Origin of the sequence: Halorubrum sp. Ea8 (genome assembly GCF_002252925.1) — an archaeon.
Taxonomy (GTDB): Archaea; Halobacteriota; Halobacteria; order Halobacteriales; family Haloferacaceae; genus Halorubrum.
The window spans coordinates 1-54,111 of the sequence record NZ_NHPF01000029.1 but is presented as its reverse complement, the minus strand read 5'-3'; the positions used below and the strand labels follow the sequence as shown (position 1 = coordinate 54,111).

Sequence of the window (54,111 nt, the reverse complement as noted above, 5' to 3'; positions counted from 1 at the left end):
CCTCGGAGACGAGGTCGGCGTCCATCGCGCCCTCGATCCCGAACCGGACCCGGTCTTTCACGTTGTCGAACGGGAGGGGGAGCTCGACGAACGTGTCGGCGTCGACGTCGTTGTCGGGGGCGACGACGACGATATCCGTGTCGCCGTCCTCAAACCGGTCGTGAAACGAACTCGTCGGCGAGAACAGGAGCACCGCGTCCGCGTCCTCGACGAGATCGGACAGGTGGTCGGTGAGCGAGGCCATTGCCCGTTTCGACTCCCGGACGACGTATAGTCGTTGTGTCACCGTCGTCCATCCGTCTGACACGTTACCGGCTCACGAGACGCGCGTGACGCGACGCCCGCGGCGGACTCGCCTCGCGCCGCGCGACTTTTCTCCCCGCGGCGCCACCTGTCGGACGAACATGGCGACCCGCGACGCGCTCTGGGCCTACCGCGACCGGTTCGGCGACGCCTTCGGGCGGACCTACTTCCGTCGGTTCGGGCCGGGCGTGGCTTCCAGCGTCGGCATCGGCACCTACCTCGGCGAGCCCACCCCCGCCGTCGACGACGCCTCCCGCGAGGCGATCGGGCTCGCGCTCCGCTCCGGGGTGAACCACGTCGACACCGCGGTCAACTACCGGTGCGGGCGAGCCGAGCGCGTCGTCGGGGAGGCGGTCCGGGAGTCGCCGATCGACCGCGACGCGGTCGTCGTCGCGACGAAGGGCGGATTCCTCCCGTTCGACGGCGAGCGCCCCGACGACCCCGCGGCGTACGTCCGCGACCGCTTTCTCGCCGAGGGGGTGGTCGACGCCGAGGCGCTCGCGAACGGCGCGCACGCGATGGCGCCCGAGTACTTGGAGTGGTCGCTCGACCGCTCGCTCGACCGGCTCGGGTTCGACGCGGTCGACCTCTTCTACGTCCACAACCCCGAGACCCAGCTCGCGGCTCGCTCCCGCGAGGCGGTGTACGACCGCTTGGAGGCCGCCTTCGAGGCGCTGGAGCGCCGGCGAGCGGCCGGGGACGTCGGCGCCTACGGCGTCGCCACGTGGGACGCATTCCGCGTCCCCGAAGAGCACGAGCGGTACCTCTCGCTCGCCGAGGTCCTCGCGCGGGCCGAGGCCGCCGGCGAGGCGGTCGGCCCCGACGACGACCACGGGTTCGAGGCGGTCCAGCTCCCGTTCAACGTCGCGATGGCGGACGCGTTCACGCGGCGGACCCAGCGCCCGCCGGGAGGCGGCGCCGACGCCGAGCCCGTCTCGACGCTGGAGTTCGCCCACGAGGCCGGGCTCTCGGTCGTGACGAGCGCGAGCATCGGACAGGGGGAACTCGCCGAGCCCGGCGCGATCCCGGCCGACGTCGACGCGACCCTCTCCGGCGAGACGCCGGCCCAGCGCGCGCTCAACTTCGCGCGGAGCGCGCCGGGCGTCACCGCCTCGCTCGTCGGCGCGAGCGACGCGGATCACGTGCGCGAGAACGTCGCAGCCGGCACCTTCGACCCGCTCGGCGCCTCCGCGTTCGACGCGGTGTTCGAGTAGCTCGCCCTCCGCCCGGAGCGTGGCGGCCACAAGACGTTTGTCGGGACCGGTTCAACGCGGGCCCATGTCCCCCACACGGCGAGCCCTCCTCCGAAGCGCGTCGCTCGGCGCGCTCGCGCTCGGCGGCTGCCTCGGCGCCGAGACGAGCGACGACGGCGACCCGTCCCGGTCCGCGGAGTCGAGGTCGGGCAGTGACGGCGATCCGACGGTGTTGAAGGCCCGGAACCCAGGCGGCGAGGCCGTCGTCGTCGACCTCGCGGTCGAAGGCGATGACGCCGAAGACGACGCCGGGACCGAGGGAGGCGACGACGACGTCGACCCCGTCCCGCTCTCCCGCGAACTCGTGACGAGCGACGAACGGGCGGCCGAGCTGACGGTCGCCGCCGGCGTCGCCGACGAGGGGCGGGCGCGGGTTCGCTCGTTCCTCGACGAGACCGACTACGAGACGGAGACGGTGTTCGTCGCACCGGCCAGCATCGATTCGTGTTACCGGTACCGGATCCGGTCGGTCTCGTGGCGGCCGGGACACGTCGAGTACGAGTACTGCCGCGAGCTCCGGCCGCCCGACGCGGCCTGCGAGGCCGACACGCGCGACGCCGTCGGGCTCCTGTTCCGGCTCCCCGCGGCGCTTCGCTCGCCGCTCAGCGGCTCGGGGTCGAGCGGGCGCTCCCCCTGCCGAGCGGTCGGGACGGAGTACGACCGGATCGACGCGAACGCGACCGTGCCGGGGTCCGACACGGCGCTGGGGGATACCGGAACGTCCGGACCGAGCGCCGACGAGACCGGGGGTGACGGGTCGTGACGCGCCGCCTCACCCGCCGCGGGGCGCTCGGGGCCGCCGCGGCCGCCGGCGCGCTCGCGCTCGGCGGCTGTCTCGACGGCGGGCGCCGGCGCGGCGGAGAGTTCTGGGACGACCCGCCGTCGATCGACACGGCCGGAGTGTCGCGGGCGATCGAGACTCCCGTCCCCGACCGGCCGCGGCTCGTTCCCGTGCCGATCGAGAGCGAGGCGGCGACCGCGTTCGCGGACCGCGTCGACCGGCTGCTCGAACCGGTCCCCGACCCGCTGACGGCGGAGACGCTCCCGAACGGGGCGATCCGCGAGCAGATCGCGGCGGGGCGCGACGACGCCCGCGACGCGCTCCCGGCGCCCGAGGCGTCGCTCACGCCGCTTCGACGGGCGGAGCGGTTCGCGACCGCGCGCGCCCACGCCGCGACCGCGGTCGGCACCTGGGCCGCCGTGACGACCGAGGGCGACCCGGAGGGAGTGACGGCGGGCTTGGGGACGGTCCGGCATCGGACCGCGGAGACGCTGGCCGCGCTCCCCGGAACCGCGTCGGACCCGCTCGCCGGGGCCGCCGTGTACGGCCCGATCGAGCGCTGGCTCGACACCGCCCGGCGGCGGGACCTCGTCGGCGGAGGGGGTGAGATCGCGGCCAGCGCGAACCCGCTTCGCGCCGGGGAGACGGTCGGCGAGGTCGAGCGGGTGCAGTCGCACGTCGAGGTCGGTCGGCACCTCCGCCGCCGGTACGAGGGATCGCTCTCCGAGCCGCGGGCGGTCGATACGCCCCTCCGGGAGGCGGCGGAGGCGGTCGGCGCCGCGATCGGCGACCGGCTGCGAGCGCTTCACGGAGAGGAGGCCGAGCGGCTCAGGCGGAGCCCCGGTATCGAGGCGTTCCTCGACGACCGGCCGGTCCCGCGCGACGCGCCGAGCGTCTCGCTGCTGTCCGGCGCGGTCTACCGGACCTTCGACGAGCTCTGGTTCGACCCGATCCCGATCGACGACTGGACGCCGGACCACCCGGCCACGTCGCTCACCCGAACGGCGCTCGCCCGGGTCCGGCTGCGCGCGCTCGACGCCCTCGCGGCGCGGATCGAGGACGGAGAGACGATGTTTCCGTCCGACCCAGCCGCAGTCGCCGACGCGCGCGACGACGCGATCGGGTCGATGGAGGGGCTCGTGACGAGCGCGAACCCGCTGGCGCGCTGGCTCGGGGCGCAGGTCCGCCCCCTGTTCGACGAGCACGACGCCGTGCTCTCGGGGACCACTCCCGGGGCCCGCCCGGTCGCCGAGGCGTTCGCCGGGTACCGGTGGATCGATCTGGTCGCCGGCGAAGTCGATCCCGTGCTGGCGTCGGTGAACGACGCGGTCGAGTCGGCCGACTGAGCGCGGGACGGGTGAGAAGCGGGACGGAGGAAAACAGAGAGTTGGAGGCGCGGGAACTCGAAGCGGCCCGTTCGGGCGGTGGTTCGTCGCGGCCGAACCGCGCGTCAGCGGAGCTCCTTGAACGTCGCCTCGCACTCGGGGCACACCCGGACCGAGAACACCTCGTCGGGGTCGTTCTGCTTCTTTAATACCTTCTCGCAGTCGGCGCAGTTCAGTCGCTCGTAGGTGTCCTTAAACAGGTCGCCGTCGCGAAGTCCCTTGCGCGTCGATTTCATATATCCGGGTTTGTCGCGTGTGGGTATAAAAACCCCGTACGACGCGAGTCGGACGGCGACGACTCCCCGTCGGCGCGGTGCGACACGCCACGACCTCCCGCGGCGCCCCGTTTTCGCAACGCTTGTCTCCGGGCGACGTGAAGACCGCCCGTGTCACGGACCAGGCTGTTCGGATCGCTGTGCGCCCTGGTCTTCCTCGTCAACTTCGCGCGCGTCGTGTTCGCACCCCTCGTGGGGCAGTTCGTCGGCGAGTTCGCGATCGGCGAGGGGACCGCCGGCCTCATCGTCACGCTCGCGTGGCTCGGCTCGGCCGCCCCGCGGCTCCCGGCCGGGTGGGCGCTCACGCGGTTCTCCCGTCGCTTCGTCATCCTGGCCTCGGGGGCGATGCTGACGCTGGGCGCGCTCGGCGTCGCGCTCGCGCCGGGCGTGCCGACGCTGATGACCGCCGCCTTCGCGATCGGGCTGGCCTCCGGCGTCTACTTCGTCGCCGCGAACCCGTTCGTCTCCGAGCTGTTCCCGGACAGCGTCGGCCGCGCGATGGGCGTCCACGGCACCGCGAGCCAGCTCGCCGCGGTCGCCGCCGCGCCGGTGGTCACGGTCGCGCTGTGGTACGACTGGCGGCTCGCCTTCTACGGGCTCGCGCTCGCGGCGGCCGCGACGACTGCCGCCTTCGTGCTCCTGGCCGCGCGGACGGACCTCCCCGACGCCGGCGCGGGCGACACCGACTTCGTCGGCGGCGCGCTCTCCGAGTGGAAGCTCATCCTGACGGCCGTCGTGCTGATGGGGCTCACGGGGTTCGTCTGGCAGGGCCTGTTCAACTTCTACGAGCTGTACATGATCGACAAGGGGCTCCCGCCGGCGACCGCCCGGAACCTCCTGACGGTGATCTTCGCGGCCGGCGTCCCCGCCTTCCTGGTCTCCGGCGACCTGGCCGACCGGCTCCCGCACGTGCCGTACCTGCTCGGGATCGTCTCGGCGTTCATCGGGAGCGTCGTCCTCGTCGTCGCCGTCTCCGGGGTCGTCGCCGTCGTCGCCGCCAGCCTCGCCGTGGGCTTCGCCATCCACATGCTGTTCCCCGCGATGGACACCTTCCTCCTCGCGTCGCTGCCGGACGGGTCCCGGGCCTCGGCGTACGCCGTCTACTCCGCCGGGATGATGACGACCCAGGCGGCCGGCTCGTGGGCCGTGGGCGAGGCGATCGAGGCCGGCGTCGCCTACGACGCCGTCTTCCTCGGGCTCGCCGGCGGGCTGGCCGCGGTCGTCGTCGCGTACGCCGCCTTGGCGCGCATGGGTCGCGTCCCGGGCGGCGCGGCGAACGCGGAGCCGGCGGCGTGACCGCGGCGGGAAGCGGGTCCCGTCGACCCCCGTTCGCGTGTCGGCACGGACCACGGGTACCGCACCTGTTTAGGCTTTCCCGCTCCTGTGCGTTGATAATGGAGTACGTCCAAGAGCGCGTGACGACCCTGCACGCGTTGACGGACCACCGGCCCGACGCACCCGTCGGCCGGGCGGCGGTCGTGGTGCCGATGACGGAGCGCGAGTACGGAACGCTCGCGGCCGAACGCGTCCTTTCGGCGCTTGAGACGGTCGACCCCGCTCGCGTTATCGTTCCCCTCCGAGCCCCGGCCGACCGCGTCGGTCCCTTCGCCCGGTGGCTCGCCGGCTTCGACATCGACGTGGAGACGCTCTGGTGCGGCGGCCCCCGTCTCGACGACCTGCTCGCCGACCGCGGGCTCGACGGCGACCGCGGGAAGGGTCGGGACGTGTGGCTCGGCCTCGGCCGAGCCTTGAACGAGGAGTACGTCGTCGTCCACGACGCCGACACGAAGACGTACTCGCCGGCGTTCGTCAACCGACTGCTGTTCCCGGTCGCGAACGGTCACTCCTTCGCGAAGGGGTACTACGCCCGCGTCGAGGACGGGGCGTTGTACGGCCGGCTGTTCCGGCTGTTCTTCAGGCCGCTCGTCCGCGCGCTCGCCGACGCCACCGAGCGCCGCGAGGCGGGCGTGATCGAGTACCTCAACGCCTTCCGATACGCGCTCGCCGGGGAGTTCGCGGCGACGACGGACTTGGTCTCCGAGCTCCGCGTCCAGCGCGGGTGGGGCCTGGAGGCCGGAACGCTCGGCGAGGCGTACGCGCACGCCGGCTTCGCGGGGAGCGCGCAGGTCGACCTCGGCCGCTACGAGCACGACCACCGCTCCGTCGACGGCCCGACCGGCCTCGCGGACATGAGCCGGGCGGTCGGCGAGGCGACCCTCCGGGCGGTCGAGGACGGCGGCGTCGCCGTCGACTACGACGGCCTCGGCGACCGCTACCGCGAGGCCGCCGAGGCGATGATCGCGGGGTACGAGACCGACGCCGCGTTCAACGGCCTCGACTACGACCGCGCCGACGAGCGCTCGCAGGTGGCGACGTACGCCGACGCCCTCGGCGAGCCGGGGCCGGACACCCGCCTCCCGGCGTGGCGCGACGCGCCGGTAACGCCGGCCGAGGTCGCCGAGGCGGCCCGGGCGGACCTCGCGGCGGCGGCCGACGAAGCGGGAGGCAAAACGAGCGGCGGAGCGACACGGGCCGGCGGGGCGCTCGGCGACGCCGACGTCAGGGGGAACGGCCATCGGCCGTCGACGGAGCCCTCCATCGATCCGGCGCCGGGGGAGGACTGACGGATGCCGGGTGCGGACGGGCCCGACGGCACCGCGACCGACGCGCCCAGCGTGGCCGCCCGGGACGACCTCGCCGGCGTCGTGGACCTGTTCGGGTGGCTCACCCGCGCGGAGCTCTCGCGGGCGCTCTCGGAACTCGCGTTTAAACAGCGAACGGAGGTCGACGGCGACGCCATCGCCGCCGCCATCGACGTCGCCGTCGCGGAGTACGCCCTGGTCCCGGCGCCGCCCGCGGCGCTGTCGGAGGCGGGCGACACGTCGGGGGACGCGGGCGGCGCCCTCGCGGACGTCGTCGACCCGGACGAGGGGCTCGACGCCGACGCCGTCGCCCTCGCGGTCGGGCCCGCGGCGTTCCCCTCGCTGCCGGAGGGCGCGGCGGACCTCCCGCACATCCTCGACGTGCCCGAGCGCGACGTGGACCGCGAGGCGCTCTCGGAGGCGGTCCGCGCGCGGCTCTCCGAGGACGCCGTCGCGGCGATCGGCGAGGGTGACGCCGACCGACTGGAGGTCCTCGCCGACGTGACGTACGACATCGAGGCGTGGGCGCCCGTGGACGCCGGGGCGATCCGCGAGCGGATCGTCGCTGAACTGGACGCCTGAACCGAATCTGAAAAGAAGACCGGGGGTCCGACTCAGGCGCTCGCCTCGGCCTCGGAGAGTTCGCGCGCGAGGAACTCCGCGATCGAGACGTCCGCCTCCTCGACGAAGCGGGCGAGCTCCTCGCCGTCGGCGCTTTCGACGACGACGGTCGGGATCAGCTCGATCCCGTACTCCTCGACTCGGTCGCCCTCCTTGCCGTTCGGCCCCTTCGTGACCGGGAAGTCCTCGATCCGGTCGTCGGGGACGCCGGCGGCGTCGAGCGCCGCCGCGAACGCGGGGAGCTGTCGCCGACAGTCGCCGCACCAGTCGCCGCCCCACACCTTGAATCGGTAGTCGTCGGACCCGAGCGCCGCCAGGACCTCGTCGTCGAGCGCGTCGCCGGCGGCCGCGTCGGGCGCGAGCGTTTCGAGCGTCATGCGCCTCGGTACGCCGGGAGGGCTTGTAAACCGCGCGTCGGTGGCAACTGCGTCCCGGGAACGGCGCGAACGCGTCCGGCGGCGGGACGAACGGCGCGAACGCGTCTCGCGGCGGGACGAACGGCGGGAGCGCGTCCCGCGGCGCGGCGATCGGCTCCCGCCGCGAGCCGCACGCGTTTTGCCGCGGTCCGTCGGGCATTTGAGTGACGGTCCCGTCGGTTGACCCAATGGACGACGACGTGTTGGAGGGACTCGGCTCGCGGCTGGTACGGGTCGACTCGCCGCCTGAGACGACGGTGGCCGCGAAGGTCGAGTCGCGCAACCCGGGCGGCTCCGCGAAGGACCGCCCCGCGCGGTACATGGTCGAGGCGGCCGAGGAGGCGGGTGATCTCGAGCCCGGCGACGGGATCGTCGAGCCGACGTCCGGAAACACCGGCATCGGGTTGGCGATGGTCGGCGCCGTGAAGGGGTACGACGTGACGCTCGTGATGCCCGACGGCAAGTCGATGGAACGCCGGCGCATCATGCGGGCGTACGGGGCCGACCTCGAGACCGTCGACGGCGACATCTCGGCGGCCAAGGAGCGCGCGGACGAACTGGAGGCCGAGGCCGGGATGGTCCAACTCCGCCAGTTCGAGAACCCCGCGAACCCGCGGGCCCACTACGAGACGACCGGTCAGGAAGTGGTCGAGCAGGTCGGCGACCGGACCGTCGACGCGCTCGTCGCCGGCGTCGGGACCGGCGGCACCCTCTCCGGGATCGGCCGCCGGCTCCGCGAGGCGTTCCCCGGCGTCAGGATCGACGCGGTCGAGCCCAGCGACAACGCCGTCCTCTCCGGCGGGGAGCCCGGAAGCGACGCGTTTCAGGGGATGGGACCGGGGTTCGTCGCGCCGAACCTCGATGTCGACCTGATCGACGAGGTCCACACGGTCGACATCGACGACGCCGAGGCCGAGTGCCGCCGGCTCGCCCGCGAAGAGGGGATCCTCGCGGGACAGTCTTCCGGCGCCTCGAACCTCGCGGCGAAGGACGTCGCCGCGGAGCTCCGCGAGACGGGCGCGTACGAGGGCGATGAGCCGCTCGTCGTCACCGTGTTCTGGGACAGCGGCGAGCGATACCTCTCCGCGGGCACCTTCGACGAGTAGGTCGTCCCTCGGTCGCGAGCACACCGCCCGCGAACCGCAGGCGACCCGAACGTTGAGTATCGTCGGGCGCCCAGTTCCACCGTGAGCACCCACGCCGAACCACCGGCCGACGACCCCGACGGGTCGGCCGCCCAACAGCCCGGCAGGCGGTTCGACGGCCCGTGGCTCCTCGTCCTCGCCGTCGCCGCCGGCGGGTGGACCGTCCTCTACGCGCTCGACTGGGCGCTGCTCTCGGCCGGCACCCCGGCCGGCGCCGCCGTCGCGTTCGCCCACGGCTACCTCCTCGCGCCGCTCGCGACCGCCGCGGTCCTCCTCGACGCGCTGTCGCTGGACGAGCGCGGCGTCGCCGATTTCGGACCGTTCAAATGGCTGTACGCGCTCGCCGCGCTGGTCGCGCCGCCGGTCGCCGCCGTCTACTACGCGCACCGCGAGTGGCTGAAGCCGGGCGACCCGTCGCTGCTCGGAGGGACGCCGTGACCGGCGACGAGGAGGCGACCGGCACCGTCCGGAGTCTGGTCACGGCGCCCGAGGGCGGGGCTCCGCCAGAACTGCGGGAGACCGTCGCGATCCGCCCGGGCGGCGTCGAGGGCGATCGATACCGCCGAGGCGACGGACACTTCCAGCTCGACGGCTGCGCCGTCACCCTCGTCGCCGCCGAGGCCCTCGACGCGGTCCGCGCGGAGACCGGGATCGACGTCTCGGACGGCCGTCACCGACGGAACGTCGTCGTCGAAGGGTTCGGAGCGGCGATGGACGACCTGCTGGAGGCGACCGTCGCGGTCGGGGGCGCGCGCCTGCGACCGACCCGGCGGCGGCCGCCCTGCGCGCACGTCGAGTCGCTGGCCGGCGAGGCGGGGCTCGCGTCCGCGCTGCGGAACCGCGGCGGGCTCTGCTGCGATGTCGTCGAGCCCGGGCGCGTCGCCGTCGGTGACCCCGTCGACGTCGCGCAGCCGGACCCGCGGGCCGCGGGCGCCGCCATCGCGGACCGGCTTCGCGAGCGCCCGGTCGACGGGAGTCACCCGGAAGAGAACGGGTAGGGACGCCCCTCGCGGCTGTGTGTGAGTCTCACACCCGCGCTTCGATCTTTATACTATCGAGGCCGAAGCGAGCGCATGAACCGCTCTCGTCGGTCGGCGTTGGCCGGTATCGCGGCGATCGGTACCGTCGGCGTCGCCGGCTGTCTCGGCGGCGGCGTCCTCGATACCGCCGACGGGAGCGACGGTTCGGACGGTGACGGCGGCAACGGCGGTGCCGGTTCGGACGGCGGTGACGGCGACGATTCTGACGGTGCTGACGGCGACGGTTCGGACGGCGAGAACGGTCCGCCGACCGTCGATACCGACTACCACCTCGCGTACGATCCGGAAACCCTGGTAACGGAATCGCTCAGCGGCGGCGTCGGGAAGGACGGGATCCCCTCGATCGACGACCCGTCGTTCCAACCGATCGCGGACGTGACGTACGCCGAGGGGGTGCCGGTGTTCGGCGTCGTTCGCGACGGGGAGGCGAAGGCGTACCCCCAACACGTCCTCTCCCACCACGAGATCGTCAACGACGAGATCGGTGGCGAGCCGGTCGCGGTCACCTACTGCCCGCTCACCGGCACGGCGCAGGGGTTCCGCCGCGGCGAGGCGACGTTCGGGGTGTCGGGGCAACTCGTCAACTCGAACCTGATCATGTACGACCGGACGACCGACAGCTGGTGGCCGCAGATGCTCGCCACGGCCATCGACGGGCCGATGAGCGGCGAGACGCTCGACGAGTTCCGCGTCGTGTGGACGACGGCGGCGGCGTGGGCCGAGCGCCACCCGGAGTCGCTCGTCATGACCGACGACACCGGGTACGTGCGGAGATACGAGACCGACCCGTACGGGAGCTACGCGCCGCTCGGCGGCTACTACGCCCGCGACGGCACCATGTTCCGGCCGCTGTCGTCGCCCGAGGAGGGCCACGCGAAGTCGGTCGTCATCGGCGCGCGGACCGAGCGCGGCGCCGTCGCGTTCGACAAGGCGACGCTGCTCTCGGAGCGGGTCCTGACCGGCTCGGTCGGCGGGGACGGTGACGACGTCGTCGCCGTCGCCGACCCGGGGCTCTCGACCGGTCACGTCTACCGCAACCCGGACGGTCTCCGGGTCGAGCCCGACGGCGACGCCTATCGGGTCGGCTCCGAGGGCGGCGGGATCGCCGCGGGCGACCTCCCGCTGGAGCCGGTGCTCGCGCTCGACGCGATGTGGTTCGCGTGGGCGGGGTTCTACCCCGAGACGGCGTTCGTCGGCGAGCACACGGAGGCGGGGTATGGCCGCTGAGTCCGTCTCTCCGACCGAGGCGCCGGCGGCGTGGGCGGCCGGGCTGGTCCGCCGGACCGGGTTCGCCGTCCGCGCGGCGCTCGGTCGGCGCGACGGTCGGGCGACGGCGGGGATCGTCACCGTCGCGTACCTCCTCGCGTACGCCGCGGGACTGCGTCACCTCGGACTCCGCGACACCGGGGTCGCGCGGGCCGGCTCGGAGCCCGTCGTCGACGTCACCGTTGCGAGCGACCCGCTCTCGCTCCTGACCCGCCGAGTCGGACCGTTCCAGTACGAGCCCGTCGCGCTGGTCGCGGCCGGTCCGGTCGAGTACCTGTTCGCGCCCGTCAACGCCGCCATCGGGCTGGGACTCGCCGCGCTCGTCGGCGTCACCCTCGCGGTCTCCGTCGTCGCCTGGCGCGGCCCCGCGGCGTGTCGGATCGGCGCCGGGGCGGGCGCCGCCGCGGGGCTCCCCGGGCTCCTGTCGGGGTTCGCCTGCTGCGGTCCGACGCTCCTCGTGGTGATCGGCGTCCAGGCCTCCGCGGGGCTGCTCGCGGTCGTGCAGTGGTTCCTCCCGGTCGCGGTCCTCGGGCTTCTCGCCACGTTGCTGTGGGTCGGGAGCCGGGTCGACCCGGCCGCCGTCGGGTGACGACGAGCGGCGCGCCCGCGGCCGACGGCGGGTGAGTCGGGATCGGTTCCGTCCGGAATCGAAAGCGTTGACCCCCGACCGGGCCCACCCCTTGTCAGTGACAGCCGGATGAGCTGGCAGTACCGTCACACGGTGCTGTCGCTGTGCATGCTCGCGTTCCTGGTGACCTACTTCGCCAGGCTGGCGATCAGCCCGGTCGTCCCGCTGATCGTCGACGACTTCTCCGTGTCGAACACCGCCATCGGGGTCGCGCTCTCCGGGATGTGGCTGGCGTACGGCGCCGCCCAGTTCCCGAGCGGCGTGCTCGCGGACCGCCACGGCGAGCGGACGGTCATCCTCGTCGCCGTCGGCGGCACAGCCGCGATGAGCGCGGTGCTCGCGCTCGCGCCCGTCTTCCCCGCCTTCGTGGTTGCGGCGGTGCTCCTCGGGCTCGTCGCCGGACTCCACTACGCGGTGGCGACGACGCTGCTCTCGCGGACGTTCGACGACATCGGCACGGCGTTCGGGCTCCACTCCGCGGGCGGCCCGCTGGCCGGGCTCGTGGCCCCGGTCGCCGCGGCCTGGGTCGGCGTCCGGTACGGCTGGCGCCCCGCGGTCGCGCTGGCCGCGCTGGTCGGCGTGCCGGTGTTCCTGCTGTTCGCGTGGCGCGTCCGCCCGACCGAGCCGCGGCGCCCCGACCAGCCGATGCGGGACCGGTTCGCGGTCGCGCCCCTCGTCGAGCTGCTCTCGCGGCCGAGCATTCTCCTCCCGCTGTTCATCGCGATGGCCGGCACGTACGTCGTCCAGGGCGTGATGTCGTTCCTCCCGACGTTCCTCGTCGAGTTCCGGGGGTTCTCGCCGCCGTTCGCGGCCGGCGTCTTCTCCGCCTTCTTCGTCGTTCGGGCGGTCGCGCAGGTCGGGCTCGGCCGGCTCTCGGACCGGGCGGGCCGCGACGTCGCCATCGGCGCGGCGATGCTCGCCGGCGCGGTCGGTATCGCCGCCTTCGTCTTCGGTCCCGGGCTCGTCGGCGTCGCCGTCGCGGTGCTGCTGGCCGGCTCCGGCGCGAGCTTCTTCTCCGCCATCGACCCGCGGTTCATGGACGCGCTCGGCGACGCGGAGCGCGGCGCCGGCTTCGGACTCGTCCGGACCGTCTACACTGTCATCGGCTCGGCGGGCTCCTTCGGCGTCGGGCTCGCGGCCGACCTGTTCGGCTGGGGCGTCTCCTTCGCGATCCTGGCGGCCCTGTTCGGCGTCACGTTCGCCGTGCTCGCCGCGAACTCGGCGCTGGGCACTGGGTACTGAGTCGCCGCCGGCGTCGCTCGTCGACCAGAAGCTACGAGTCGCCGCGCGACCTACGACGTCGCGTGCACGACTACCACGCCCACACGAACTACTCCGACGGGGCGTTCCTCCGGTGGATGGTGGACGCGGCCGCGGACGCGGGCCTCGACGGGATCGGGTTCGCGGACCACTGCAACGTCTCGCCCGAGCCCGGTGCGGAGCGGTACAAGCGGGCGCTCGGGTTCAACCTCGACCTGACGTACGAGCGGCGCCGGGAGGCGATCGAGGCGGTCCGCGAGGAGGCCGACGTCGACGTGTTCGACGCCGTGGAGATGGATTACGACCCCGCACACGAGGCGGTGATCGCCGACTTCCTCGCCGAGGCCGACTTCGACTACGCGGTCGGGAGCGTCCACGAGCTGGACGGCGCGAACGTCCACGCTCGCTCGCACTTCGCTGACAAGTCCGAGTCGGAGCGGCGCGCGCTCGTCGAGCGGTACTTCGAGAAGCTGACCGCGCTCGTCGACTCGGAGCTGTTCGCGGTCGCCGCGCATCCGGACCTGATCGAGCGGAACCCGCACCTCCGCGGGTTCGCGACCGAGGACCACTACGCCGCGATCGCCGACGCCTTCCGAGGGTCGCGGACCGTCCCCGAGATCAACGCCGGTAGGGCGCTCGACGAGTACGGGACGTTCCACCCGGCTCCGGCGTTCCTCGACCGGCTCGTCGACGCCGGCGCGCGCGTGACCGTCGGCACCGACAGTCACGAGCCGGACGAGATCGCGCCTCGGCTCCGCGAGATCGAGACGGAGCTGGACCGGCGGGGGCTCGACCCGGTCCGGCTGGACCAGGTGGCGTCCCGGGCCTGACGCACATCCGTCTCGCGTTCGATTCTGCCGTTCGACGGCGGACCGGTATCGTGCCGGACCCGCCGCCGGACGGCCGAACCGGACGATCAGTCCACCGGATCGGCGACGTCCGTATCGGTCCGCTCGGCTGTCAGCAGGTCGTCGATCTCGGACGCCAGCCGATCGCTGATGACCGGTTCGACCGCCTCCGCCGCCGGCCCCAACTCGACCTCGTCGTCGGGCTGATGATACGCCACGAGGTCCGCCTCTCGCAGCGGCGGCACGTGGTCGTGGTAGAGCGCGTTGTAGATCCGGAGCCGCTCTCTGGTGTCGACGTCGTCGCGGTCCCAGACCGTGAGTTGGTGAGCGACGTCGGGGAGCCACATCGGATTCGCATACGTGAACAGGCAGTAGAGCAGCCGCCATCGATAGCGGTGCGAGAGTGCGACCTCCCTCAGCCCTGTTCTCGTCGACTCGTCGCCGGGAGTGTCATCGATGTCCATGATCGGAGCCCTCCTGAATTGCGGTCGCCGCACGCTGCCGCCGTTCCTCTTCGGGCGTCGTCGACTCCGCCATCGTATACCATGTCCGGGTATAAAATATTATTTGGTTGTCAAGATGTCCGGCGTCGATATCGGTCGGATCCGACGCTCGGCGCGCCGGCCCCTTCGACTTCGCTTCGCTCAGTCGACCAACGCAGCGCTCCGCGCTGCTGGCTCGATCCGGCTTACGCCTCGTCAAACAACGTCTCGCCCTCGACCATATGCGCCTCGACGGCGTCCATGTCGAGCGTGACGCCGAGGCCCGGCTTCTCCGGGACCTCGATGTAGCCGTCTTCGATGACGTCCTCCTCGACGAGGTCCTCCCACCAGCCGAGCTCGTAGGAGTGGTACTCGATCGCCAGCGAGTTCGGGATCGCGGCGCCGACGTGCGTCGCCGCCATCGTCGCGACCGGCGAGGCGACGTTGTGCATCGCGACCGGGACGTAGTACTGGTTCGCCACGTCGGCGATCTTGCGGGTCTCGCGCATCCCGCCGACCTTCGGCAGGTCGGGCGCGACGATGTCGACCGCCTGACTCTCGATGAGCCGGCGCAGCTCGGTGACGCGGTAGCGGTTCTCGCCGACCGCGATCGGCGTGGTCGTGTTCTTGGTGACCTCCTCCTGCACGTCGAGGTTCTCCGGCGGCACGGGGTCTTCGAGCCACCACACGTCGTACTCCTCGATGGCGTCCGCGAGGCGCTTCGCGGAGCCGCCCGAGAACGTCCAGTGACAGTCGAAGGCGACGTCGGCCTCGTCTTTCACGCGCTCCGTGACCTTCTCGACGATCTCCGCCTTGTGGCGGATCTCGCCGGGGCGGAGGTGGCGGTTCGCGCGGTCCTTCTCTAACCCCGAGGGGACGTCGAGGTCGAACTTCAGCGCGTCGTAGCCGAGCTCGTCGACGACGCGCTCGGCCTCGTCGGCGCACGCGTCGGGGTCCGCCTCCGCTTCCGTGTGGCAGTCGCAGTAGACGCGCATCTCGTCACGGTACTTGCCGCCGAGCAGCTGGTAGGCGGGCACGTCGAGGATCTTGCCGGCGAGGTCGTGTAGCGCGACCTCGATCCCGGAGATCGCGGTGACGGTGACGCCCTCGACCGAGCCCTCGCCCGACATCTTCTGGATGAGGTGCTCGTACAGCCGGTCGATGTCGAGGGGGTTCTCGCCGACGACGAACGGCTTCATGCGCTCGATCAGCTCCGGGACGCCCGCGCCCCAGTACGCCTCGCCGGTGCCGACGACGCCCGCGTCGGTGTACACGCGGACGAGCGTCCACGGGAAGTTCCCGTCGACCATCGTCGTCTGGACGTCCGTGATCTCGACGTCGCGGCGACCGCCGCGCGAGCCCGTGACCTCCATCGTCTCCGCGGAGAGTTCCCGCATCGTGTACTCCGCGTTCGGATCGTGGAGCGACTCGTAGTTTCGGCTCATGACCGGCGATTCATTCGGAACAGGGTAAACGTTTATGTTCGGCGGGTGTCCGGGCGGGAATCCGCGCGGCTGCGACCGACCTCTGACGGCGTTTTCACCGCGGGTAATAATAGGGACCTTTTCATTACCGTGTTCGCAACGTCACGCATGGTCGAGATCACCGATTCGCTCGCGTGTCTGTTCACCGGGGAAGTCGAGGAGCGCGACGGGAACCACGTCGTCACGGTCCCGTCGTCGGAGATAGAACACGAGACGGTCACCCCCGGTGAGACGTATCGGGTCGCATTGATACAGCGAGAGGGAGGAGCGGATACCGCTTCCACCGAGTCAGCGGCGAACGCGTCCCCGGACCGGGACGTCGCGGGGAACGGTGCCGGCACCTCCGCGGCCCGCACAACCCCGACCGACGCCGCCGGCCCGCCGGTCTCCGAGGGCGACGTCCGCGAGGTCACGATCGAGACGCTCGGCGACAAGGGCGACGGGATCGCGAAGATCGAACGCGGCTACGTCGTCATCGTCCCCGACTCCCAGCCGGGCGACGAGCCGACCGTCGAGATCACGAGCGTCCGCGAGAACGTCTCGTTCGCCGAGGTCGTCGGCGAGTAACGGGCGGACTCCGCCGCGGCGGTTCCCCGACCGGTCCCGGCTCACTCCGGCGGGTCGCTCCGCGAGAACAGCCGACGGAGGTGCGCCGGCGAGAAGAACGAGGTCGGCCGGTCCATGTGGACGCCGATCTCGCCCGACAGCGCCCGCAGCCCGAGCCGCTGGACCGGCTCCGGCAGCGAGTAGCACCGACGGATCCCCTTTCCGAGCAGGATCTCGCGGCCGATCTCGTCGCGCCAGCCGGCCTCGTAGTCGGCGAGCGTCGCCGGGTCCGCCGGGTCGACGACGTCCGCGGCCACGTCGGCCGCGGTCATCCCGTACAGGATCCCGCCGCCGGTGAACGGCTTCGTCTGCGCGGCCGCGTCCCCGATCAGGAACGCGCGGTCCGTCGTGACGCGGTCCGGCGGCCCGACCGGAATCGCCCCCGAGCAGAACCGGTCTGTCGTCGCGCCGTACGCGTCGGTGAGCCGGTCGAACATCGCCGTGACGTCGTCGCTCGGGGGCGCCGCGAGGCCGTACTCGACGCCGGCGTCCCCCCGCGGGATCCGCCACGCGAAAAAGGTCGGCGCGGTGAGGTGGACGTCGACGAGGTCGCCGGCGTCGGGCGCGTCGTCGAACGCGAGCACGCCGTGGAGCAGCTCGTCCGGCTCCGGGAGGTCGAGCGATCGACGCACGCGAGAGGTGGGGCCGTCGCAGCCGGCGACCATCCGGGCCGTCACCGTCTCGACGTCGCCGTCGGGAGTCCGGACCTCGACGGCGACCCGATCCGACCGCTCGTCGACGTCGAGGACGGTGTGCCCCTCGCGGACGTCGGCGCCCGCGTCCCGCGCGCAGTCGGCGAGGGTCCGGTCGAGCCCGACGCGGTCGATCACGTTCGAGACCGGCCGTTCTTTATAAAATGGGTGCGCCTTCGAGCCGGGGCCGCCCACGTGGAACCGCGCGCCGTACACGCGGTTCTGGAGGAGCCGGTCGCGTGCCTCGTCGGGGACGTACGCCCAGACGTCGTCGGAGACGTGGCCCGAGCAGGCCAGCGGCTCGCCGACGGTCCCCTTCTCGAAGACGACCACGTCGCGGCCGGCCTCGGCCGCCCGCCTGGCGAACCGCGAGCCCGGGGGGCCGGCGCCGACGACGATGAAATCGTGCATGGACGGAGCGTCGTGACGGACGCATATAATTACGCCGCGGCTTACTCGCGCCGCCGGCTGTCCGAGAGGCACTCGAACCGCCGGTCCGGAGTCGCTCGCCTACCGCCGCTCCGCCAGCCACGCCAGCGCCGCGTCGAGGTCGGCCTCCGGCGGCGAGCAGGTCCGACCCTCGCAGACGTAGGCGGTCGGCTCGCTGTCGACCGCGTCGCGCCCGGCCCATATCGGCGGCGCCTCGTCCATGTCGAGCCGGTCGAGCCACTCGTCGAGCCCCGCCTCGGTCGGCGGTCTCGGCGCGACGAGCGCGCCCGGGAGGTACCGCTCGCCGAGGGTCTCGCGCCACGCGTCCGGCACCGCGTCGGCGGCGACCGTCGCCTCGACCCCGCCGGTCTCGACGCGCTCGGCCGCCCGCACCAGCGAGACGTGCTCCAGCGGGCTCGCCCGGATCCGGTCCGCGTGGGTCGTCACCACCGCCTCCGCGACCGCGGCGAACTCGCGGTCGGTCCGGAACCCGTCGAGGAGCGCCAGCGTCTCCGCCGCCACGCCGAGGCTCGACGGCGTCGAGCGGTCGGTGAACTCCTGCGGGCGGGCGAACAGGGCGCCGTCGCCGGCGGGGGGCCCATCGCCGTCCCCGGCCGTCCCGTCACCCTCGCCCGCCTCCGGGTCCCGCGTGAAGTAGATCGTTCCGTCGTCCGCGTCGTGGAACTCCGCGACGATCGTCTCGGCCAGTTCCAGCGCGAACCCGAGCGGCTCCGGGTCGCCGGTGGCGGCGTAGACGTCGAGCGCGCCGCGCGCGAGGAACGCGTGGTCGTCGAGGTACCCCGGGCCGCGGACGTCGCCGTCGAGCCACCGCCGGGCGAGCGCACCCGTCTCCGCGTCGTACAGCCGGTCGCGACAGAAGTCGAGCGCCTCGCGGGCGATCGCGGCGTACTCCTCGCCGAGGACGCCCGCCGCGCTCGCGAACGCGGAGACCGCTCGGCCGTTCCACGCCGCGAGCACCTTCTCGTCGCGGGCGGGCCGCGGGCGCGACTCTCGCGCCTCGAACAGCGCGACGCGGGCCTCGGTCAGGCGCTCGCGGACCTCCTCGACCGAGAGCTCGCGGTCCTCGGCCAACTCCGCGACCGACGCCGCGATCGTCGGTACGGTCGTGCCGCGCTCGAAGTTCCCGCCCGACTCGATCCCGTACCGCTCCTTCGTCAGCGACGCGCCCGGCTCGTCGAGGACCGCGTCGACCTCGCCGGGCGTCCAGACGTAGAAGGCGCCCTCGACGTCGGCGCGACCGCGCCCGTTCCCGCTCGCGTCACCCCGCCGGCTCTCGGGCGGCGCGCTCCGCGCGTCGAGCGTGCTGAAGAAGCCGCCCGCCTCGTGGCGGAGCTCGCGGTCGAGGAACCCCAGCGTCTCGCTCGCGACGCGGGCGTACGCCGGGTCGCCGGTGAGGCGGTACCCGTCGAGGTACACCAGCGGGAGCTCCGCGTTGTCGTACAGCATCTTCTCGAAGTGCGGCACCGTCCACCGCCGGTCGGTCGCGTACCGGTGGAAGCCGCCGCCGATCTGGTCGTACATCCCGCCGCGCGCCATCCCGTCGAGGGTCCCGGTCGCGGCCGTGAGCGCGGCGTCCCGGCCGCTCCGGGCGGAGGCGCGCAGGAGCAGGTCGATCCGCCCGGGCATCGGGAACTTCGCGCCGCCGCTCCCGAACCCGCCGTACTCGTCGTCGTACCCGCGGACCGCGGCGGCGGCGGCCTCGTCGAGGAGGTCGGCGCCGGGCGCCTCCGTGTCGCCCGCCGCGCCCGCGTCGGGCACGGACTCCAGCTCGTCGCGGGCGCTCGTCGTCCACTGCTCGGCGCGCCGCTCCATCTCCTCGCGCTGCTCGGGGTCGGCCCACGAGTCGGCGATGCGCTCGCAGAGGTCGCGGAACCCGGGCTGGTTCCGGCGCGGCTCGGGCGGGAAGTAGGTCCCGACGTAGAACGGCTTCCCCTCTGGGGTACACCACGCGGAGAGCGGCCAGCCGCCGCCGCCAGTGACGAGCTGTGAGACGGTCATGAACGTGCTGTCGACGTCGGGGCGCTCCTCGCGGTCGACCTTGATCGGGACGAACGACTCGTTGAGCACCTCCGCGACCCCCTCGTCCTCGAAGCTCTCCTCGGCCATCACGTGACACCAGTGGCAGGAGGAGTAGCCGATGGAGACGAACACGGGCACGTCGTGCTCTCGGGCGCGCTCGAACGCCTCGTCGCCCCACGGCTGCCAGTGGACCGGGTTGTCGGCGTGCTGTCGGAGGTACGGGCTCGCCTCGTCGTCGAGGCGGTTCCGCTCCGTCGGCTGTGTCATACCCGCGGTTCGCCCCGGCGAGGCAAAAAGCCTCACACGAGGGGCGGGTTCGGGCGTCGCTCCCGCAAACGATCCACGTATATGGCTATCTCGGTGCGAGTGGAAAGTAAAGCTTACACTACCATGTACGTATCCGTCGGGCATGACCGAGACCGTACTCCTCGTCGGCGGCGGCGGACGCGAGCACGCGATCGCCCGCGCGGTCGCCGACGACTGCGCGCTGTACGCCTGCGCGAGCAACCGGAACCCGGGCATCCGACGGCTTGCCGAGGGGTTCGAGTCGATCGACGAGACCGACGCCGAGGCCGTCGCCGACTACGCGACCGACGTCGGCGCCGACCTCGCCGTGATCGGTCCCGAGTCGGCGCTCGCGGCGGGGGTCGCCGACGCGCTCGACGACGCCGGCGTGTACGCGTTCGGCCCGCGGGCCGCGGAGGCGCGCCTGGAGACGGACAAGGCGTACCAGCGCGAGTTCATGGAGGAGGCGTCGATCCCCGGTTGTCCCGACTACGCGGTGTTCGACGACACGGAGGCCGCCTGCGACTACATCGACGCGGCCGACGGCGACCTCGCCGTGAAGCCGGCCGGGCTCACGGGCGGGAAGGGCGTGAAGGTGATCGGCGATCAGGTGACCGCCGAGGAGGCGAAGGCGTACCTCCGGGATTCCGGCTACGACCGCGTCGTGTTGGAGGAGCGCCTGGTCGGCGAGGAGTTCACGGTCCAGGCGTTCGTCGCGAACGGCGACGTCCGGACGACGCCCGCGGTGCAGGACCACAAGCGCGCCTACGAGGGCGACGAGGGCCCGAACACGGGCGGGATGGGCTCGTACTCGGACACGGGCCGCTCGCTCCCGTTCATGGACGACGGCGACTACGAGGCCGCCGTCGACGTGCTGGAGGCGGTCGTCGACGCGCTCCCCGACTACAAGGGCGTCCTCTACGGCCAGTTCATGCTCACCGACGCGGGGCCGAAGGTCGTCGAGTTCAACGCGCGCTTCGGCGACCCGGAGGCGATGAACGCGCTTCCGGTGCTGGAGACCCCGTTCGTCGACGTGCTGACGGCCGCGCGCGACGGCAGCGCGCTCCCCGAACTCGACTTCTCGGGCGAGGCGACGGTCTGTAAGTACGCCGTGCCGGACGGCTACCCGGTCGATCCCGACGCGGGCGCGAAGATCGCGGTCGACGAGGAGAGCGTCGGCGACGCGCTGCTCTACTACGCCAGCGTCGACGAGCGCGACGACGGGCTGTACACGACCACCTCGCGCTCGTTCGCGGTCGTGGGCCGCGGCGACTCGATCGCCGCCGCCGAGCGACAGGCCGAAGACGGGCTCTCGGCCGCCGGCGACGGGCTCCGGATCCGCCACGACGTCGGGACGAGCGATCTCGTCGAGCGGCGGATCGAACACATGAACGAGCTGCGGGAGTAGCGCGCCCCCGTCAGCGACCCTTTTACCGGAGCCGCCCGAACGGGCCCTCGTGACTCACGAGGACGGTGGCGCGGCGGCCGAACCGACGAACGCCGCGGGCGCGACCGCGGCCGACCATGCGGCGGACGACTCCCGGACCGAGCGACTCGACCGCCACGCGACGCCCGGCCCGCGGAACTCGCTGTGGTCGTGGCCGGACGCGAAGTCGCCGCTCGTCGTCGTCCGGAACTACGTCGTGATCGTGCTCGCGCGGGTCTGCCCGAGCCTGCGGCTGAAGAACTGGCTGCTGCGGCGGATCGGCGTCGCGGTCGGGACCGGCGTCGCGTGGGGATTGGAGTCGACGCCCGACGTGTTCTGGCCGGAGCGGATCACCGTCGGCGACGACGCGATCGTCGGCTACGACGCGACCCTGCTGTGCCACGAGTTCCTCAGCGACGAGTACCGACTCGGCGACGTCGTCGTCGAGGAGGGCGCGATGATCGGGGCGGGCGCTGTCGTCCTCCCGGGCGTCACGGTCGGCGAGGGGGCGCAGGTCGCCGCGAACTCGCTCGTCGCCGCCGACGTCCCGCCGGAAACGACGGTCGCGGGCGTGCCGGCCGAGGTGGTGTCGCGGGCCGCCGACGGAGAGAAATCGGCCGACCAGACGGCGGAACCGGCCGAATAGGGGTTACGCCGCGTCCTCGCTCGCCCCGTCGGTCGCGTCCCCCGGCTCGCCGCCGTCGCTCTCGGCCGATCCGGCGCCCCCGGTCGCGCTCCCGGGCGAGCTCTCCGCGGCGGCGCGCTCCGCCTCGGTGATGTGCGCCTCGGTGCTGACGCTCTCCAAGTCGACGCCGACCTCGCGCGCGACGGCGTCGAGGACGGCCCGCTGTTCGGCCATCTCGTTTTCCAGCCGCTGGACGCGCTCGGAGGTGTCGACCACGGTCGTCTGGGTCTCCTCGACCTCGTTGCGGAGCTCGTTGATCTTCTGGTACGTGCGCTCGGCCTTGTCGGCGAGCGTCTGGATCTTCTTGGCCGTGTCCCCGAATCCCATGTCGCACGATGGGGCCCCGGGATACGTGGGCTTTTCCGTTCGGCGCGGCGGCGCCGACAGCCCGCCGCCGACGGTGGGCTTTTGTCCGAACCGCCCGATGTACTGGTATGAGCGTCGAGCGGATCCTACTGACGAACGACGACGGCGTCGACGCCGTCGGCTTCCGCGCGCTGTACGACGCGCTCGCGGCCGATTACGACGTGGTCGCGGTCGCGCCGACCGGCGACCGCTCTTCGATCGGGCGCGCCATCTCCGCCGACGTCGAGGTCCGCGAGCACGAGCTGGGGTACGCTGTGGACGGGACGCCCGTGGACTGCGTCGTCGCCGGCCTCGACGAGCTCGTCCCGGACGCCGACCTCGTGGTCGCCGGGTGCAACGAGGGCGCCAACCTCGGCGCGTACACGCTCGGACGGTCCGGGACCGTCTCGGCGGCCGTCGAGGGCGCCTTCTTCGGCGTCCCCGGAATCGCGACGTCGATGTACGTGCCGGGCGGCGACGACTGGTGGAAGCGGGACCTGCCGCCGGCGTCGTTCGCGCACGCCGTGCGCGCCACGCGGTTCCTCGTCAACGAGGCCCCGGCGGCGGGCGCCTTCGAGCGGGCCGACTACCTCAACGTCAACGCGCCGATGGCGGCGTCGGCCGAGGCCGACGGCGGCTCGGAGCCGGTCGCGGCCGACCCCGGCGGCTCGGACCGCGCCGTCGACCCCGCGCCGATGCGCGTCACCACGCCGTCCGAGTGGTACGGGATGGAGGCGACCTCCGACGGCAACGGCGGCGTCGCCATCTCCGATCCGATCTGGGGGCGGATGACGCCCGAGGACGTGCCCGACCCGATCGGCACCGATCGGCGGGCGGTCGTCGACGGCGAGGTGTCGGTCTCGCCGCTGTCGGTGCCCCACGCCGCCGAGCCGGACGCGGGGCTCGACGAGATCGCGGGCCGGTACGGAAGCGAGGAGTGAAAACGGGACGGGGGCCCGGGCCGTCGACTACGACCCGTCGGCGCTGACGGTGACCTTCGCCTCGCTGACGACGCGGTCGCCCATCTCGTAGCCGGGCTCGTACACCTCGTGGACGGTGCCCTCGGGCTGGTCGCTCTCGACGCGGAGCATCACCTGGTGGCGGGACGGGTCGACCTCGTCGCCCGGGTCGGGCGCGATTGGCTCGACGCCCTCCTCGGCGAGCACCTCGTCGAACTTCTCCAGCGTCGACTCGACGCCGGGGCGGAGATCGCTCCCCGCCTCCTGGTCGAGCGCGCGGAGGAGGTCGTTGCGGACCGGGGTGATCCGCTCGACGAGCTTCTCGGACGCGCGCTCGCGGATCTCGTCCTGCTTGCGCTTCGCGCGCTGTTTGTAGTTGCTGAAGTCCGCCTTCACGCGGGCGAGCTTGCTCGTCAGCTCCTCGACCTCCTCCTCGGTCTCGAGGAGGTCCGCGCGCGTCTCCGCGAGCTCCGCCTCCAGCTCGGCGACCTCCCGCGCGAGCGCCTCGTCGTGCTCGGCGACGGCGGCGGCCAGCGCCTCGCGGTCCGCGTCGGCCTCGGCGTCGGTCACGTCGCTCTCCGCGTCGGTCCCGCCCGCCGGCTCGCCGCTCGCTTCCCCGGCGGTCGCCTCCGCCGTTCCGTTCGCGCTCGCCGCGTCGGCCGCGGCGTCGTCGGAGGACTCGACCTCGACGTCGACGGCGTCGTCGTCGCTCATACCCGATCGAAGTCGGTCGGCGTGCATAAGCGTTGCAGAACGCGACCGCGAGCGGCGGCGCGGGGCGCGGCGTCGCGGGGCGCGGCGTCGGCGACGCCGACGTCGACGAGGGGCGGACCGCCCGGACGACCCGACCGAACTTATGAGGGCGGCCGCCGATCCGTGTATCCGCATGCCACCTCGTCCATCGACGTTCTCGATCGCCGCCCGCGACCCGGAGACCGACGCCGTCGGCGTCGCGGTCCAGTCGAAGTTCGTCAGCGTCGGCGCCGTCGTCCCGTTCGTCAGCGCGGACGCCGGCGCGGTCGCCACGCAGAGCTTCGCGAACGTCGCCTACGGCCCCGACGGCCTCGACCGCCTCCGGGAGGGCCGCGACGCCGAGGCGGTCGTCGACGCGCTCACGAGCGCGGACGACGAGGCGCCCTCCCGACAGGTCGGCGTCGTCGGCCTCGACGGCGAGCCGGCCGCGTTCACCGGCGACGAGTGCCACGACTACGCCGGCGACCTGCAGGGCGACGGCTACACCGTGCAGGGCAACATCCTGGAGAACGCCGAGACGCTGACCGCGATGGCGGACGCGTTCGAGGAGACGGACGGCGGCCTCCCCGAGCGGCTCATCGCCGCGCTCCACGCCGGCAACGAGGCTGGCGGCGACAAGCGCGGCGAGCAGTCGGCGGCGCTGTACGTCGCCAAGCCCGAGGGCGGGTACGACGGCCGGAACGACCGCTGGATCGACGTGCGCGTCGACGACCACGACGGCCCGATCGACGAGCTCGAGCGGGTGTTCAAGCTGTACGACGTCACCCTGCTGGAGCGCGAGGCGCCCGACGAGACCCGGGAGCTGACGGGCGAGGCGGCCGCGGCCGTCGCGGCGACGCTCGCCGACCTCGGGTTCCTCGACGAGAGCGATGCGCCCGAGGGCGACGCGGCCGGGAGCGAGGCGGCCGAGGGCGACGCCTTCGGCGAGCCCCACCGCGAGGCGCTGGAGACGTTCCGCGGGATGAACAACTTCGAGAACCACCCCGTGCCGGTGCTGGAGGATGCCATCGCCCGCGGCTGGGACGACGCCGAGGGCGAGGGCGAGGACCGCCTCGTCGACGCGGTGTGGCACGGGCTCTCGCGGCTGGACCGGGTATAACGAATCCGGCCAGGCCGACCCGCGGGAGTATTTAAATATCGACCACCAAGCGGTGGCAATGACCGCGCCGAACCGGAACGCGCTGTGGGCGGGGGCGCTCGTGGACGAGCTCGTCGCCGCGGGCGTCGACGCCGTCGTCGTCTCCCCGGGCAGCCGATCGACGCCGCTGACGATGGCCGCCGCGGACCGCGACGACCTCCGCGTCTTCTCGCAGCTGGACGAGCGCTCCGCCGCCTACTTCGCGCTGGGCCGCGCCCGGCGGACGGGGAGCGTCACGCCGCTGATCTGCACCTCCGGCACCGCCGCCGCCAACTACCACCCGGCCGTGATGGAGGCGAGCCAGGCCCGCGTCCCTCTGCTCGCGCTCACGGCCGACCGCCCGCCGGAACTGCGCGACTCGGGCGCGAACCAGACCGCCGATCAGGAGAAGCTGTACGGCGACGCCGTCCGTTTTTATAAGGACCTCCCCGAGCCGGCGCCGAACGACCGCGCGCTCCGATCGCTGCGGACCACCGTGGGCCGAGCCGTCGCGACCGCCGAGGGGGCCGACCCCGGCCCGGTTCACCTCAACGTCCCGTTCAAGAAGCCGCTGGAGCCGACGCGGGTGCCGGGCGACGTGCCCGCCGACCTCGACCCGGTCTCCGCGGCCGGTCGCGACGGCCCCTACGTCGACGTGACGCCGGGATCGCCCGAGCCGGGCGACGACGAGCTCCGCGCGCTCGCGAACGAACTCTCGGTGGTCGACCGCGGGCTGATCGTCGCCGGCCCCGCGGACCCCCCCGGCCTCGACGCGGAGTCGGTGACGGCGCTGTCGCACGCGACCGGGTTCCCGGTGCTCGCCGACCCGCTCTCGAACGTCCGGTACGGCGGTCACACCCGCGTCGCGCCCGTGATCGGGGCGTACGACGCGTACCTCTCTGCGTCGGTCGCCGGGGACGACGCCGGGGGGTCCGACCCGGCGACCGAGTGGGACGACCCCGAGGCCGTCCTCCGCCTCGGCGCGTCGCCCACCTCGAAGAACCTCCGCGAGTACCTCGCCGGGACCGGCGCCGACCAGTATCAGGTCGACCCCGCGGGGCGCTGGCGGGAGGCGGAGTTCGCCGCGACCGACCTCGTCGTCGCCGAGCCGAGCCGGCTCTGCGCCCGCCTCTCGCGGCTCGCCGGCGGTGGCGGCGGCGACCCGGACTGGCGAGCGCAGTGGGAGGAGGCCGACCGCGTCGCTCGGGAGATACACGACCGAGAGCGAGCCGCGACCGGGAGCGAGGGCGGCGACGCTCTCTCGGCCGACGGCGACCCGGCCGGCTTCCACGAGGGCGACGCGCTCCGCGCCGTGGCCGACGCGCTCCCCGACCCGGCGACGCTGTTCGTCTCAAACTCGATGCCCGTCCGCGACCTCGACCGGTTCGTCGGGCCGACGACGGCGAGCGTCACCGCGCTCGGCAACCGTGGGGTCAGCGGGATCGACGGGATCGTCTCCAGCGCGCTCGGGGCGGGCTCGGCGACGACGGACGACCTCACCCTCGTCGTGGGCGACCTGGCGCTGTACCACGACGCCAACGGCCTGCTCGCGCTCGACCGGTGCGACGTCGACGCGACGGTCGTGCTGATCAACAACGACGGCGGCGGGATCTTCCACGCCCTGCCGATCGAGTCGTTCGAGCCGCCGTTCACGGAGTCGTTCAAGACCCCGCACGGCATCGAGTTCGAGCCGATGGCCGACCTCCACGGGCTGGCGTACGCGCGGGTCGACGCGCGGCCCGAGGCGGTCGGGGACCCCGCCGAGACCGCCGCGGAGCTCGTGTCGGCGTGCGAGCGGGCCCGCGACGCCGACGGCTCGCACCTGATCGAGGTCCGGACCGACGCCGAGTCGAGCCACCGGACGCGCGAGCGGCTCGCGGCGGCGGTCGAGGAGGCGGTCCACGGCGCCGGCTCGGACTGAGGTGCGCCCGCCGGACGTCACCCGACCGTGACCGTCGCGGTCGCCTCCGCGTCGTGCTCCTCTGCGGTCAGCGTCCCGACGACGAGGTAGACGCCCGGTCGCGGGCTCCGCCACGTCCCCTCGTACGTCGCCGACCCGCCCGGCGCCAGCGTCTCGGTGCCGAGCGCCTGCGTGAACGCCCGGCCCTCGCCGTGTCGCCAGACCGGCCCGGCGGTGCTCCGACGGGGGTCGCCCGCCGCGTCGCCGGCGGCGGACTCGAAGGCCGCGAAGTCGGCGCGCTGACCGGTCCGAAACCGGAGCGTGACCGGGTCCTCGGCCTCGTTCGTCACGGTGAGCGCGAGGTCGACCCCCTCGTCGCCTTCGTCCGTCGCGAGCGCGGCGTCGATCATGCGGGGCGATCGCACGCGACACGGAATAAAGACCGCGGCCGGTCCGCGACCGGCGCGAGGTTCGGCCGTCTCTGGTCGCTCACTCCGTCTCCTCCGGGTGGAACTCGTGGATCGGGACGTACCTCGCCACGTCGGTCGTGGTGACGATCCCGACGAGCCCGTCGGTCTGCGGCTCGGCGACGGGAAGCTTCTTGACGTTGCGGTCGGCCATCGTCCGGGCCGCCTCCCCGATCGAGTCGGACGGCCGCACCGTGATCACGGGGGAGCTCATACACTCCCCGACGGTCGTCGCCGTGGGATCACGCCCCTCGGCGGCGAGGCGGACGAAGTCGGACTCCGTGAGGATGCCGTCCGGCGGCAGCGACTCGGCGCCCGCCAGAATCGAGCCGATGTCCGACTCGATCAGTCGTTCGGCCGCCGTCGCCGCCGAGGCCTCGGGGTCGATCGTCTCGACCGGTTCGGTCATGACGTTCGCGACGAAGACGTCCGCGAGCGGGTCGTCAGAGTCCATCATCAAAGATCGTCTAGGAGGCTCGAAGAGTGTTGACTCTTGCGCCGGTGCCTCCCGGGTCGCGTCCGTCTCGGGCTCCGCCGACGACGCGCATAAGTCGCGGCTCCCCGTACGGGGGCGCGTGCAAGTCGTGGGTTACGAGTCGGGCGAGGGGCTCTACGTCGCCAGCGGCGGCGCGGTCGAGTTCGTCGAGGCGACCGCCGGGACGAAGCTCGCCTACGGGCTCGGCGACCGCCGCTGCGCGGGGACCGTCCACGACGGCGAGCACGTCGCCTGCGACGCCTCCGATGCCCCCTACTGCGACGCCCACGGGGGCGTCTGGGTGTGCGCGCGGTGCACGGGCACGTGTCTGAAAGACGAGATGGACTGTCACGAGGAGCACGCGCTCTACCTCGCCGCGTTCGCCCCCGACGTGCTGAAGGTCGGGGTGACGCGGCTGTGGCGGCTGGAGACGCGGCTCCGCGAGCAGGGCGCGGACCGGGCCGCGCACGTCAGAACCCTGCCCGACGGGCGTGTCGCCCGACAGGTGGAGGCCGAGTTGGCCGACCGCGACGACCTCGTCGACCGGGTTCGGGTGCCGACGAAGCTCGCGGGGTTCGGCCGCGCGGTCGACGAGTCGGCGTGGGCGGCGCTCCTCGAACGCTTCGACCCGATCGAGCGCTTCGCGTTCGACTACGGGCTCGACCTCGACGAACGCCCCGTCGCGGAGACGATGGCGGCCGGGACCGTGCGCGGCTGGAAGGGGCGGGTGTTGGTGCTCGACCGCGGCGGGTCCACGTACGCGGTCGACGCCCGCGAGCTGGTCGGCCGCGAGCTCACCGACGAGGCGGCGGGCCGAGAGCTGCAGTCGAGCCTGGGGGCCTTCGGGGAGTGACGGGCGGGCTCGCGTCGACCCTGTTCGGCGACCCGTTCGCCGTCATGAACACGGTCGGCCTGGTCGCGTTCGCCCTCGTGGGCTCGACGAAGGCGATCCGGGAGGAGTTCGATCTGTTCGGCGTCGCGATCGTCGGGCTGGCGATGGCGTTCGCCGGCGGGGTGACGCGCGACCTGCTCGTGAACCGGGTCCCGCTCGCCCTCCAGTCGCCGGTCGAGATCGCGCTCGGACTCGTCGGCGTCGGGTTGGCGATCGCCCTCAGCGTCGTCCTCGAATCGCCGGACACGCACCCGATCACGCTCGCGGCCGACGCCGTCGGCCTCGCCGCCTTCGCCACGGCCGGCGCGATCGTCGCGACGGACGCCGGCGTGTCCGCCTTCGGCGTCGTCGCGGTCGCGACGATCAACGCGGCCGGCGGCGGCGCGTTCGCGGACGTCCTCCTCGACCGCGCGCCCTTCATCCTCTTCGACGACTTCTACGCCAGCTGCGCGGTGCTGGGCGGGAGCGCGTACTGGGCCGTCGGCGCGCTCGGCGGCCTCGGTGCGCCGGGCGGCCTCGGCGGACTCGCCGCCGGCGCGTGCGCCGCGGTGACCGTCGGGACCCGACTGGTCGCGGTCGCGTACGGTTGGCAGCTACCGACCGCCGGGTGGGTCCAGCGCCTCGCCGACCGCGTTACCGGCGAGCGGTGATTCGGACCGGCGAGCGGTGATTCGGACCGGCGAGCGCCGAGTCGACCCGGGTGCCGACGTCCGTCTCAGTAGACCCCGGTCTCCAGCAGTATCTGCAGCGGGAGGTACAGCAACGCGTGCTCACGCCCGAAGGCTCCCGGTTCGGGGACGCAGTCGACTCGTCGTCGGGCCGATCTCTCGAGGAGGTACGACCAGCCGAAATTAACCCGGAAGTAGTCCCGGACCAGCGACTCGGGGAGGCTCTCGGCGAGCGTCTCGTATATCGAGACGCCGGTCCGCCGCGCCGCGTCACACTCCGGCTCCGGGTAGAACGCGTGCGCGAAGAAGGCGTAGCTCTGCGGGCGCTCGAAGAACCCCGGCAGTATCTCGGTGACGGACGACGAGGAGGGAGCCCCTCCGTGTACCCGCTCCTCGTCCACGATATCCGCGAGCGGAGCGACCGACCTCGCTTCCGGCGATTCGGCCGCCGGCGACCGCGTCGCCCCCGCGTAGTAGTCGACACAGCACTCCGGATAGCCGTGGAGCGAGCCCAGATACCGGTCGAACGCTCCCGGCGACTCGTCCAGCACGGCCCGGATGTTTCGATCCAGGATCTCGTCGGGCGCGGGCGCCTCGTCGGCGAAGAAGTACACTCTGGCCCCGTACTGGACCTCGCCCGGCGTCCGGAGCCACTCCGGAACGACGAAACAGGTCTCCGGGTACCGATCCCTGAGATACCGGACCTCCGGGAGCCCGCGGAGTAGGTCGCGGAGACGGGTCGACGCCTCTCGGAGGTTCCCCTCGGTACGAGAGCCGATGTCGACGTGGAGGTCCCCCCGGATCCGCCGGGACTCTTGACAGGTGTCGACCCGGTCGTCGGTGACGTCGGGGCGGTCAATCGCCTCCAGCATCCGCTGTTGGCCGTGTAAGTACCCCTCCGTCAGCTGGACGCTGGCACCGGGGCGCTCTCCCTCGAGCACCGCTAGCGCGTCGAGCGCGACGAATCCGGGGAACGCGTCGACCGCTGACGGTGAAGACATGTGATCACCGCGTTCCACGACGACCGCGCGGGACCTAAAAACTATTATTTTTCTAACTTTTCGGGATCGCGGTGCGCCGGTCCCTCAGTCCCCGAAGCCGTTCGCCGCGACCAGCCGCCTGACCCCGGCGTACGCGACCGCGGCGATGCCGACGTAGGCGACGACGAGGGCGGTCGTCCTCGCGTCGGCGCTGTCGATCGCGAGCCGCGCGACCGCGTTCGCCGGCCCTCCGGCCATCGCCGTGGCGCCGCCGAACAGAACGAGCACGCCGATAGAGTAGAGGAACTGCGCGGCCCGGCGGTCGGGCGCGAGCGCCGAGATGGCGACCGCCAGCGCGACGACGAGCGTCGTCAGCGCGGTCATCAGCGCGAGGATCGACGGGACGTTGGCGACTGGCGTGCCGTTCGCGCGGAGAAGCAGCAGCCACAACAGCGCCTGTCCGGGGGCGATCGCGACCGCCGCGAGCGCCTTCCCGTCGATGATCTCCCCCAGCGTGACCGGGGCGACCCGGAGCAGTTCGAGGGTGCCCTCGTCGATCTCCTCGGTGATCGAGTCCACTACGAGCGACCCCGAGATGAAGACGGGGAGGAACACCAACACCGGGATCAACACGGTGTAGGTGAACGTGAAGTACGGGCTGGAGCCGGTCCGCTCGGGCAGCGGGAGCGGCGACTCGGTCAGGTACGCGGTCCGATCGGCGCGCTCGTTCAGTTCGTACGTCCGGAGCAGTTCGCGGAGTTGGACGACGATCACGGTCGTCTCGACGGTCGCGTCCGGCGCCGTGACGCGCGCGACGATCCGCCCCTCGTGGTTCCGATCGGCGACCACCACCGCGTCGGCGGCGTTGCGCTCGAACGCGAGCCGCGCGGCGCCCGCGTCCTCGTAGCGCGTGACGGACGCCCCGTCGACCTCGCTCGCGGCTCGCTCGAGATCGCTCACCGCGTCGCCCGCGCCGGCCACCTCCACCTCCGCGCCGCCGAGCGCGCCGGGGTCGTACATCGAGACGAGCCCGACCACGAGGAACGACGAGAACGCGGCGATGAACAGCTGTATCGCGACCGCCAGCAGGATCGTCTTCTCCGCGCGCAGGCCCGCAAGCTCGCGACCGGCGATGGTCAGTCGGCTGCTTCGTCCGGCGGTCCCCCCGCGGCGCTCCGCGTCACCCATGAACGCTCACCACCCCGAAGTTGTACGCGGCGTGGAGCAGCGTCGCCAGCGCCAGCGTGAGCGCGTACGCCGTCCGGTCCCGGCTCGCGCCCACCGCGGCGACGGTCGTGGCGAACCCGTGGAGCAGGAGAGGGGCGAACAGCAGCGCCGCGGCGGCGACGGGGGAGAGCTCGTCGACGCCGGCGACGCTCCCGAACGCCGCTTGACCGACGTACAGCTCGGTGAGGCCGACCGCCTGCACGACCGCCGTGGCCTTCTCGGCGAGGAAGAAGCCGACTGCGGAGGCGAGCCCGACCGCGACGGCGACCCGGTCGGCCCGGGCGAAGACGCCGCGCTCGAACCCGGCGTAGAGGCCGACGCTCTTGGCGACCTCCTCGATGAAGGCGATGGTCACGAGGAGGACGGGGACCGAGACCGTCACCGGAAGCGCGAACAGCGTCGCGACGGCCAGCAGCTCCGCGACGAAGACGAAGGGGATCGCGCAGGCGGTGAGGAACGCGACCGAGCCGAGCGCGCGGAGCCGCCGGCGGTCGGCGAGGTCGGCGAGTCCGGCGTCGTCGACCGCCGAGAGCCGCACCGCGAGCGCGTCGAGGAGCTTCCGCGTCACCGGCTTCTGGGTGAACATGTCCTCCTCACGGTACACCCCGAGCCCGAGGCCGAACAGGAGCGCGGCGCCGAGCGCCATCGGCCCGGTCGAGAAGAGCGCCTCGCCGACCGAGACGGCCTCGCCCTGCAGGTCGAAGACGACGAGCGTCAGGGGCGACACCAGCGCGACCGGCGTCACGTTGGTGAAGACGGCGGGGACGAACGCGTACGTCGTGAGGAGCACGCTGACGCCGACCGTGACGAAGGTGAGCTCCTTGAACGACCGCGCGAACATCGCGCCGACGAACGTGGCCGCGAGGAAGGTCAGGGCGACGGGCAGCACGGCGATCACCGAGAGGGCGCCGCCCCCCACGGCGACCGCGATGACGGTCGTGACGAGGAGCGCGGCCGCGACGTACGGGAGCGTCTTCCCGGCGACGATGTCCACCGGCGAGAGCGGCGTGACGAGCAGCGGCTCCCCCCGCCGGTTCGTGCGCTCGTCGAGCACGGACGAGCCGTACGCCTGGATGAGGAAGTTCATCGGGACGAGGAACACGAACGCCAGGAGCAGCGAGACGAAGGGGAACGGCGGCGAGATCGATCCGGGCGAGCCCGCCGTGTCGGCGCCGAACGTCCCGCCGCCGACCGACGGCACCGCGAACCCGTCGCCCGAGGCGCCGCCGTCGAGCGCGGCGTCGCCCGTCCCCCCGCCGGCGTCGTCGTCCCCGTCGGTCCCGTCGCTTCCGCTCCCGTCGCCCGAGGCGCCGCCGTCGAGCGCGGCGTCACCCGTCCCCCCGCCGGCGTCGTCGTCCCCGTCGGTCCCGTCGCTTCCGCTCCCGTCGCCCGAACCACCCCTGCCGTCAGAGCCGTCGTCGCCGCCCGAACCGTCGTCGCCGTCAGAGCCGTCGTCACCGCCGGAGCCGTCGCTCGCTTCCCCGAGCGTCGAGCCGTCGTCGAGCGCGCTCGTCCGGCCGACGTACCGGAGGGTGACGGCGACGGGGAAGGCGGCGGTCGCGTTCTCCTCGTCGGCCATCAGCCGCTCGTTGTGCGCCTCGACGGCCTCGCGGAACTCGGCGGCCGCGGCCTCGCCCTTCCGCGTGTCGCTGGCGCGGACGGCGACTGTCTCGACCGCACCGGACTCCCCCCGCCCCACGTCGAGGACGACGAGATCCGCCGTCTCACCGAGCGTCGCGCTTCCGACGGGGACCGGCGTCAGCGCCGGCGCCTCGTCCACGGCGTCCGCGTACGGGGAGTCGCCGTCGACGGCGACCCGGTACACGTCGCGGTCGACGTCGAGCCCCACGGCGCCGACCGCGAGCCCCCCACCGAGGACGGCGCCGGCGACGAGCAGGAGCGCGAGCGCCGCGAGCAACGTCCGGCGGTCGACGCCGCCCCCGGCGCGAGCGACCTCCCAGCGGGCGACCCGGAGAACCCTCCCGAGGCGGTCGATCACTCGACCCCCTCCCGCGGCTCGGCGGGTCGGTTCGCGTCGCCGCCGTCTCCCTCGCCGCCGTCGCCCCCCTCGTCGCCGTCTCCCGCGTTCCCGTCCGCGACCGCCCCGCCGCCGCCCGTGTACCGGCCGGGCATCGGCCGACCGACGATGTCGAGGAACACGTCCTCCAGGCTCGGCTCTCGGGTGCGGATGTCGACCACCTCGCCGCCCGCCTCCGCGGCGGCCGCCCGGACCGCCTCGACCCCGTCCATGTCCGGGACGGCGGTGCGGAACCGGTCGCCGACCTCCTCGGTCGCGGCGTCGGTGTCGCCGACGGCCGCGGTCAGCCGGTCGGTCGCGGCGGGCGCGACGTCGGTGAACACGTGGTACGTCGTCTCGCCGTGTCGCTCGCGGATCCCGTCGACGCTCCCGCGGGCGACGATTCGCCCCTCGTTCATCACGACGACGCGGTCGCAGACGGACTCGACGTGGTAGAGGTTGTGCGCGGAGAAGACGACCGTCTTCCCGGCGGCGCGGAGCTCGCGGGTGAACTCCAGCACGGAGTTCGTCGTCACCGGGTCGAGCCCCGAGGCCGGCTCGTCGTACACGAGCACGTCCGGGTCGTTGACCAGCGACCGCGCGATGGCGACCTTGCGTTTCATCCCCTTCGACATGTCGCCGAGCCGGCGCTCGCGGTGGTCGAGTTCGAGCCGGTCGAGCGCGGCCGCGATGCGCTCGTCGGCGACGTCGCGCGGCACGTCGTACAGGTCGGCGAAGAAGCGCAGGTACGACAGCGGCGTCATCTCCTCGTACAGGGGCGACTCCTCGGGGAGGAAGCCGAGTCGCCGTCGCATCTCCGGGTCGTCCGAAGGGTAGCCGGCGACCTCGACGTCGCCCTCGGTGGGATCGACGAGCCCGGCGAGCACCTTCAGCGTCGTCGTCTTGCCCGCGCCGTTCGGGCCGACGATGCCGAACACCTCCCCCTCCTCGACGGAGAAGTCGCTGTCGACGACGGCCGCGAAGTCGCCGTACGTCTTCCGCAACCCCGCCACCTCGATCATGGAGACCGGTCGTCCGCGGGCCGGGTTAAACCCACCTCCGCGGCTATCACCCGCGAGAACGGAACCGAGGGAGCCGCGTCGCTCGCGGCACCGGAGCGGAACCGCTCGGACCGTCGGAAGCCGCGGGTCGACATCGACGCCCCGGCGGCCGAGAAGTCCCGACGGTTCGTCCGCGTCAGTCGGTGTACGGCTTCTCGATGTTCGCGTCGCCGCTGATGTACGCGTTCATCCGACGGGTGATCCCGTCGAACAACGTGATGAGCGGCGAGAGGACGCGCTCGACGAGTCGGACCGGCGACGCGATCCGCAGCGACCACGTCTCGGCGTTTCCGAGGCCGAACGCCTTGGGGACGATCTCGCCGAACACGAGGACGAGAACGCTCGTACAGACGGTCGTCACCACGACCGCGGCGCCGGAGGGGAGGTGGCTGGCGACCAGAACGGTCACGATACTCGAGATGGCGATGTTGACGACGTTGTTACCGACGAGCAGCGTCACCAGCAGTCGATGGGGGTCGTCGTAGAGTTCCTTCAGGACGTGTCCCCGCGGGTCGTCCGAGTCGGCCTGCCGCTCGAACCACTCCGTCGGAAGCGAGAAGATCGCGGTCTCAGAGCTCGAGAAGAACGCGCTGAATCCCAGTAGCACCGTTACCGCGACGATCCCGGCCAACCCGAGTGCGACTCCGACCATACGGTGTGTTTAAAAACGACCTCAAAGAGGGTGTCGGCCGGGCGCGATAGGCTCAGGGTCGCTCCGCTCCCGATTCGGCGTACGACGCGCCGCTGGTCGGCCGCGTCGTCAGAACTGGGCAGTCGGTGTCGGTGCGTTACTCCTCTTCTTCCTCTTCCTCGACCGGGCCTCGGCCTCGTTCCCAGACCCGCTTGGCCGATGTGTCGTGCGGTGCAGTGTGCGAGACGTCTTTCATGGTGTCGCGGTCGTCTGCCATATTGGACTACTCTAGCGATGATCCCCGTATTAACCCTTCGTGGAAAGAGATAATGAGTCCTGATACCATTTAAGGTATTAATATACGTCGGCTTAACTACGACGAGATCGTTTGACGGATCGTGAATTACCGGTCTCGTTCGAACGATAAATCGGACGGACGTTTCGATTTCGACGGGGGTTTGGACATCGAAGGGCTTTGCGGCCCGAGCGGGTCCGGCGGCGAGTCCGCGTCGACGGTCGTCCGGGAGGGAACGACGCTCGCCGTGGGTCGCGACGTCGCGGTCGCGCCGTCGGTCGCCGCCGAGGCCCTCCGCGACACCCGCACCTGGCCGGACTGGGGGCCGGCGATCGACGCGGTCGAGAGCGACGACCGCTACGTGACTCGGGGGACGAGGGGACGGGTCCGGGTCGGCGGCGCGTGGGTCCCGTTCCGCGTGACCGCGTGCAACGGGCGGCGCTGGGACTGGCGGGTCGCCGGGATCCCGGCGACCGGCCACCGCGTCGACAGCTACGCCGGGGCGTCCGACCGCAGCCGCGTCGTCGTCGAGGTGCCGATCGCCGCGGCCTGGTACGTCCCGGTCTGTCGGCGCGCGCTCGACCGGTTCGCGGCGCTCGTGGAGGACGAGACCGAGGGCTAGCGGACTGCGAGGGGAGTCCGTCGAGCGGACGAGAGCGACCGAACTGCGACGGCGCCGCGCTACGGCGGCCGCTCCAGCTCGTACCGGTCGTCGGTGCTCGCGTACCAGCCGCCGGCGAGCCGGCCGACCGTGTCGAGCCGGTCCACGTCGATCGCCCCGTCGGTAAGCGCCGCCTCGGCGACGTGGGCGTACACGACCTCGCCGAGCACCAGCGTCGAGGTGCCGATCTCGACGGCGTCGTACAGCCGGCACTCCAGGCTCACGGCCGCCGCGGCCACCCGGGGCGCGTCGACGCGCGCCGACGGCGCGCGGTCGATCCCGACGTGATCGAACTCGCTCTCCCCCGCCTCGAGCGTCGCGCTCGACGCGTTCATCGCCTCGACGACGTCCTCGGTGACGACGTTGACGACGAACGCCTCCGTCTCCAGGGCGTTCGCGAGCGTGTCCTTCGGGTCGGCCGCGGTCGCCACCGGCGAGAACGCGACGACCGGCGGGTCGATCGCGACGGTGTTGAAGAAGCTGTACGGCGCGAGGTTCTCGCCGGCCGGGCCCCGCGAGGAGACCCACGCGATCGGGCGCGGCGTCACCGCGGCCGAGAGCAGGCGGTACGGCGACCCGAAGGCGTCCGGCTCGCCGCTGCGGTGAGACGCCCCGGTCGCCTCGGTCACTGGGTCGTCGTCGGGGCGTTCGTCAGCGAAGCGCTCGTCCGCCATTCAGCTCTCGTACCCCTCGGCGAACGGGTCGATCTCCTCGCTGCCGGGCTCCTCCTCGTCGCGGGTGAACCCCGGCCCCTCCGTCGCCAGCTCGAAGACGAGCCCATCGGGGTCGCTGAAGTAGATGCTCTTGAAGTAGGTGCGGTCTTTCACCTCGGAGACGCGCACCTCCTGTTCGCGGAGGTGCGCCTGCCACTCGCGGAGCGTCTCCTCGTCCGCGACGCCGAACGCGAAGTGGTGGCTCGCGCCCGGGCCGGGCGCGCCCTGCGAGTTCGGGTACTCGAAGTAGGTGACGTTGGTCCCCGGCTCCCCCGCCGGCGTGGACGAGAAGTAGTAGTGGGGCGTCCCCGGGTCGTCGTAGTTCTGGGTCCGCTTGACCGTGTGCCAGCCGAGCGCGTCCTCGTAGAACGCGACCGTCTCGTCCATGTCGGTGCAGATGTTCGTCACGTGGTGCAGTCCGGTGGTGGGCGGGGCGTCGGTCATGATCGTGTAATCGAGTGGTCGCGGAGTCAGTTAGTGGTACTGGCGGCTCGGAACCGCGGTCAGAAGACGGGACGGTTGGCTCGGCGCGGCCGCGTTCAGTACGGCGCGGTCGCGTTCAGTTCGGCGCGGTCCGGGCCGTTCAGAACAGGCCGATCCCCAGCGCGTAGGGCCACGCGGTGCCGCCGACGGCGAGCAGCGCGACCGCGGCGCCGGCGCCGTAGACGTTCTTGAGGAAGCCCGTCATCTCGTTCTGCTTCTCCTCCGGGTCGTCGACCGACCAGAAGTCGTGCATCGTCACGGCCGAGACGAGCAGGAAGGCGGCGAGCGCGCCGGCCGCGAGCACGGGGAACGCGCCGACGACGATTCCGAGCCCGCCGAGCACGAGCACGAGCCCGGAGGCGACCACCGAGAAGCGGGGCGCCGGGAGCCCCTTGAACTCGGCGTAACCGGCCATGGTGTCGACGTCCATGAAGTGGTTCAGGCCCATGAACGCGAGCGTCGCGCCGAACAGGATCCGGCCGATAAGGAACAGTTCGCCCGCGAGCGGGGCGTCGATCTGTAGCGGTAGCGTCGTGAATTCAGCTAACATCGTGTAACTACGTATACGGACGTAACCTATTTATCGCTTCCCGGACAATAGTGTAAGTAGGTAACACCGATGTCATCGCAGGACCTCGCCGGCTCCGATCCGGCGGAAACGACAGAGACGCAGGCCGAGACGGGCGACGCGTCCGCCCCGGACACCCCGTGCCCCGTCGTCGACTCGCTCGAACAGATCGGCTCGCGCTGGCGGCTCGTCGTCCTCCACGAGCTGTTGAACGGCGAGTCGCGGTTCAACGAGCTCAAGCGCGAGACGGACGCGAACGCACGGACCCTCTCGCGCGTGCTCGACGACCTCCAGGAGACCGGTTTCGTCGACCGCCGGCTCGAAGAGGAGTCGCCGGTGGCGACGTACTACAGCCTCACGCCGAAGGGGGAGTCGCTCGCGCCCGTCTTCGAGGAGATCGACGACTGGGCCCACGAGTGGCTCGCCGAATGTAGCGGGTAGAATCCGGTGACGCGGTCGGCGATCGGTTATAAGTGAAACTCGGTTTCACTGCTGTTTGTTTATAAGCGGTTGCTGATGGATCGAGGGTGAACACCCCCAAAGCCCCAACCGCGAGGGCTCGCGCCTCTGGAGCCGGCGGCGGAGCCGCCGGCGACTGCCCCTTTGAGTCCCACCCGACCGCACCTCGACTGCAGCCTCGCGCCTCCCCAGCCTCGCCGCGGCCGCCAATGGCGGCCGCGGGCTCCCTCGCGCGTGCGGTTCGCGGCCCGAGGGGCCGCTCACAGGCACGCGCCGCCGCACTGCTCATTTTTATAAGCGTCAGTGCCGGCGTTCGCCCTTCTTATAAACCGCGTCGCCGGCCACCGGCTCCCGCCGGCGAAACGCACACGTCCCCTCGGTCCGTACGGATCCGCGTGTACGCCGGACTGAAAAACACCCCCTGTTGCCTCTGCGGTCGCGACGACACCCACACCCGGATCGCGGTGCCGCCGCGGGCGCTCACGCTGATGGAGAACGGCGGCCCCATCTCGTGGCGCGACGTGGTCGAGACGGTGACGCTCCGCTTCTGCGCCGACGACTGGGAGCTCGTGAGCGACCTCGCCATCGAGATGGACGCCCACCCGCTCTCGCGGTGCAACGCGGCGCACGTCTCGCTCGACCTCCGCGAGGACCACGAGGCCCTGCTGTCGGCGGTGAAAGGCGAAACCGATCAGACCGAGCTGGAGTCACGGCTGGCGGCCGAGGCCGAGGCGACGCTCGACGCGGTCGACGACCCCTACACCGAGGAGCGCGACGTTGTCGAAGCGATCGTGGTGTTGCGCGCGCTGGAGGAGCTGGGCGTCCGCGACCGTCCCGGCGATCGGGTCACGCCCTAGCGCGGCGAGCGGTCCTCGCGCGACGAGCGGTCTTCGCGCAGCCAACCGTCACCGTTCGTCGGTCACCACCGCACCTCGAACCCGTCCAGCCCCTCCGGCTCCTCGTACGTCGCGTCGACGTCGTCGACGTCGGCCGCCTTACTCCCCGTCTCGCACCACGCGACCGTCTCCCGGACCGCGTCCTCCGGTCCCTCGAAGACGGCCTCGACGCGCCCGTCGTCGAGGTTGCGCACCCAGCCGTCGACCCCCTTCTCGCGGGCGGTGTCGCGGGTCGTCGCACGGTAGTAGACGCCCTGCACGCGTCCCGAGACGTACACGTGCGCTCGCCTGCGGTCGGACATACGCCGAGCGTGGGCCCGCCGCGGTCTTAAACGCGACGCCCGACGCCCGAGGCGTTGCGGCCGCGGTCGACGGCCCGCAACCGACGACTTCTAACGAACGGCCGCCGACACCGCGGGTATGGACCTGTTCGGAACCGCGGGGATCCGCGGAAGCGCGACGGAGCGGGTCACCCCCGAGCTCGCGCTCGCGGTGGGACGCGCCGTCGCGGCGGAGATACGGCAGGACGCTGAGACCGACGGAGAGGGGTCGACGGCGGACGACTCGCGCCCCGCCGAAATCGCGCTCGCCCGCGACGGTCGCGTGACCGGGCCCGCGCTCGCGGCGACGATGGAGTCGGGGCTCGCGTCGGGCGGCGTCCGCGTTGTGCGCGCGGGGCGGCTCCCGACGCCGGCGCTCGCGCACGCCTCGCGGGGGCGGTACGGAGTCATGCTCACCGCCTCGCACAACCCGCCGACCGACAACGGGATCAAGCTGTTCCGCGACGGCAGCGAGTTCGACCGCGAGGCCGAGCGCGCCGTCGAGGAGCGCGTGGCGGGCGAGGCGCCGCCGGCGGCGTGGGACGCGTGGACCGAGGCGGAGCGCGCCGACCCGCTCGACGGGTACCTCGCCGACGTCCGCGCGTACGCGGAGCGGTTCGGCGCCCCGCTCGACGGGCTCCGGGTCGCGGTGGACTGCGGGAACGGGATGGCCGCGCCGGCGACGCCGACCGCGCTCCGCGAGATGGGCGCCGAGGTCGTCACGCTCAACGGGAACGTCGACGGCCACTTCCCCGGGCGCGGGAGCAAGCCGACCCCGGAGACGCTGCGGGACCTCCGGGCGTTCGTGGCCGACGCCAACGAGGGCGTCGCTGAACCGGGCCGCCGGACTGTGAGCGACGACGACGCCGAGGGCGGCGAGGGCGACGGGAACGACGACCCGGAGGGGTTCGCCTTCGGGATCGGGCACGACGGCGACGCAGACCGGATCGTCATCGTCGACGCCGACGGCGAGGTCGTCCACGAGGACACCGTCCTCGCGATGCTCGCGGAGCGGTACACGCGAGAGAGCGACGCCGCCGACCCCGTGGTCGTCACGACGCCGAACGCCTCGGGGCGGATCGACGAGCGCGTCCGCGAGGCGGGCGGGCGCGTCGAGCGAGTGCGCCTGGGCGCGCTCCACGAGGGCATCGCCGCGGTCCGGGCGGACGCGACCGAGGCGGGCGCCCTCGGAGAGGCGGGCGCGGTCGGAGAGGCGGGCGCCGCCGGAGAAGTTGGAACCGACACCCGCGTCGTCTTCGCCGCGGAGCCGTGGAAGCACATCCACGTCGGCCTCGGCGAGTGGATCGACGGCGTCGCCTCGGCGGCCGTGATCGCTCGACTCGTCGCCGACGAGGGGCTCGACGGCCTGCGCGAGCCGATCACGGAGCGCCCGTACCGCAAGGCCAGCGTCGACTGCCCGGACGACGCCAAGACCGGCGCGATGGAGCGGCTGGAGACGGCGCTCCCGGAGGCGTTCCCCGGCGCGACCGTGGACACCGACCACGGGGTGCGCCTGGAGTTCCCGGACGCGTCGTGGACGCTCGTCCGTCCCTCGGGCACGGAGCCGTACGTCAGGGTGTACGCCGAGAGCGACGACGTCGCCGACCTGATCGCCGACGTCGAGCGCGTCGTCGCCGAGGCGGTGGCCGCGGTCGAGAACGCGTAACCCGCCGGCCGCCACGGACACGTCCGGGGGGTGCTGAAACGCGGGGCGGATCGACCGAATCGGCGACGTGGCCTCCGTCCTTCTCCGAGAACGGCCGCTCTCGGGCGCCGAGAGCGACGAATTTATGCCGTGTTCCCACTCCCTTGTACCTGACATGGTATCCGACCTCGATCGGCGGCGGTTCGTCAAGGCGGCAAGCGCAGCGGGCCTCATCGGCCTGGCGGGCTGCAGCGGCGGCCCGAGCGACGACGGCTCGGACGGCTCCGACGACGGTTCTGACGGGTCCGACGGCTCCGACGGGATGGACGGCAACGACTCGGAGGACGGGTCCGACGGCGAGGACGGCGGGAGCGGCCCGGCGGCGAACGTCGGGATGGTGTACGCGACCGGCGGCCTCGGCGACGGGTCGTTCAACGACCAGGCCCAGCAGGGGGCGATACAGGCGGAAGACGAGCTGGACATCTCGTTCCAGGAGGCGCAGCCGGACGAGGTGTCGCAGTTCAGCACCTTCCAGCAGCAGTTCGCGGAGTCGAGCGACCCGGACTACGACCTGGTCTGCTGTATCGGCTTCCTCCAAGCCGACTCGCTGTCAGACACGTCCGAGTCGTACCCGGACCAGGACTTCATGATCGTCGACTCGGTCGTCGACGCGGACAACGTCGCGAGCTACACGTTCAAGGAACACGAGGGATCGTACCTCGGTGGCCTGATGGCGAGCCTGCTCACCACCCGCGACTTCTCGGCGGGCGCGGGCTCGACTGCGGGCGACTCCACGAACGTCGGCTTCGTCGGCGGCGTCGAGTCCGACCTGATCCGGAAGTTCCAGGCCGGCTTCGAGGCGGGCGTCGCCGCCGGCAGCGACGACGTCGACGTCAGCGTCAACTACACCGGGAGCTTCAACGACCCCGCGGCGGGTCGCGAGGCGGCGACCGCGATGTACAACAGCGGCGCCGACATCGTCTACCACGCCGCGGGTAACACCGGAACCGGCGTCTTCCAGGCCGCGCAGGAGCAGGAGAAGTTCGCCATCGGCGTCGACCGCGACCAGTCGGTCACGCGCCCCGACTACGCCGACGTCATCCTCGGGAGCATGGTCAAGCGCGTCGACACGGCCGTCTACAACGCGATCGACGCGACCGTCGACGAGGAGTTCCCGGGGGGCTCGAACGTCGCGCTGGGCCTCGACAACGAGGGCGTCGCGCTCGTCTACGGCGACCAGCTCGGCTCCGAGATCCCCAGCGACGTCCAGGACGAGGTCGCGACCGCGCGCGAGGACATCATCGCCGGCGACATCGACGTCCCATCGGAGGTCTAACGCGGCGCGACGTCGACGTTCCCGCCGAGATGTAGCGCTCGGGACAGGTACTCCGGTCCGGTGTACCGCCCGGACCGGAGCATATCCAAACATATTCACCCGCCCTCAAACCAGAGGGTACTAGACCAATGGCCACAGCCGTCCACCTCGACGGGATCACGAAGCGGTTTCCCGGGGTCGTGGCGAACGACGACGTCGACCTCGAAGTCGAGCGCGGCACCGTCCACGCCCTCCTCGGCGAGAACGGGGCCGGCAAGACGACGCTGATGAACGTTCTTTACGGCCTCTACGAACCGACGTCGGGGGAGGTACGGCTCGACGGCGAGCCGCGCGAGTTCGGCTCGCCGCGGGACGCGATCGACGCCGGGATCGGGATGATCCACCAGCACTTCATGCTCGTCGACCCGATGACCGTCACCGAGAACATCACGCTCGGCAACGAGCCGCGGAAGTGGGGCGGGCTCGCCGTCGACCGGGCGGGATCGCGCGAGGCCGTCGTCGACCTCGCCGACCGCTACGGGTTCGACATCGATCCCGACGCGCGGATCGAGGACGTTTCCGTCGGCGAGCAGCAGCGCGTCGAGATCCTGAAGGCGCTGTACCGCGGCGCCGACACGCTGATCCTCGACGAGCCGACCGCCGTGTTGACCCCTCAAGAGGTCGACGAGCTGTTCGACGTGCTCACCGAACTCACCTCACAGGGCAAGACGATCATCTTCATAACCCACAAGCTCGGCGAGGCGATGCGCGCGGCCGACGAGATATCCGTCCTCCGAGACGGACGGAAGGTCGGGACCGTCGACGCGGACGCGACCAGCCAGGAGGAGCTCGCGGAGCTGATGGTCGGCCGCGAGGTCCTCTTGGACGTCGACCACGGGACCGCGGAGACGGGCGAGGTCGTCGCCTCGGCCTCGGACGTCGTCGTCGAGGACGAGCGCGGGGTTCGCGCGGTCGACGGCGTCTCGTTCGAGGTCCGAGCCGGCGAGGTGTTCGGGATCGCCGGCGTGGACGGCAACGGGCAGTCAGAGCTCGTCGAGTCGGTGACCGGCCTTCGGACCCCCGACGCGGGCGAGATCCGGTTCCGCGGCGAGGACGTCACGACCGCCTCGCGGCGGCAGCGAATTGAGGCCGGCATGGCGTACATCCCCGAGGACCGGCAGGACCGCGGCCTCGTGATGGAGTTCGACCTGGTCGAGAACGGACTGTTGGGGAGCCAGCACGGCCGCGAGCTCGCCTCCAACGGTCGGATCGACTGGCCGAAGACGCGGGGGCACGCGGAGGCGATCATCGACGAGTACGACGTCCGACCGCCGGACGCCGACGCCGAGGCGGAGTCGCTCTCCGGCGGCAACCAGCAGAAGTTCATCGTCGGCCGGGAGTTCGAGCGCGACCCCGAGCTCGTCGTCGCCTCCCACCCGACCCGAGGGGTCGACGTCGGATCGATCGAGTTCATCCACGAGCGGCTGCTGGAGCTCCGTCGCCAGGGCGTGGCGATCCTCCTCGTCTCCTCGAAGCTGGAGGAGGTACAGGGGCTCTCGGACCGGCTGGCCGTCGCCTACGAGGGCGAGTTCGTCGACGTGGTCGACCCCGACGAGACGACCGAGGAGGAGCTCGGTCTGCTGATGGCCGGCGAGCGGCCGGGAGACGACGGCGGGGGCGGAGGGGGACCGGCGGCGTCGGAGGGCGGAGACGCGGGGGAGACGGAGTCGGACGCGCCGACGGAGCTCACGGACGCCGCGGACGGTGAGCGCGCGTGAGCGCCGCCGACCGCGCGCGGGACGCGCTCTCTCGGCTCGTCGACGCGTCAGCGACCGAGCGGATCCTGATCAGCACGGCGGCGCTCGTCCTCTCCGTGCTCATCGGCGCGGTGCTGGTGCTCGTGGCCGGTCGGATGACGACGTGCACCGCCGGCGAGGCGGTGTACTACTTCGGCACCGGGTTCTGCTACGACCCCGTCGTCGTCTTCGACCGCCTCTTCCTCGGAGCGCTCGGCGACCCGTTCAGCGGCAGTTGGTCGCCGAACGGGCAGTTCGCGGTCACGCTCCGGGAGTCGACGCTGCTTCTGTTCACCGGGCTCTCGGTCGCGCTGGCGTTCCGCGCCGGGATCTTCAACATCGGGACGCAGGGACAGATGGTCGTCGGCGCGCTGGCGACCGCGCTCGGCGTCCTCTGGGCGTCGTCGCTCGTGTCGGGGACCCTCGGCACCGTCGTGTTGATCCCGTTCGGGCTTCTCGTCGGCGCGGTGTTCGGCGGACTCTACGGCGCGGTTCCGGGCCTGCTGAAGGCGTACGCCGACGCCAACGAGGTGATCACGACGATCATGCTCAACTTCATCGCGACGGGGGTCGCGCTGTATCTGGTCAGCGGGATCTTCAAGGACCCGAACAGCGCCGCGAACCAGACCGTGCCGCTGCCGGAGTTCGCGCAGTTCCCGGCCCTGCTGTTCGGCGGCCGCCAGGACTTCTCGATCGTCGCGCTGCTGTTCGGGCTCCTCGCCGTCGGCGCGCTGTACTACGTCCTCGAGCACACGGCCTTCGGGTACGACGTCCGGACGAGCGGCGTCCAGCCCGAGGCGGCCGAGTACGGCGGCGTCGACGCCAAGCGCACCGTCGTCGCGAGCCTGACGCTCTCCGGCGCGCTCGGCGGCATCGCCGGCGCGATGTACGTGATGATGGTGCTCGGAACGTTCCAGACGGGGATCCCCGCCTACGGCTTCGACGGGATCACCGTCTCGATCCTCGCCGGAAACAACCCGCTCGGCGTCGGCATCGCCGCGCTGCTGTTCGGCGTGCTGAAGAGCGGGACGACGGTCGTCCAGTTCGCGACCGACGTCCCGCCGCAGCTCGTGGGGGTCCTCCGCGGGCTCATCATCCTGTTCGTGGCGATGCCGGAGTTCTTCCGCCTGATGGCCCGAGGACTGCCGGGGACGGGATCGGAACCGAAGGCGGTCGCGACCGACGGCGGCACCGCCGGCGACCGGGGGGGTGAGGCCGATGAGTGACGCGCCCGCGGACCGCACCGACTCCGGGACCGCCGCCGGGAAGGCCGAGGGAGCGGGCTTCCTCGACCGCTACACGACGCGGGCGCTCGTCGCCGGCGTGACGGTCGCCGCGGTCGTCGCGCTTTTGATCGCCGGGCTGCTGTTCCCGGACTCGATCGCCGGGACGCTCTCGGACGCGCTCACGAGCCGGAACACGCTCGCGGCGGCGCTGCGGCTCTCCGTGCCCATCGCGTTCGCCGCCCTCGGCGGGATCTTCGCCGAGAAGTCGGGCGTGATCAACATCGGGCTGGAGGGGCTCCTGATCATCTCGGCGTTCAGCGCCATCTACGTCGCCGACCTCACCGGCGGGGTCTGGGTCGGCTTCGCCGGCGGGGTGGTCGCGAGCACGCTGCTCGCGGCGCTGTTCGCCGTCGTGACGATCGGGTTCCGCGCGGACCAGATCATCGCCGGGCTCGCGGTCTGGCTCATCGCGCTGGGGCTCGCCCCGTTCGCCTCGCAGGTGATCTACGGCAGCCCGAACACGCCGACCGTGGCGACGTCGCCGTCGATCACGGTGCCGGTGCTCGCCGACATCCCGTTCTTCGGCGCGCTCTTCTCGGCCTCGCCGTCGGTGTACATGCTGTTCGCCGCCGTCTTCGGCTCGTGGTACGTCTTCGAGCGGACGGCGTTCGGCCGGTGGATCCGCGCGAGCGGCGAGAACCCGAAGGCGCTCGACACCGCGGGCGTGAGCGTCACCCGCGTCCGGTACGCGGCGGTGCTGATCTCTGGCGTGCTCGCGGGAATGGGCGGCGCGGCGCTGTCGCTCGACCTCGGCCAGTTCACCGGCAACGGCCCGACGATGGTCAACGGGAAGGGGTTCATCGCCATCGTGGCGTACCTGTTCGGGAACTACAACCCGGTCGGGGCGTTCCTCTCGACGATGCTGTTCGCCGGGCTCGACGCGGTCCAGACCGTGCTGCAGCTCCAGGGGATCGGGATCCCCCGCCAGCTCATCCGGATCACCCCGTTCGTGGTGGTCATCCTCGTCCTCGCCTTGGTCGGTCGGACGCGGCTCCCGGAGGCGGCCGGCGAGCACTACGAGACGGAGGAGTGAGGCCGGCGTCGCGGTCCGCGGGTCACTCCCTTTCGGCGCGGTCGCGGATCGCGCTCGCCGCCTCGCTGACGGAAAGCTCCTCGAGCTCCGCGAACGGGAGGTCGACCCCGTCCACGTTGACCCCTTCGAGTCGTGCGATCTCGGCGACGTAGTCGGGAGAGTCGAGCGCCGCGATCGTCTCCTCGACCGACTCGGTCGACCGGCCGTACCACGAGGCGAGTTCGCCCGCCCCGATTCCCTCGTCGTACGCGACGGCGAGCATCGGCGCGGCGGTCGTCTCCCCCTCGCGGACCTCCGGGAGCCACTCCCGGAGCCGGTCCGTGTCGACGTGGTCGAGTCCGGTCATAACCGGCTTCAGGGGCGCACGTCCGTTAAAAACGAGGGCCGGACGGGGGAGCGCCGCTCACCGGGAGCGGTCCCGATCGCGATCCGCCACCGAGCGTCGGCTCCCGTCCCTCGTGTCGGTTCCGAGGGGACCGAATCGGGAACAAAGAGTTTTGCCACCGGGGGAACGACCCACGTGACATGACCATCGACGAGTACGACGTCGTCGTGGCCGGCGCCGGGACCGCCGGCTGTTACGCCGCTGCGACGATCGCGAACGAGGGGCTCGACGTCGTCATCGTCGAGCGGAAAGACGAGGAAGAGGCGGGCCACATCGCCTGCGGCGACGCCCTGAAGGGCGCCGACGCCTTCCCGGAAGCCATCCCGAAAGAGCGGCTCGAACCGGCGTTCACGAACACTGGCGTCGACCACGGCCGGTTCGAGATCCCGCAGGAGGACACGGTCCTCGAGATCCCCGTGCCCGGCGAGCTGGCGGTCATCGACCGCTGGGAGTACGGCCGCCGGATCATCGCGGGCGCCGAGGACGCGGGCGTGGAGTTCCACTACGACACCGTGATCAACGACGTGGTTCAGGCCGTCGACGGGCGGGTCACGGGACTACGCGCGAAGCGGGCGGGCGAGCCCGTCACCTACGAGGCCGACCTCGTGATCGACGGCGCCGGGTCGCTGTCGCTGCTCCAGGACAAGGCGGACTTCGAGGGGACGACGTTCGACACCAACGTGCGCTACTCGCAGTTCTGCTCCGCGTACCGCGAGATCGTCGAGGTGCCGGAGCCGGTCGAGTGGGACGACGCACTCGTCTTCAAGGCGACCGACCGCGCCGCCGGCTACCTCTGGTACTTCCCGCGGACCAGCACCGAGATCAACGCCGGGCTGGGGTTCCAGATGAACGAGGAGCCGATGCAGCTCGTCGAGGCGCTGAAGCGCGACCTCCGGGACCGCCCCGAGTTCGAGGGCGCCGAGGTCCGCGATAAGCTCGGCGCCGCGCTCCCGACCCGCCGCCCGTACGACTCGGCGGTCGCGCCGGGGTACATGGCGGTCGGCGACGCCGCGGGCCACGTCAACCCGACGACCGGCGGCGGCATCGCCGGGGCGGCGTACGCGGGCAAGTACGCCGGCGAACAGGCCGTGAAGGCGGTCTCCGACGGCGACGTCAGCGAGGAGAACCTCTGGCGGTACAACACCCGCGTGATGGACCACTTCGGCGGGCGCTACGCCGGGCTCGACGTGTACAACGTGCTCTCGACCGCGGTCGACGTGGACGACCTCATGGGGCTGCTCGCCGCCCTCCCGGGCGAGAAGCTCGCGGAGGCGCTGTACGAGGGCTCCACGTCGATGTCGTTCGGGCTGAAGCTGAAGGCCGCCGTCAAGAGCTTCGGCTACTGGGGGACGATACGGAACTTCTACCAGACGAAGTCGCTCGCCGACGAGCTGCTCGCGCATTACGAGTCGTACCCGACCAGCCCGGCGGCGATGGCGAACTGGACCGGCGAGCGCGACGCGATCATGGACCGGATCTACGAGACGACCGGCGCCGACGCGAAGTACTGAGCGGGCCGGTCGACCGGCCGGTACCCCTCCGAGGCCGCGCGTTCAGTCCCACGTCACCCACATCAGAAACGCCAGCGCGACCGTCTGGAACACGTGGACGACGACGTTCGCCCGCCACGCGAGCGACGGCATGTCGGTCGCGAACCACCCGGCCAACACGGGGTGATACAGGTAGAAGTACAGCGACAGCGCGTTCTGCGCCAACAGCACGGCGCCGAACGCCGCGAGGCCGATCGAGTGCTTCGAGCGGAACGCGAGGTAGTTCCGCGCCCACACCCACGTGAGCGCGGACAGCATCGCGACGTTGACGGCGACGCTGACGCGCGCGACGTCGACCCACTCCATCGCTCACACCCCGGGCGCGCCGTCGCGGTCGCGAGGGGTCGTCGCAGTCATACCGGGAGCCCGTCGGCGATCTCCTCGACGAGGTCCCAGTGCCGCCGGGTTCCCTCGGTCGGGTAGTACACCGTGCCGTAGCCGTCGCCCGTGCGCTCGACGACGTCGTGCTCGCGGAGCACGTCGAGGTGGTGCCGCACCGTCGTGTAGTCCAGGTCGAGGTGCTCGGCCAGCTGGTTCGCGTTCCGCGGCCGGTCGTCGATCGCCGTGAGTATCCGGACCCTGTTCGGGCCGCCGCGGGTGCCGGTAAGCACGTACCAGAGGGCGGCCTCCATGCCTCGAACGAGGGGTTCGCGGCGCCTAAACCTACCGCCGGAGGAAGCGATCGCACCCGGTGCGAGCCGCTCGCGTCGGCGATCGCGGCAGCGGTCGCGGCGACGAGCGCGGCCGGTCGCGACCGTCACGCGTCGGCGCGCCGCGTCGGCCTCACGGACGCGTCTCGGCGACCCGCAGGATCGCCCCGCTCAGCACGTCGATGCCGATCGCGATGTCGCCCTCGACCACGTCGAAGGTGCTCGTGTGGTGGCCGCCCGGATGGTCGGTGCCGACGCCGACGTAGCAGGCGAGCCCGCCGTTCTCCTGAACCGCCTGCATCAGGTAGGTGGCGTCCTCGGAGCCGCCGAGGTCGTCGCTGTCGACGACGCTCGTGACGCCCGCGGTCTCGCCGGCGACCCCGCCGACGATCCCGGCGAGCGCGTCGTCGCTGGTCGCGCTCGGGGCCTCTCCCTTCGTCGCCACGTCGACCTCGCAGTCGTGCATCGCGGCGGCCGACTCCAGGATCCGATCGGCGTGGTCGGACATGTACGCGGCCAATTCCGTCGTCGCGCCCCGGAGCTCCCCCTCGACGTACGACTCCTCGGGGATGATGTTCGTCGCGGTGCCGCCGCCGACGAGCCCGGCGTTCACCCGGGTCGGACCGTCGGCGTGGCGGGGGATCGCGTAGAGGTTCTGGACCGCCGCCGCCATCGCCTGGACGGCGTTGCGTCCCTGCTCCGGTCGCGCGCCGGCGTGGGCCGGCGCCCCGGTGAACTCGGCGAGGAAGTGCCGGACCGCGAGGAATCCGTCGACGCCGCAGACGACCTCGCCGGAGGGGTGATCCAGGCCGACGTGGACCGCGTACAGGTAGTCGACGTCGTCGAGGTGGCCGGACTCGGCCATCGGCTTCCCGCCCGCCACCTGCTCCTCGCCGGGCTGGAAGAACACCTTCAGCGTGCCCGCGAAGTCGGAGTCGAGCACCGCGTCGAGCGTCCCGAGCCCCATCGTCGCGTGGGCGTCGTGGCCGCAGGCGTGCATGAACCCCTCGCGCTCCGAGCGGAACCCCTCGGTGACCGGGGCGTGGTCGGCGTCCTCGGACTCGCGGATCGGCAGCGCGTCGATGTCGACGCGGAGCCCGATCACGGGACCGTCGCCGCGCTCGACGACGGCGACGCAGCCGGTGTACCCCCCGGAGAGCTCGTCGACGACGTCGGGGTCGGCGCCGGCGTCGCGGGCGCGCTGCTCCCACGCGGCGAGCTCGTCGTCGTCGGGGACGTTCATGCGGTTTTCGGTCGCGAGAGCGTCGCGGCCGACGTGCAGCTCGGTCAGGTCTCGTTGCCTGAGCTCCTCGACGATCCGGGCGGTGGTGTAGAACTCGCGCCACGCGGGCTCGGGGTGGCGGTGGAGGTCGCGGCGGAACTCGCGGTAGGCGTCGGATTCGAGCGCGCTCATGGGCGTGTGTGGCCTCGCGCGGGCTTAAAAGATCCCGTGGCGGAACCGACGGGCCGCGGCCGTCGCGGTCGCCGACGAGGACCGAACCGCGAGGCCGCCGCCCGTATAAAATCAGTCCCGGCGGTGGCCGAGCGGCTTCTTCTGGTCGACCTCGACCTCGACGTGGATCGAGTCGGGGAAGTCGCGGCCGACGACCTCGCGGGCGACGTCGTCGGCGCCGTGGATCTCCATCGAGCGCTTGTACACCGAGTAGCTCCACGGCGAGAACTCGTCGCCGGCGCGGAGCTGTTTATACAGCGGGACGCGGACGGTCTCGGCGGGCGTGGCGTGCGGGCCCTTACACTCCGCGCCCTTGCGTTCGAGCGTCGACTTGAGGTCCGCCACCGTCTCGGCGAGCACGTCGCGGTCGCCGGAGGCGAAGGAGAGTTTCGTGACGAATGTCATGGCTGGGGGTCGTCAGTGCATCGTCGGCGGAGGGGTAAAAGCGCATCTACCCGCGGAGCCCGGGACCGACGGCGGTCGGCCCCGATCGGCCGCTCCGACGCCCGCCGCGGCGTTCGCGAGTCCGACACGCTCTTTAAGGGTGCTTGCTTACCTGACGCTAATGACGGTCGAAGCGACCAGTGCCGGAGCCATCCTCTTCCGCGACACCCGCGGCGAACGGGAGTACCTCCTCCTGAAGAGCCGACCGGGGGACTGGGAGTTCCCCAAAGGCGGGGTCGAGGGGGACGAGGAGCTCCAGCAGACGGCGATCAGGGAGGTGTCGGAGGAGGCCGGAATCGAGGATTTCCGGCTGATCGACGGCTTCCGCAAGGAGTACGACTACGTGTTCGAGGCGAACGGTAACACCATCCACAAGACGGTTCACCTGTTCATCGCGCGCTCGTTCGAGGCGAGCGCCGAGATCTCGAACGAGCACCGAGACCTGCAGTGGCGCGACTACGACCAGGCGCTCAACACGATCACCCAGAACGGGCCCCGCGAGATCCTCGAGGACGCTCACGACTACCTCGACGAGCGGAAGGACGAGGAATCCGGCGACTACGTCTGAGCGGTTCCGCCGCACTGGGGCGCGTCTAAGCGGTTCCGCCGCACTGGGGCGCGTCTAAACGGTTCCGCCGCACTGGGGCGCGTCTAAACGGTTCCGCCGCATCGAGGCCGTCGACCCCGTCCGAGCGGGCGACCGACGCCAGAGCGATAACGCGGGCGGTTCGCTTTTAACTGGTGCCGCACTACCGAAGTCGTGACTCCGGACGCCGAATTCGGCTACGAGCTCCTCGTCTGTCGGTACGCCGAGCTGGCGTGGCACCCGAGCGGCGGCCCGCGACCCGCGATCGTCGCCCGGCAGCTCGGCACGAAGGAGCGCCGCTGGGACACGGTCGTGATCGAGGTCGACCCCGCCGCGTTCGCGGCTCGGCGCGCCTTCGGCGAGCGGGCCATCGACTCCGACCTCCTCCACGTCGTCCGCCACGCGCCGGCGGAGTGGTCGTGGTACCGCGACGCGCTCCCGCACCCCGGCTACCCGTGGCGCTACGTCCGGCGGGCGGTCCACCGCGCCGCGGGCCGCGACCTGATCGAAAAACGCCGGCGGAACAACCGGATCCAGCTCCGCCGGAAGCGGCCGTACCCGGACTGGGTCGACCGGATCGTCGCGGTCGAGAACAAGCCCGACTTGGACCGCTCGGCGGCCGACCGGCTCGCCGACCAGCTCGCCCACGACGTCGACACCGCCCTCGCCGACGAGGCGTGGCTCGCGACCGAGACGACGGGCGAGCGCGTCGAGCCCGCGCTGCTCCGCGAGATGCCGGTCGAGGCCGGGATCCTCGCGACCGACTTCTCCGACGGCGTCCGCGCCGACGCGGCGAGCGTGGCGTGGCACCCGAGCGACCTCGCGCCCGCAGGCGACGAGCGTCGCGACCCCGAGACGGAGACCCTCCGCGTGGAGATCGCCGAGCGCGCCTACGGGAAGGGGTGGCGCTCGTACCACGAGACGATGCGCCCGGACTGCCGCCACTTCGAGCTCCGCCGCGAGGGGCGGTCGCTCGTCCCGCACTGCGCCGCGAAAGAGAAGGTTCCGACCGCGCGGGAGTGTTCGGGCTCCTGCCCGGAGTTCTCGCCCGAACCGCCCCAGTGGCGAACGAGGGGGTGGCCTATCGAAGGCGGTCCCGGGAAGGGGTTCAAGCGGGTGCTAGGGCGACGTCGCGAGCGCGAGCGGGACCGCGTCGAAAGCGTTGAGTGAGCGGCGGCGCCAGCCGGGTGTATGCGGTTCCCGAGCCCCTCGCTCCCCGAGTACGCGCTCAACACGGCGGTCGTGGTCCTCACGCTGGCCGTCCTCCAGTACACCGGGTGGCTCTCCGACGACCCTGCCGGACTCGATCCGGCGTTTCTCGCGGTGGTCGCGGTGACGTTCCCGGCGTTCTCGTACCTGATCGCCCTCGTCACGGCGAACGTGCGCTCGAACGCGGGGTGAGGCGCGTCGAGACCGACCGAGCCGCCCGCGGGCGCCCCGTAGCCACCGGCGAGGGCAACGCTGCAGCCGAGCTTGACGCCGCCGTAGCCCACGTCGACGCGACCACCACCGACGCCGGCGCCGCTTACGCCAGCGCGGCCGCGAGCTTCTCCACCGGGTGCGGCGGCTCCGGGGCGCCGGCGTCGCGCTCCTTCAGCTGCGTCCGGCACGAGGCGCCGGGGGCGACGACCGCGTCGCCGTCGCTCTCCGCGACCTGGTCGAAGAGGATCCGGCCGATCGCCTTGCTCATCGAGTAGTGCTCGGCCTCGTAGCCGAACGAGCCCGCCATCCCGCAACAGGAGGAGTCCAAGGGGTCGACGCCGTAGCCCGCGCGGCGGAGCACGCCGACCGCGTGGTGGTCCTTCTTCGTCGCCTTCTGGTGGCAGTGGCCGTGGTACGTGAGCGACTCCGTGGGGGCGTTGAGGTCGATCGCCTCGTCGAGCCGGTGGGCGTCGACGTACTCCATGACGCCGTAGGTGTTCTCCGAGACGGTCGCCACGTCGGCGTCCGGCACGTCGCTGGCGTCGCCGTCGAGCAGGTCGTGGTAGTCGGACTGGAGCATCACGGCGTCGGTCGGCTCCACGACGACCACGTCGCGGCCGTCGCTGACCTCGGGTGCGAGCGTCTCCACGGCGTCTCTCGCCGCCGC

59 protein-coding genes (1 of these 59 only partly in view) are annotated in these 54,111 nt (G+C 72.1%); 33 read left to right on the top strand and 26 right to left on the bottom strand.

All coding sequences use genetic code 11. The annotated features are described in order from the left end of the window. Positions 1-244: the start of a diadenylate cyclase DacZ gene (dacZ, locus tag DJ74_RS02290; protein WP_094523977.1), read on the bottom strand. 566 nt of this gene lie to the left of the window's left edge; 244 of the gene's 810 nt are visible here — the first part of the coding sequence; the start codon lies at positions 242-244; the stop codon falls past the left edge of the window. Between the two features lie 160 nt (positions 245-404). Between dacZ and DJ74_RS02285 the strand changes: the two genes are divergently transcribed. The 3 genes from DJ74_RS02285 (at position 405) to DJ74_RS02275 (ending at position 3,683) form a co-directional block, all read left to right on the top strand. After that, a complete protein-coding gene (locus DJ74_RS02285) occupies positions 405-1,517 on the top strand; it encodes an aldo/keto reductase (protein WP_094526170.1) in 1,113 nt (370 codons plus the stop codon). Positions 1,518-1,581: 64 nt separating this feature from the next. After that, complete coding sequence (locus DJ74_RS02280; RefSeq protein WP_094526169.1) at positions 1,582-2,319, top strand: hypothetical protein; 738 nt, start codon at positions 1,582-1,584, stop codon at positions 2,317-2,319. Beyond that, complete coding sequence (locus tag DJ74_RS02275) at positions 2,316-3,683, top strand: hypothetical protein (protein ID WP_094526168.1); 1,368 nt, start codon at positions 2,316-2,318, stop codon at positions 3,681-3,683. The genes DJ74_RS02280 and DJ74_RS02275 overlap by 4 nt, the downstream gene beginning before the upstream one ends. 104 nt (positions 3,684-3,787) lie before the next feature. On the opposite strand, the gene DJ74_RS18990 is transcribed toward DJ74_RS02275, so the two are convergent. Then, positions 3,788-3,958 carry an HVO_0758 family zinc finger protein gene (locus tag DJ74_RS18990; protein ID WP_008849790.1) on the bottom strand — a complete coding sequence of 57 codons (171 nt, stop codon included), beginning with the start codon at positions 3,956-3,958 and terminating at the stop codon, positions 3,788-3,790. A 150-nt stretch (positions 3,959-4,108) separates the two neighbouring features. Between DJ74_RS18990 and DJ74_RS02270 the strand changes: the two genes are divergently transcribed. From DJ74_RS02270 to DJ74_RS02260, 3 genes are all read left to right on the top strand, one after another. After that, complete coding sequence (locus DJ74_RS02270; RefSeq protein WP_094526167.1) at positions 4,109-5,293, top strand: MFS transporter; 1,185 nt, start codon at positions 4,109-4,111, stop codon at positions 5,291-5,293. Positions 5,294-5,391: 98 nt separating this feature from the next. Continuing rightward, positions 5,392-6,621 carry a glycosyl transferase family 2 gene (locus DJ74_RS02265; RefSeq protein WP_094523972.1) on the top strand — a complete coding sequence of 410 codons (1,230 nt, stop codon included), beginning with the start codon at positions 5,392-5,394 and terminating at the stop codon, positions 6,619-6,621. 3 nt (positions 6,622-6,624) lie between these two features. Further along, positions 6,625-7,221 (top strand): hypothetical protein, encoded by a 597-nt coding sequence (locus tag DJ74_RS02260; protein ID WP_094523971.1) that lies wholly within the window; start codon positions 6,625-6,627, stop codon positions 7,219-7,221. 32 nt (positions 7,222-7,253) lie between these two features. On the opposite strand, the gene DJ74_RS02255 is transcribed toward DJ74_RS02260, so the two are convergent. Next, the gene (locus tag DJ74_RS02255; RefSeq protein WP_094523970.1) at positions 7,254-7,637 is read right to left on the bottom strand and encodes a thioredoxin family protein; all 384 of its coding nucleotides are present in this window, start codon (positions 7,635-7,637) and stop codon (positions 7,254-7,256) included. 227 nt (positions 7,638-7,864) lie between these two features. On the opposite strand from DJ74_RS02255, the gene DJ74_RS02250 reads away from it, so the two are divergent. The 7 genes from DJ74_RS02250 (at position 7,865) to DJ74_RS02220 (ending at position 13,845) form a co-directional block, all read left to right on the top strand. Further along, positions 7,865-8,782 carry a PLP-dependent cysteine synthase family protein gene (locus tag DJ74_RS02250; protein ID WP_094526166.1) on the top strand — a complete coding sequence of 306 codons (918 nt, stop codon included), beginning with the start codon at positions 7,865-7,867 and terminating at the stop codon, positions 8,780-8,782. 81 nt (positions 8,783-8,863) lie between these two features. After that, positions 8,864-9,259 (top strand): hypothetical protein, encoded by a 396-nt coding sequence (locus DJ74_RS02245; RefSeq protein ID WP_094526165.1) that lies wholly within the window; start codon positions 8,864-8,866, stop codon positions 9,257-9,259. Beyond that, the gene (locus tag DJ74_RS02240; protein WP_254921904.1) at positions 9,256-9,819 is read left to right on the top strand and encodes an MOSC domain-containing protein; all 564 of its coding nucleotides are present in this window, start codon (positions 9,256-9,258) and stop codon (positions 9,817-9,819) included. Before DJ74_RS02245 ends, DJ74_RS02240 begins: the two co-directional genes overlap by 4 nt. A gap of 75 nt (positions 9,820-9,894) precedes the next feature. Next, the gene (locus DJ74_RS02235; RefSeq protein ID WP_094523966.1) at positions 9,895-11,088 is read left to right on the top strand and encodes a DUF3179 domain-containing protein; all 1,194 of its coding nucleotides are present in this window, start codon (positions 9,895-9,897) and stop codon (positions 11,086-11,088) included. Then, entirely contained in the window at positions 11,078-11,716 is a 639-nt protein-coding gene (locus DJ74_RS02230; protein WP_094526164.1) for a hypothetical protein, read from the top strand. The genes DJ74_RS02235 and DJ74_RS02230 overlap by 11 nt, the downstream gene beginning before the upstream one ends. Positions 11,717-11,824: 108 nt before the next feature. Further along, positions 11,825-12,997, top strand: a complete 1,173-nt coding sequence (locus tag DJ74_RS02225; RefSeq protein WP_094526163.1) for an MFS transporter — start codon at positions 11,825-11,827, stop codon at positions 12,995-12,997. Positions 12,998-13,059: 62 nt separating this feature from the next. Beyond that, on the top strand, positions 13,060-13,845 hold the full coding sequence (locus DJ74_RS02220) for a PHP domain-containing protein (protein ID WP_094526162.1): 786 nt from the start codon (positions 13,060-13,062) through the stop codon (positions 13,843-13,845). Positions 13,846-13,931: 86 nt separating this feature from the next. On the opposite strand, the gene DJ74_RS02215 is transcribed toward DJ74_RS02220, so the two are convergent. Together DJ74_RS02215 and DJ74_RS02210 are read right to left on the bottom strand one after the other, a co-directional pair. Then, positions 13,932-14,327 (bottom strand): hypothetical protein, encoded by a 396-nt coding sequence (locus DJ74_RS02215; protein WP_141212031.1) that lies wholly within the window; start codon positions 14,325-14,327, stop codon positions 13,932-13,934. A 224-nt stretch (positions 14,328-14,551) separates the two neighbouring features. After that, positions 14,552-15,790, bottom strand: coding sequence for a mandelate racemase/muconate lactonizing enzyme family protein (locus tag DJ74_RS02210; RefSeq protein ID WP_094526161.1), 1,239 nt, complete (start codon positions 15,788-15,790; stop codon positions 14,552-14,554). Positions 15,791-15,937: 147 nt separating this feature from the next. On the opposite strand from DJ74_RS02210, the gene DJ74_RS02205 reads away from it, so the two are divergent. Further along, positions 15,938-16,396 carry a TRAM domain-containing protein gene (locus tag DJ74_RS02205; RefSeq protein WP_094526160.1) on the top strand — a complete coding sequence of 153 codons (459 nt, stop codon included), beginning with the start codon at positions 15,938-15,940 and terminating at the stop codon, positions 16,394-16,396. 41 nt (positions 16,397-16,437) lie between these two features. On the opposite strand, the gene DJ74_RS02200 is transcribed toward DJ74_RS02205, so the two are convergent. Together DJ74_RS02200 and DJ74_RS02195 are read right to left on the bottom strand one after the other, a co-directional pair. Next, complete coding sequence (locus DJ74_RS02200) at positions 16,438-17,538, bottom strand: geranylgeranyl reductase family protein (protein ID WP_094526159.1); 1,101 nt, start codon at positions 17,536-17,538, stop codon at positions 16,438-16,440. 99 nt (positions 17,539-17,637) lie between these two features. After that, positions 17,638-19,863 (bottom strand): thioredoxin domain-containing protein, encoded by a 2,226-nt coding sequence (locus DJ74_RS02195; protein WP_094526158.1) that lies wholly within the window; start codon positions 19,861-19,863, stop codon positions 17,638-17,640. A gap of 142 nt (positions 19,864-20,005) precedes the next feature. Between DJ74_RS02195 and purD the strand changes: the two genes are divergently transcribed. Together purD and DJ74_RS02185 are read left to right on the top strand one after the other, a co-directional pair. Further along, complete coding sequence (purD, locus tag DJ74_RS02190; RefSeq protein ID WP_094524723.1) at positions 20,006-21,289, top strand: phosphoribosylamine--glycine ligase; 1,284 nt, start codon at positions 20,006-20,008, stop codon at positions 21,287-21,289. 49 nt (positions 21,290-21,338) lie between these two features. After that, positions 21,339-21,953, top strand: coding sequence for an acyltransferase (locus DJ74_RS02185; protein ID WP_094524724.1), 615 nt, complete (start codon positions 21,339-21,341; stop codon positions 21,951-21,953). 3 nt (positions 21,954-21,956) lie between these two features. Here the strand turns inward: DJ74_RS02185 and DJ74_RS02180 are convergent, their stop codons facing one another. Beyond that, on the bottom strand, positions 21,957-22,319 hold the full coding sequence (locus tag DJ74_RS02180; protein ID WP_094524725.1) for a DUF5798 family protein: 363 nt from the start codon (positions 22,317-22,319) through the stop codon (positions 21,957-21,959). Positions 22,320-22,426: 107 nt separating this feature from the next. Between DJ74_RS02180 and surE the strand changes: the two genes are divergently transcribed. Further along, positions 22,427-23,278, top strand: coding sequence for a 5'/3'-nucleotidase SurE (gene surE, locus DJ74_RS02175; protein WP_094524726.1), 852 nt, complete (start codon positions 22,427-22,429; stop codon positions 23,276-23,278). Positions 23,279-23,305: 27 nt separating this feature from the next. Here the strand turns inward: surE and DJ74_RS02170 are convergent, their stop codons facing one another. Continuing rightward, positions 23,306-24,010, bottom strand: a complete 705-nt coding sequence (locus tag DJ74_RS02170) for a nucleotide exchange factor GrpE (RefSeq protein WP_094526157.1) — start codon at positions 24,008-24,010, stop codon at positions 23,306-23,308. A gap of 172 nt (positions 24,011-24,182) precedes the next feature. On the opposite strand from DJ74_RS02170, the gene DJ74_RS02165 reads away from it, so the two are divergent. Continuing rightward, the gene (locus DJ74_RS02165) at positions 24,183-25,148 is read left to right on the top strand and encodes a DUF1028 domain-containing protein (RefSeq protein WP_094524728.1); all 966 of its coding nucleotides are present in this window, start codon (positions 24,183-24,185) and stop codon (positions 25,146-25,148) included. Positions 25,149-25,206: 58 nt separating this feature from the next. Then, the gene (gene menD, locus DJ74_RS02160; protein WP_094526156.1) at positions 25,207-27,087 is read left to right on the top strand and encodes a 2-succinyl-5-enolpyruvyl-6-hydroxy-3-cyclohexene-1-carboxylic-acid synthase; all 1,881 of its coding nucleotides are present in this window, start codon (positions 25,207-25,209) and stop codon (positions 27,085-27,087) included. A gap of 17 nt (positions 27,088-27,104) precedes the next feature. Here the strand turns inward: menD and DJ74_RS02155 are convergent, their stop codons facing one another. Further along, on the bottom strand, positions 27,105-27,476 hold the full coding sequence (locus DJ74_RS02155; RefSeq protein ID WP_094526155.1) for a BsuPI-related putative proteinase inhibitor: 372 nt from the start codon (positions 27,474-27,476) through the stop codon (positions 27,105-27,107). Positions 27,477-27,555: 79 nt separating this feature from the next. Continuing rightward, positions 27,556-27,987, bottom strand: coding sequence for a cyclic nucleotide-binding/CBS domain-containing protein (locus DJ74_RS02150; RefSeq protein WP_170938318.1), 432 nt, complete (start codon positions 27,985-27,987; stop codon positions 27,556-27,558). 121 nt (positions 27,988-28,108) lie between these two features. Here DJ74_RS02150 and DJ74_RS02145 point away from each other — a divergent pair, with 121 nt between their 5' ends. Together DJ74_RS02145 and DJ74_RS02140 are read left to right on the top strand one after the other, a co-directional pair. Then, positions 28,109-28,861, top strand: coding sequence for a DUF2797 domain-containing protein (locus tag DJ74_RS02145; RefSeq protein ID WP_094526154.1), 753 nt, complete (start codon positions 28,109-28,111; stop codon positions 28,859-28,861). Next, entirely contained in the window at positions 28,858-29,550 is a 693-nt protein-coding gene (locus tag DJ74_RS02140; protein WP_170938317.1) for a trimeric intracellular cation channel family protein, read from the top strand. The genes DJ74_RS02145 and DJ74_RS02140 overlap by 4 nt, the downstream gene beginning before the upstream one ends. A gap of 65 nt (positions 29,551-29,615) precedes the next feature. Here DJ74_RS02140 and DJ74_RS02135 read toward each other — a convergent pair whose 3' ends face one another. From DJ74_RS02135 to DJ74_RS02115, 5 genes are all read right to left on the bottom strand, one after another. After that, positions 29,616-30,569 carry a hypothetical protein gene (locus tag DJ74_RS02135; protein ID WP_141212655.1) on the bottom strand — a complete coding sequence of 318 codons (954 nt, stop codon included), beginning with the start codon at positions 30,567-30,569 and terminating at the stop codon, positions 29,616-29,618. 84 nt (positions 30,570-30,653) lie between these two features. Further along, a complete protein-coding gene (locus tag DJ74_RS02130) occupies positions 30,654-31,736 on the bottom strand; it encodes an ABC transporter permease (protein WP_094526152.1) in 1,083 nt (360 codons plus the stop codon). Further along, positions 31,729-33,774, bottom strand: coding sequence for an ABC transporter permease (locus DJ74_RS02125; protein WP_094526151.1), 2,046 nt, complete (start codon positions 33,772-33,774; stop codon positions 31,729-31,731). The genes DJ74_RS02130 and DJ74_RS02125 overlap by 8 nt, the downstream gene beginning before the upstream one ends. Further along, positions 33,771-34,814, bottom strand: coding sequence for an ABC transporter ATP-binding protein (locus DJ74_RS02120; RefSeq protein ID WP_094526150.1), 1,044 nt, complete (start codon positions 34,812-34,814; stop codon positions 33,771-33,773). The genes DJ74_RS02125 and DJ74_RS02120 overlap by 4 nt, the downstream gene beginning before the upstream one ends. A gap of 175 nt (positions 34,815-34,989) precedes the next feature. Further along, positions 34,990-35,505 (bottom strand): CNNM domain-containing protein, encoded by a 516-nt coding sequence (locus tag DJ74_RS02115; RefSeq protein ID WP_094526149.1) that lies wholly within the window; start codon positions 35,503-35,505, stop codon positions 34,990-34,992. Positions 35,506-35,942: 437 nt separating this feature from the next. On the opposite strand from DJ74_RS02115, the gene DJ74_RS02110 reads away from it, so the two are divergent. Further along, positions 35,943-36,401: an SRPBCC family protein gene (locus tag DJ74_RS02110; RefSeq protein WP_176451291.1), complete on the top strand. Its 459-nt coding sequence runs from the start codon at positions 35,943-35,945 to the stop codon at positions 36,399-36,401. A 59-nt stretch (positions 36,402-36,460) separates the two neighbouring features. Here the strand turns inward: DJ74_RS02110 and DJ74_RS02105 are convergent, their stop codons facing one another. The 3 genes from DJ74_RS02105 to DJ74_RS02095 all read right to left on the bottom strand — a co-directional run bounded on the left by DJ74_RS02105 (position 36,461) and on the right by DJ74_RS02095 (position 38,186). Beyond that, positions 36,461-37,114: a flavin reductase family protein gene (locus tag DJ74_RS02105; protein WP_094526148.1), complete on the bottom strand. Its 654-nt coding sequence runs from the start codon at positions 37,112-37,114 to the stop codon at positions 36,461-36,463. After that, positions 37,115-37,597, bottom strand: a complete 483-nt coding sequence (locus tag DJ74_RS02100) for a VOC family protein (RefSeq protein ID WP_094524708.1) — start codon at positions 37,595-37,597, stop codon at positions 37,115-37,117. Between the two features lie 139 nt (positions 37,598-37,736). Then, entirely contained in the window at positions 37,737-38,186 is a 450-nt protein-coding gene (locus DJ74_RS02095; protein WP_094526147.1) for a DoxX family membrane protein, read from the bottom strand. 69 nt (positions 38,187-38,255) lie between these two features. Between DJ74_RS02095 and DJ74_RS02090 the strand changes: the two genes are divergently transcribed. After that, positions 38,256-38,645: a helix-turn-helix domain-containing protein gene (locus DJ74_RS02090; RefSeq protein WP_094524710.1), complete on the top strand. Its 390-nt coding sequence runs from the start codon at positions 38,256-38,258 to the stop codon at positions 38,643-38,645. Positions 38,646-39,058: 413 nt separating this feature from the next. After that, positions 39,059-39,520, top strand: coding sequence for a hypothetical protein (locus tag DJ74_RS02085; protein ID WP_094526146.1), 462 nt, complete (start codon positions 39,059-39,061; stop codon positions 39,518-39,520). 62 nt (positions 39,521-39,582) lie between these two features. On the opposite strand, the gene DJ74_RS02080 is transcribed toward DJ74_RS02085, so the two are convergent. Beyond that, positions 39,583-39,861, bottom strand: coding sequence for an acylphosphatase (locus DJ74_RS02080; protein WP_094524712.1), 279 nt, complete (start codon positions 39,859-39,861; stop codon positions 39,583-39,585). Between the two features lie 118 nt (positions 39,862-39,979). Here DJ74_RS02080 and DJ74_RS02075 point away from each other — a divergent pair, with 118 nt between their 5' ends. The 5 genes from DJ74_RS02075 (at position 39,980) to DJ74_RS02055 (ending at position 46,954) form a co-directional block, all read left to right on the top strand. Next, on the top strand, positions 39,980-41,545 hold the full coding sequence (locus DJ74_RS02075; protein WP_094526145.1) for a phosphomannomutase: 1,566 nt from the start codon (positions 39,980-39,982) through the stop codon (positions 41,543-41,545). A gap of 154 nt (positions 41,546-41,699) precedes the next feature. Further along, positions 41,700-42,860, top strand: coding sequence for a BMP family protein (locus DJ74_RS02070; RefSeq protein WP_094526144.1), 1,161 nt, complete (start codon positions 41,700-41,702; stop codon positions 42,858-42,860). Between the two features lie 128 nt (positions 42,861-42,988). After that, positions 42,989-44,617, top strand: a complete 1,629-nt coding sequence (locus DJ74_RS02065; protein ID WP_094526143.1) for an ABC transporter ATP-binding protein — start codon at positions 42,989-42,991, stop codon at positions 44,615-44,617. Beyond that, the gene (locus tag DJ74_RS02060) at positions 44,614-45,861 is read left to right on the top strand and encodes an ABC transporter permease (RefSeq protein ID WP_094526142.1); all 1,248 of its coding nucleotides are present in this window, start codon (positions 44,614-44,616) and stop codon (positions 45,859-45,861) included. The genes DJ74_RS02065 and DJ74_RS02060 overlap by 4 nt, the downstream gene beginning before the upstream one ends. Continuing rightward, entirely contained in the window at positions 45,854-46,954 is a 1,101-nt protein-coding gene (locus tag DJ74_RS02055) for an ABC transporter permease (RefSeq protein WP_094526141.1), read from the top strand. The genes DJ74_RS02060 and DJ74_RS02055 overlap by 8 nt, the downstream gene beginning before the upstream one ends. Before the next feature lie 22 nt (positions 46,955-46,976). Here DJ74_RS02055 and DJ74_RS02050 read toward each other — a convergent pair whose 3' ends face one another. After that, entirely contained in the window at positions 46,977-47,300 is a 324-nt protein-coding gene (locus tag DJ74_RS02050; protein WP_094526140.1) for a hypothetical protein, read from the bottom strand. A 179-nt stretch (positions 47,301-47,479) separates the two neighbouring features. Between DJ74_RS02050 and DJ74_RS02045 the strand changes: the two genes are divergently transcribed. Continuing rightward, positions 47,480-48,850: a geranylgeranyl reductase family protein gene (locus DJ74_RS02045; protein ID WP_094525605.1), complete on the top strand. Its 1,371-nt coding sequence runs from the start codon at positions 47,480-47,482 to the stop codon at positions 48,848-48,850. Between the two features lie 42 nt (positions 48,851-48,892). On the opposite strand, the gene DJ74_RS02040 is transcribed toward DJ74_RS02045, so the two are convergent. The 4 genes from DJ74_RS02040 to DJ74_RS02025 all read right to left on the bottom strand — a co-directional run bounded on the left by DJ74_RS02040 (position 48,893) and on the right by DJ74_RS02025 (position 51,397). Continuing rightward, a complete protein-coding gene (locus DJ74_RS02040; protein WP_094525603.1) occupies positions 48,893-49,195 on the bottom strand; it encodes a hypothetical protein in 303 nt (100 codons plus the stop codon). A gap of 47 nt (positions 49,196-49,242) precedes the next feature. Then, complete coding sequence (locus tag DJ74_RS02035; protein ID WP_094525601.1) at positions 49,243-49,521, bottom strand: winged helix-turn-helix domain-containing protein; 279 nt, start codon at positions 49,519-49,521, stop codon at positions 49,243-49,245. A 151-nt stretch (positions 49,522-49,672) separates the two neighbouring features. Then, the gene (locus DJ74_RS02030) at positions 49,673-50,953 is read right to left on the bottom strand and encodes an amidohydrolase (RefSeq protein WP_094525599.1); all 1,281 of its coding nucleotides are present in this window, start codon (positions 50,951-50,953) and stop codon (positions 49,673-49,675) included. A gap of 111 nt (positions 50,954-51,064) precedes the next feature. Beyond that, on the bottom strand, positions 51,065-51,397 hold the full coding sequence (locus DJ74_RS02025; protein WP_094525597.1) for an uS10/mL48 family ribosomal protein: 333 nt from the start codon (positions 51,395-51,397) through the stop codon (positions 51,065-51,067). Positions 51,398-51,557: 160 nt separating this feature from the next. Between DJ74_RS02025 and DJ74_RS02020 the strand changes: the two genes are divergently transcribed. The 3 genes from DJ74_RS02020 to DJ74_RS02010 all read left to right on the top strand — a co-directional run bounded on the left by DJ74_RS02020 (position 51,558) and on the right by DJ74_RS02010 (position 53,423). Further along, a complete protein-coding gene (locus tag DJ74_RS02020) occupies positions 51,558-52,004 on the top strand; it encodes a bis(5'-nucleosyl)-tetraphosphatase (protein WP_094526139.1) in 447 nt (148 codons plus the stop codon). A 192-nt stretch (positions 52,005-52,196) separates the two neighbouring features. Beyond that, complete coding sequence (locus DJ74_RS02015) at positions 52,197-53,192, top strand: DUF5787 family protein (protein ID WP_094525594.1); 996 nt, start codon at positions 52,197-52,199, stop codon at positions 53,190-53,192. 21 nt (positions 53,193-53,213) lie between these two features. Beyond that, complete coding sequence (locus DJ74_RS02010) at positions 53,214-53,423, top strand: hypothetical protein (protein ID WP_094525592.1); 210 nt, start codon at positions 53,214-53,216, stop codon at positions 53,421-53,423. A 124-nt stretch (positions 53,424-53,547) separates the two neighbouring features. Here DJ74_RS02010 and DJ74_RS02005 read toward each other — a convergent pair. Continuing rightward, a partial coding sequence (locus DJ74_RS02005) for a (Fe-S)-binding protein (RefSeq protein ID WP_254922123.1) occupies positions 53,548-54,111 on the bottom strand: 564 nt, incomplete at its 5' end.

What these genes read in the sequence shown, in the direction of transcription:
- DJ74_RS02205 (WP_094526160.1), top strand. Translation starts at nt 15,938, where the DNA reads ATGGTCGAGATCACCGATTCGCTCGCGTGTCTGTTCACCGGGGAAGTC.
- DJ74_RS02195 (WP_094526158.1), bottom strand. Translation starts at nt 19,863, where the DNA reads ATGACACAGCCGACGGAGCGGAACCGCCTCGACGACGAGGCGAGCCCG.
- DJ74_RS02230 (WP_094526164.1), top strand. Translation starts at nt 11,078, where the DNA reads ATGGCCGCTGAGTCCGTCTCTCCGACCGAGGCGCCGGCGGCGTGGGCG.
- DJ74_RS02150 (WP_170938318.1), bottom strand. Translation starts at nt 27,987, where the DNA reads ATGGACTCTGACGACCCGCTCGCGGACGTCTTCGTCGCGAACGTCATG.
- DJ74_RS02265 (WP_094523972.1), top strand. Translation starts at nt 5,392, where the DNA reads ATGGAGTACGTCCAAGAGCGCGTGACGACCCTGCACGCGTTGACGGAC.
- DJ74_RS02225 (WP_094526163.1), top strand. Translation starts at nt 11,825, where the DNA reads ATGAGCTGGCAGTACCGTCACACGGTGCTGTCGCTGTGCATGCTCGCG.
- DJ74_RS02255 (WP_094523970.1), bottom strand. Translation starts at nt 7,637, where the DNA reads ATGACGCTCGAAACGCTCGCGCCCGACGCGGCCGCCGGCGACGCGCTC.
- DJ74_RS02035 (WP_094525601.1), bottom strand. Translation starts at nt 49,521, where the DNA reads ATGGAGGCCGCCCTCTGGTACGTGCTTACCGGCACCCGCGGCGGCCCG.
- DJ74_RS02010 (WP_094525592.1), top strand. Translation starts at nt 53,214, where the DNA reads ATGCGGTTCCCGAGCCCCTCGCTCCCCGAGTACGCGCTCAACACGGCG.
- DJ74_RS02135 (WP_141212655.1), bottom strand. Translation starts at nt 30,569, where the DNA reads ATGTCTTCACCGTCAGCGGTCGACGCGTTCCCCGGATTCGTCGCGCTC.
- DJ74_RS02095 (WP_094526147.1), bottom strand. Translation starts at nt 38,186, where the DNA reads ATGTTAGCTGAATTCACGACGCTACCGCTACAGATCGACGCCCCGCTC.
- DJ74_RS02100 (WP_094524708.1), bottom strand. Translation starts at nt 37,597, where the DNA reads ATGACCGACGCCCCGCCCACCACCGGACTGCACCACGTGACGAACATC.
- DJ74_RS02215 (WP_141212031.1), bottom strand. Translation starts at nt 14,327, where the DNA reads ATGGACATCGATGACACTCCCGGCGACGAGTCGACGAGAACAGGGCTG.
- DJ74_RS02025 (WP_094525597.1), bottom strand. Translation starts at nt 51,397, where the DNA reads ATGACATTCGTCACGAAACTCTCCTTCGCCTCCGGCGACCGCGACGTG.
- DJ74_RS02030 (WP_094525599.1), bottom strand. Translation starts at nt 50,953, where the DNA reads ATGAGCGCGCTCGAATCCGACGCCTACCGCGAGTTCCGCCGCGACCTC.
- DJ74_RS02065 (WP_094526143.1), top strand. Translation starts at nt 42,989, where the DNA reads ATGGCCACAGCCGTCCACCTCGACGGGATCACGAAGCGGTTTCCCGGG.
- purD (WP_094524723.1), top strand. Translation starts at nt 20,006, where the DNA reads ATGACCGAGACCGTACTCCTCGTCGGCGGCGGCGGACGCGAGCACGCG.
- DJ74_RS02040 (WP_094525603.1), bottom strand. Translation starts at nt 49,195, where the DNA reads ATGGAGTGGGTCGACGTCGCGCGCGTCAGCGTCGCCGTCAACGTCGCG.
- DJ74_RS02075 (WP_094526145.1), top strand. Translation starts at nt 39,980, where the DNA reads ATGGACCTGTTCGGAACCGCGGGGATCCGCGGAAGCGCGACGGAGCGG.
- DJ74_RS02210 (WP_094526161.1), bottom strand. Translation starts at nt 15,790, where the DNA reads ATGAGCCGAAACTACGAGTCGCTCCACGATCCGAACGCGGAGTACACG.
- menD (WP_094526156.1), top strand. Translation starts at nt 25,207, where the DNA reads ATGACCGCGCCGAACCGGAACGCGCTGTGGGCGGGGGCGCTCGTGGAC.
- DJ74_RS02235 (WP_094523966.1), top strand. Translation starts at nt 9,895, where the DNA reads ATGAACCGCTCTCGTCGGTCGGCGTTGGCCGGTATCGCGGCGATCGGT.
- DJ74_RS02285 (WP_094526170.1), top strand. Translation starts at nt 405, where the DNA reads ATGGCGACCCGCGACGCGCTCTGGGCCTACCGCGACCGGTTCGGCGAC.
- DJ74_RS02055 (WP_094526141.1), top strand. Translation starts at nt 45,854, where the DNA reads ATGAGTGACGCGCCCGCGGACCGCACCGACTCCGGGACCGCCGCCGGG.
- DJ74_RS02070 (WP_094526144.1), top strand. Translation starts at nt 41,700, where the DNA reads ATGGTATCCGACCTCGATCGGCGGCGGTTCGTCAAGGCGGCAAGCGCA.
- DJ74_RS02045 (WP_094525605.1), top strand. Translation starts at nt 47,480, where the DNA reads ATGACCATCGACGAGTACGACGTCGTCGTGGCCGGCGCCGGGACCGCC.
- DJ74_RS02050 (WP_094526140.1), bottom strand. Translation starts at nt 47,300, where the DNA reads ATGACCGGACTCGACCACGTCGACACGGACCGGCTCCGGGAGTGGCTC.
- DJ74_RS02080 (WP_094524712.1), bottom strand. Translation starts at nt 39,861, where the DNA reads ATGTCCGACCGCAGGCGAGCGCACGTGTACGTCTCGGGACGCGTGCAG.
- DJ74_RS18990 (WP_008849790.1), bottom strand. Translation starts at nt 3,958, where the DNA reads ATGAAATCGACGCGCAAGGGACTTCGCGACGGCGACCTGTTTAAGGAC.
- DJ74_RS02105 (WP_094526148.1), bottom strand. Translation starts at nt 37,114, where the DNA reads ATGGCGGACGAGCGCTTCGCTGACGAACGCCCCGACGACGACCCAGTG.
- DJ74_RS02115 (WP_094526149.1), bottom strand. Translation starts at nt 35,505, where the DNA reads ATGGTCGGAGTCGCACTCGGGTTGGCCGGGATCGTCGCGGTAACGGTG.
- DJ74_RS02250 (WP_094526166.1), top strand. Translation starts at nt 7,865, where the DNA reads ATGGACGACGACGTGTTGGAGGGACTCGGCTCGCGGCTGGTACGGGTC.
- DJ74_RS02260 (WP_094523971.1), top strand. Translation starts at nt 6,625, where the DNA reads ATGCCGGGTGCGGACGGGCCCGACGGCACCGCGACCGACGCGCCCAGC.
- DJ74_RS02020 (WP_094526139.1), top strand. Translation starts at nt 51,558, where the DNA reads ATGACGGTCGAAGCGACCAGTGCCGGAGCCATCCTCTTCCGCGACACC.
- DJ74_RS02155 (WP_094526155.1), bottom strand. Translation starts at nt 27,476, where the DNA reads ATGATCGACGCCGCGCTCGCGACGGACGAAGGCGACGAGGGGGTCGAC.
- surE (WP_094524726.1), top strand. Translation starts at nt 22,427, where the DNA reads ATGAGCGTCGAGCGGATCCTACTGACGAACGACGACGGCGTCGACGCC.
- DJ74_RS02170 (WP_094526157.1), bottom strand. Translation starts at nt 24,010, where the DNA reads ATGAGCGACGACGACGCCGTCGACGTCGAGGTCGAGTCCTCCGACGAC.
- DJ74_RS02180 (WP_094524725.1), bottom strand. Translation starts at nt 22,319, where the DNA reads ATGGGATTCGGGGACACGGCCAAGAAGATCCAGACGCTCGCCGACAAG.
- DJ74_RS02130 (WP_094526152.1), bottom strand. Translation starts at nt 31,736, where the DNA reads ATGGGTGACGCGGAGCGCCGCGGGGGGACCGCCGGACGAAGCAGCCGA.
- DJ74_RS02165 (WP_094524728.1), top strand. Translation starts at nt 24,183, where the DNA reads ATGCCACCTCGTCCATCGACGTTCTCGATCGCCGCCCGCGACCCGGAG.
- DJ74_RS02200 (WP_094526159.1), bottom strand. Translation starts at nt 17,538, where the DNA reads ATGCACGATTTCATCGTCGTCGGCGCCGGCCCCCCGGGCTCGCGGTTC.
- DJ74_RS02120 (WP_094526150.1), bottom strand. Translation starts at nt 34,814, where the DNA reads ATGATCGAGGTGGCGGGGTTGCGGAAGACGTACGGCGACTTCGCGGCC.
- DJ74_RS02280 (WP_094526169.1), top strand. Translation starts at nt 1,582, where the DNA reads ATGTCCCCCACACGGCGAGCCCTCCTCCGAAGCGCGTCGCTCGGCGCG.
- DJ74_RS02090 (WP_094524710.1), top strand. Translation starts at nt 38,256, where the DNA reads ATGTCATCGCAGGACCTCGCCGGCTCCGATCCGGCGGAAACGACAGAG.